The organism is Thermogymnomonas acidicola, assembly GCF_014646795.1.
Lineage (GTDB): Archaea > Thermoplasmatota > Thermoplasmata > Thermoplasmatales > Thermoplasmataceae > Thermogymnomonas > Thermogymnomonas acidicola.
In genome coordinates, this window is record NZ_BMNY01000001.1 from 295,097 (window position 1) to 352,647 (window position 57,551).

The following is a 57,551-nucleotide window of genomic DNA, read 5'->3' on the forward strand; positions in this document are numbered from 1 at the left end:
TGAAACTCTCGCGTATACCGGCATGAGGATATGGGAGCTCGCAAGGCTGAATGTGGAGGATCTCAGGGGGGATATCTGTATGTGAGGTCAGAGAAAATGGAAAGGGATAGGCTTGTTCCTGTTCCCACCGACCTGGAAAAGGACCTCGTGGAATATATTTCGAGGTTTAGGATGCCTTCGGATCCCAGGGCACTGTTCACCACCGAAAAGGGGAGGATGGGATACTCATATTTGAGATCATTCATTTCACGCTTGGGAGCAAGGGTGGGCATAAAGGGACTGCATACACACCTCTTCAGGCATTACTATGCTTCTGAATTATACAGGATTACGGGCGATATCCGCTTGGTACAAATCCTGGTGAGGCATGCCCGCATAGAGACCACAACAATATATGAACATTTGACGACCAAGGAAGCTGTGGAGAAGGGAAAATCCGCAGTCGAGAAACTTTTTCGCGGGGGCGGGGATTTGATGCATGACTATCAAAAAACATGGGAGCAGCACAAAACAGATGGGAGCACTGGGATTTGAACCCAGATCTACGGGTCTCTTCCCGGTTCATAGTTCCAGTCACTCATCATTCAATCAGGTGACCCATAGTTAATCACAACCTGACTGGAGCCCGTTAGGATGCCTGATTACCCCATGCTCCCTTACGTCCTGTTGGCCCTCCTGGCCCTCTTGAGTCTCCTGATCCTCTTCTTTCTCCACTTCCATCGCATTTTTCCGCGTTTCTTCCAGTCCCTCGAGCTTCTCTTCAAGCATTCACCTCTGACAGATGCCCTTTTGCATTCGCCAGGTGGCCTTCGTTACCCTAAATAGTGAGCACTTATAAAAGACTTAACTATGCCAGCCGGTAAAGGGTGGACAGTGCCAGTCACCACCATGCGCCCGTGGGGACCCATGGGCAACCGCGTTCAGCTAGCCAATGTGATCTTGGCTTGACCTGCGCCCCATATCCCTTCTCCTAACAATGGAGGGAGACGGGGCCTGAAGCGCACCACCCCTTTCACATCACCTGGCCCCAGTGGCAGCCAGTGCCCCAGGCATACTGGCGGTTCCCCTAAATGTGAACTTCAGGCTGCCTGGGCCGTGGGCCCACCGGTTGGTGATCGTGTCCCATAGGTACCGGTGGGAGGCGGCGCGAGAGGGTGTTCCGAATAATCTGCCCTGGCAGGGCACTCAACATTTAATTACGCCGTAGCACTCTTCAGGACATGGAAGATGACATACTCTCATACCTGAGGGACCTCACAAAGACGATGCCCGACGAATCCATGTTCACAGATGCTGTCCGGGACCTCATCAAGGACTTCGTGAAGGAGGTGTTCAGGCGCAAGCTGTCAGAGGACCCCAAGCTGAGGGACGAGATGACGGATGCCCTGAAGACCTACCTGGAGGGCAAGGCGAAGGAGTACGAGGGGATAGCAAAGATGGCAAAGGTGACAGCAAAGCTGGGCATCCTCTCGACACCGAAGCAGGTCAGGGACGAAATGCTCTCGGAGTTCATAAACAGCTTCCAGAAGGAGATAGAGGAGATCGTCAGGAGGACCTTCTAGTCCTTTGAGAACCTCTTGACCAAAGTGGAACTCGAATTTAGATCGAAGAGCGTCAGTATTGATGGGTTCGGGGAGAAGTTCATCATCTTCTGGTACTCCGTCTGGGACTGCCAGGTGGAGGAGTTCACGTAACGGACGCCCCTGTAGTTACCCAGGTAGTGTGAGTGTATGTGGCCCGTTATGAATATGTCCGGGACCTCCTCGATGACGTGGTAGTCGTTTTCAGACGGTATAAGCGGGGTCTTTCCGCCGTAGCTGGGCACAAGATGCCTCCTCTTCAGTATCTCCTCTATGGCCTTGCCTATAGTCTGGAAGTTCACGCCAGGGATGAGCTCCACCATATCGTTCAGCGACATGCCGTGGTATATGAGCACGTTTTTGCCCTCCAGTCTAAGGTTGTATGGGTTTGGAAGCATGACCACGTTCCTGGGGAAGAGCTCCCTGATCCTGTGTGAGAACACAGGCTGGGGCTCCGCAAGCCTCACACTGTCGTGGTTGCCTGGCATGAGGAATATAGTGATATCCTCTGGAATTTCCGATACCAGTTCAGCCAGCGCCTCGTACTGCTCCAGGGGGTTCAGTAATTCCAGGTCGTTCTCCTGCCCCGGATAGACGCCTATGCCGTCAACCACATCGCCGCTCATTATCAGGTACCTCAGTGATTCGGCCTCTTCCCTGGAAGAGGATATCCATTTCACCATACTCCTGAAGTCATCGCGCCTGAAGGTCTTGCTCCCCACGTGGATATCCGATACCGACGCAACGTAGACTGGCGGCTTCCCTGTGTCGTCCATGACCCTCATCGGTATGTCTGGCCTCACCACCTCGTTTGCGAATATCACAGGAGTGCTGCTGTTCCTGCCCACGCTGCCTATCACCCCAATGACCTCGTCGTTCAGAATGAGCTCCCCGGCCAGGCCCCTGTCCTTCATGAGTATGACCTGTATTGTGTCCTCAAGATCCTCTATTGTCACCTTCTTGTGCCCGTTCCTGGTCACCTCGACGGACTGCACCATGCCTACGACCTTCACCTCGCCCTGGCTCCTCTTTGCAGTCTTTATGTCCACCGAGCCCCGCATCGTGGATGACGTGACTATGATCTTCTTGAGCTTCTCGTACCTGCTCACAAACATCTTCCTGAAGTCCTCCACGGAACTGTTGACCCTGATATCCGGAAGGCTCACCTCGTACTCCACATGGGGTACCTTTTCCTCACCCCTGATTAGCCTCAGCACCGTCTTCTCATCTATGTAGCCGGATGACTGGACCTCGTCTGTCAGAAGGTGAGGGATCATCTGCCCCATGCTTCTCTGCAGTATCAGGTTGAGCGCCCCTGGTGAGACTAAGATGCCATGGCTGTTGAAGAACTTCAGGATCCCGGCCCTGTCCTCGAAGAGGCTCTCCATACCGTACTGTCATTCCCTCTTGGTATTATATCCCTCGCACCAGCTGTTGCCGACGTATGGAAAAGATATAACCCACCCATGCATCGCCACTCTATGTCAAGGACAGAGGATGTCATAGGGTTCCTCGTGATGTCCTCGTTCTGGGCCCTGAACTACCCGCTCGTCAAGATAGCACTCCTCTATGAGGACCCATACTACCTCCTGGTCTTCAGGGTCCTCTTCGCTGCGGTGTTCTCGCTCGCCATCATGCACAGCAAGATCAGGATACCGGATGGCTGGAGGGGGCAGGCAAAGGTCGCTGTGCTGGGAATGCTGAACATAGTCCTGTTCATGGAGTTCTGGTTCGCTGGGGAGGCCACTGAGACCTCCTCGCTCTCATCGATAATAATATACACCTATCCCATACTGGCAACCCTGCTTGCGATACCGGTACTGGGCGAGAGGGTCTCCGGCACAAGGGGGCTGGGAGCAGCGCTTGGACTGGCTGGAGTGGTCCTGATATTTGTTGACCACCTTGTAGTGCACGCCTCTGCTGGCCTCTACTTCCTGATCATAGGCGCCCTGAGCTGGGCGTTTGGTACTGTTTACTACAGGAAGTACCTCTCGAAGTATGATCCAATCGCGGTCAACACGATGCAGTTCGTTTACGCACTACCCGTCACAGCGGTTGTGGCAGCATTCACTGGTCCGTTCAGCCTGGGCGGGTTCGGGTGGCAGTTCATAGGCATAACTGTCTACATGGGCTCCCTTGGGACATTCGTGGCGTACCTGATCTACCTGAGGCTCTACAGGAAGTATTCCGTATCGGCCATTTCCTCGTACTTCTTCCTTGTTCCAGCCCTTTCCATAGTCTTCGGTTACGCTATACTCCATGAGACAATATCAGCCATTTCAGCTGCTGGCTTCGTCCTCATTGGGATCGGCATATTCCTGACCTCCAGGGGGTCGGGGGCCAGGGTTAGGGGTACCGCTGCGGGCGCCACGAAGTGATGCCTGCATGTGCCCCGCCCGGCAACCGGGCCCCATTGCATGATCTGGACCCAGCCATGACTCCTCTCTTTGGATCCCGCTCTCTCCAGTGACCAGCTGCAGGGTGGCAGGTCGAAACCACATCCAGGCACTTTTGACGCCTGAGGATTAGTGGGAGATACATCATTCGCTTTCGGAGTGGACTGTGCGATTACAGTTCATGGTCTCGTAGGCTGCCCATGGCCTGCATTCCGTTACTTCAAGGGACAGTTAAGTTAAAGATAAATAAGGGTGATGCCATGTTTAACTTGCTTGCTGGAAGATCTCGATAATATCTGCCGGGCAGTGCAGAGCTGCACAAGCTGTGATCTCTACAGGAATCGGAAGAACCCTGTATGCGGCATAGGCACCCAGAGGGCCAGGGTCATGCTCCTCTCCGACGCACCCGGTTCTCACGAGGACGAGGAGGGCAAGCCACTGCTGGGCAGGAACGCTATCCTGCTGCTTAAGACCATGGAGGGCTCCGGCATAGACGTGCTGAACATATATTTCACCACAGCAATAAAGTGCAAGCCCAAGGTAGGAAGGTCACCGAGGATAAGTGAAATAGAGGCATGTGTGAAGCACCTGAGATCAGAGCTCCACTTGATCAGGCCGTCTGTGGTTGTGCCCATGGGCAGCGGCTCAACAAAGGCCATCAGCATCATAACGTCCACCACGGTTGAATACGAACAGAGGAACATCGGTAGGGTTTACTGGATCTCTGAATTCTTCGTTGTGCCACAGTACCACCCTGCATCGGTGCTGAGGAACCCGCAGCTTTTCCCGAAGTTCCGTTCCACATTCGATGTGGTGTCCTCCCTCCTCAGGGACCTGAACCGGGAAGGAATCGAGTTTGCCATTTCCAGGTACTGCCAGTCCCTGGGTTAGAAACAAACAAATATGTATGGTATTTAATCCATCTATGCAAGACGGCATCAGGGAGGCCATAGAATACCTGGGGAAGGTATACAGGGCCAGGGAGCCAGGGAGGCTGCAGGTGAAGGGCAACAGCAGTTCATATGAGATATCGCCCAGGAACATAATGCCCATAGAGGGGGAGTGGAGTGGCCTCATAGGGGTTGTCGATGGCGGTAACCAGGGCATTGTTGAAGGGCCAGGGTGCACCGTGCAGTTCAACAGGGTCTACGGCGGCATATGGGATTCCAGATCCGCTTCTTTCGTAGAAGAGTACACTGAGGAGTTCGTATCTGTGACTACTGTGGGGAGCGGAGAGGTGAAAACCGCCCTCATGCCACTCAGCGGGGCCCATGCCTTGCCAAGGGAAGAAGACCTGGTCTTCAGGGCAGGTGACCCGTCCCTGCTGGGCCCCTCCGGGAGGATGGACATGTCCCTTCTCTCCTCTGTGGCGAGGAGGTTTTCCGAGAGGTCGATGGCCTCCTTCATCTCTTCCAGGCTCAGTGATGGGTCCGTGCTGCTTCTAGACGGCACCCTGCAGAGCACATTCACCAACGAGAGCGCCTACCTGTCCAACCTTGTTTCCAGGTGCCGTTCCAGGGGCGTCTTCCTGAGCGCACTGGCGAAGACCTCGAACATGGTGACCGACACGGGAGTGCCCCTCTACCATGCTGTGAGCACTGCGGAGCGGCAGTCCCTGGTCAGGCCCCCGTGGTTCATGCCTCTGGCCGACATCTACTTCAAGGACCACAAGGTGAGGATGCACGCTGTTAGGATGCACCCCATGGGCCGCATATTCAGGTTCGAGATGAACCTTGAGCAGGCGCTGGAACTGGAGAGGGAAAAGAGGACAGGAGAGGTCATGAGCGCACTCCTATCCACCTCACTTGACCCGGTCTCGCCAGGATACCCGTACTGCCTTGTCCATGCCGACACGATGGCCAGGGTGACCGGCGATGAAGCGAGCATGCTGAGGGCCCTGGCAGTATCTTCTGCCTTCGATGCTGGCCTCGGCGACATGCTCCAGGACATAGTGGAGAGCGTCGATTACCATGATGTCCTGAACACCTTTGTGGGGGGTGGCGACAGTGGCCTCTGAGGTGGCCGGGCAGATCATCGGCGGTACCATGGGCGAGGTGCTCATCAGGGAGAAGAGCGATTCGAACATAGAGCTCGGCGACCTCCTGGTCACAGGGACCAAGGAATCGTTCACCATACTGCAGGTCTTCGACATAAGGTACGGGAGCCAGATACCTGAGCTCACCAGGGAACTGGCCGCTGGCCTTATCCTCGAGGGCAGGGGGGAGAGGGTAAACTTCCTTGACGAGGCCCTCAGGAACTACAGGGTCGTCATGGCCAGGCCCATAGCGAACGTGACAGGCAACACCGTGAGGACTCCCAAGAGACTCCCGCCCTTCTTCTCCACAGTGAGGCACGTAACAAACGAAGATCTACGCTTCCTGGAGACAGATCCCAGGGGCAAGGTCTTCATAGGCAACGTGAGGAGCGGCTCGAAGGTCCTGGACATAAAGGTGCACATACCCGGCGAGGAGATGTTCACACACCACGTGCTGGTGGCAGCAACAACAGGGCGCGGTAAGAGCAACCTCGTGAAGGTCATGCTGTGGAGCATAATAGGCACGGGGAAGTTCGGGGTGCTAGTCCTCGACCCGCATGATGAGTACTACGGCCGTTCTGGACCCGGCCTGAAGGACCACCCGGAGGCGAAGAGGTTCGTTAGGTACTACTCACCCAAGCCGCCACCAGGGCAGAACAGCCTCGTAATAAACATATCGAGCATAGAGCCGGAGCACCTGGAGGGCATCATAGACCTCACAGACCCGCAGAGGGAGGCCATAGCGATATACAGGAGGAAGCTCGGCAACCACTGGGTGGAGAACATAATAAAGGGTGTGGTGGAGGAGAAGGTCCCTGAAAGGTCCATATCAGTGCTGCAGAGGAAGTTCAGGGTTGCACTGGGCGTCTACTATGAGGACAACCAGTTCAAGACCAACAACGACACCTTCTCCGTGTCATCAGGGGCGTCCACGCTCGACCAGATCGTCTCTGACCTTGTCTCCGGAAAGGTCGTGATAGTGGATACCTCCAGGCTCACGGACGAAGGTGAGCTTCTTGTGGGTAGCATGATAGCGAACAAGGTGTTTTCAAGGTACAGGGATGCCAAGGGCTCTGACGACTTCAGGCACCTGCCGCCTGTGAGCATCGTGATCGAGGAGGCGCCCAGGGTGCTGGCCGAGGACAAGATAGTGGAGGGCGATAACATATACTCGACCATAGCGAGGGAGGGCAGGAAGTTCAAGGTTGGCCTCCTGGCCATCACGCAGCTGACCAGTGTGATACCCAGGACGGTGCTGACCAACATGAACACCAAGATAATCCTGGGCAACGAGATGGCATTGGAGAGGAGCGCCATAATCCAGAGTGCAGCCCAGGACCTCTCCACTGAGGAGAGGAACATAGCCAGCCTGGACAAGGGGGAGGCCATAGTGAGCAGCATATTCACCAGGTTCGCCGTGCCAGTTTACACGCCAGAGTTCGAGAAGTTCATATCCTCCGCCAGGAATGTTAAGAAAGACGCGGAGCTGGTGGTGGAATGAGCGGGTTATTCGCGCATGCAGCTGACCTGCACCTGGGCGCCATGAAGGACCGCGTGCTCAGGGAGCAGGAGAGGGAATCGCTGAGGCGGCTGATCGACACTGCGATCGAGAGGGACTACGACTTCATACTGCTGAGCGGGGACATTTTCCATGTGCCCGTCCCAGATATGGAGACAGCGACGTTTGCGACGCAGCAGTTCATGAGGTTCAGGGAGACGGGCAAGATGATATACGCGATCTACGGCTCCCATGACTATTCCCCGACGGACGCTGCACTCATAGAGGTGCTGGAGGCTGCTGGCGTCCTCAGGAGGGTGGGGAGGCCGGAGAAGTACCAGGGGATGTTCAGGCCCTCCATCGTCAGGGACAGGGACGGCCTCCTGATAACTGGGGTGTCTGCAAGGAAGAATGCACTTGAGAGGAACTACTTCGAGATCCTGGACAGGGAATACCTGGAGTCACAGGACGGGCCGGTTGTGTTCGCTTTCCACTCCGGCGTCACGGAGATGCTCCCCCAGTACCTGAGCGGCATGGAGAGCGTGCCGCTCTCCCTGTTCCCGAAGAACCTGTGGTATTACGCTGGAGGGCACATACACGTGAGGTACGAGAATGACTTCCCCGGGTACGGGAGGTTCGTGTTCCCCGGGCCCCTTTCGCTGGGCTACGGTGAAGACCTGGAGAGGGCTGCCAGGGGCGACAGGAGGGGCTTCTTCGAGGTGAGCATAGGGAGCAGGCCGGAGACACGCTTCGTGGAGACCGGGCTCCTCCCCATGAAGTTCGCTGACATCGACGTGGATTCCATGAGCTCGGAGGCGGCCAACAGGAAGATCGACAGTGAACTGTCCGGCCTGGACATGAAGGGATACTACGTGATAGTGAAGATCCACGGCACTCTCTCCTCCGGAAAGACCTCAGACATAGATACCGCAAGGATAAGGGGCCAGGTGGAGGGGGCCGGTGCCATAGGCGTGCAGATAAACAGGCACGGCCTGGAGAGCAGGGAGTTCGCTGACATAAGGGTGCAGGGCACAAGCAACGAGGAGATAGAGGTGAACACCTTCAGGGAAAACATAGACACACTGAAAATTTCATCCCCGGAGCTCACGGGGGAGAGGGGGCTCGGCCTTGCCCTTGAACTCCTGAGGGTGCTGAGGGTGGACATAAAACCGGGCGAGCAGAAGTCCACATACGAGAAGGGCATGTTGAGCCAGGCGAAGCGAATACTGGGGGTGGAGCAGTGAAGATCCTCTCCCTTGAGATGAAGAACATAAGGAGCTATGTGGAAGAGAGAATAGACTTCCCCGAAGGGAACATACTCTTTGAGGGTGACATAGGTTCTGGAAAGTCCACAATCCTGATGGCAGTGGAGTTTGCACTGTTCGGACTGGGCGACACCAGGGGGGATTCCCTTCTGCGTGTGGGGGAGGACAGGGGGAGCGTTACGCTGAGGTTCAGCGTGGACGGGAAGGAGTACGAGGTGCACAGGGAACTTGAAAGGTCCAAAAGAGGTGGTGTCCAGCAGACAGGCAACAGTTACATAGTCGCTGACGGCCGCAAGCAGGTCCTGTCAGCGACGGAGCTGCGCTCCAAGGTCATAGAGATACTTGGCTTCAACGAGCCACAGAGCAGCAGGAGCAGGAGCCTGATATTCAGGTACGCAGTCTTCACCCCACAGGAGGAGATGAAGAACATACTGAGCCTGCGGCAGGACGAGAGGCTGCAGACCCTGAGGAGGGCCTTCCACATAGAGGACTACAAGATAGCCAGGGACAACGCAGAATACGTTAAGAGGGCCCTGGACTTAGAGAGGCAGGCTGAAGAAACGCTCTCCAAAGGCCTGGAGGAGAGACAGAGGGAGATAGGGGACCTTAAGGAAAGAAAGGGTGAGCTCGAGAGGTCTCTCCAGAAGGTGAGGTCCGAGATGGAGGCGCTCAATGAAAGACTCAGGGCTATCATGGAGGATGAAACCATGGCAGATAGTGCCCTCAGGGAGGTCAGCGACAGGATCTCGAAACTCGAGCAGCTGGGCGATTCAAAGAAGAGGATTGAGGCCGAACTGAGGAAACTCGAGGACGATAGGAGGAAGGCTGCCGAAGAGATTAGGAGGCTTGAAAGGAAGAAGGGGGAGGTTGTTGCTGAGGATCCCGGGATCGGCCTGGAAGAGGCCAGGGCCCGGGAGGATGAGATAAACAGGAGACTCAAGGCGGTTACAGAAGAGATTGCATCCCTGGATGGCGAGAGGAGGGCCGTTGAGGCCAGGATAAAAGGAAAGCAGGATGCACTTAGGAAGGACGAGGAGAGGCTCAGCAGGATCAGGAGCACAAGGAGCGAAATTCAGGGGCGGCTGGAAGGCCTGGGTGCCGTGGAGATAGAGGGTGATGAAAGTGAACTGAATTCACGGCTCCGTGAGATAGAGAGGGATATTGACAGGGCCACTCTTGAGATCGGCACCCTGAGTAACCAGATCGAGAACTTCAGGAGGCTTGAGGAGACCGGAGTGTGCCCCACCTGCAGGCGGCCCGTGAGCAGAGGTGAGTACGAGAGTGAGAGGGTGAGGCACCAGGATGAGCTGAAAAAGGCAGAGGAGAAGAGGGACGCACTGAGAGCAGAGAAGGATGAGATAAGCAGGAGGCTAGATAGCATCAGGGAAATGCGCATGAAACTGGGGGAGCGCAGGCACCTTGAGGAGCAACTGGAGGTATACCGGGAACAGGAGAAGGAGGTGAGCAGGGAGATAGGGGAGATCAGGGATGAACTGGAGAAGTACAGCGGGGAGCTCGAAAGGCTCCGCAGTGAAATAGAGAAGAGGGGAGAGGAGAAGAGGTCGCTGGAGGATAATCTCAGAGACGCTGAGGGTAAGGTCAGGGCAGCCATGAATTACCAGAGGGCCATGAGTGAGGTCAGGGAGATCTCTGCAAGGCTGGAGAGCCTGGAGGTTGAGGTCAGGCGGATGGATGAGCAGATAAAGGCTAAGAGAGAGGAGATCGAGAGGTATGCGGCCGATCTCCAGCCACTTGAGAACCTGAGGTTGGAGAGAGTGCGGAGGGAGAAGGAATTACAGGACCTCAGGGACAGGGAACGCTCGACCGTTGGTGCCATAAGAGAGTTGACTGGGACCATTAGTTCAAAAGAGACTGAGATGGCCAGCCTGGATAGGGAGATACAGAGGGCGCAAAGTGAACTAGATGAGAGGGTGGCGCACAGGGACAGGGCCAGGAAGATAGGCTCCATAGTCACATGGATCGAGGGGTTCTTCATACCTGCAGTGGAGAGCATAGAGAAGCAGGTAATGTACGCCCTGAACCAGGAGTTCAACCACCACCTGAGGAGGTGGTTCAGCACGCTCGTAGATGACCACTCCAAGGACATCAGGGTGGACGAGAGCTTCACGCCCATAGTGGAGCAGGACGGCTTCGAGATGGACGTGAACTACCTGAGCGGTGGGGAGAAGACGAGCGTTGCGCTCTCCTACAGGCTAGCCCTGAACACGCTTGTGAGGAGCACCTCCACCACAAGGAAGCCTGACACACTCATCTTGGATGAGCCAACTGACGGCTTCAGCATCCAGCAGCTCTACAGGATGAGGGACATACTGATGCAGATGAACATACCGCAGATCATAATCGTATCCCACGAGAACGAGCTCGAGAGCTTTGCGGACCACATAGTGAGGGTCATGAAGGAGGGGGACGTTTCAAGGGTCATAGTTTAGGGCCTGTGTGCTGAAGGGCGTGAAAGTATGCCAACGACTTTATCATTTCTGCAGAAAACACTCGATTATTCGCAATGGAGGGCCGTAGGGTGCTCACAGGCAACATGAACTTTTTTCATGACACTCCCTGGTGCAAGTGAACTGCAGCCGTAAGCAGGTATGAATTGATCGCCACGGGAAATCCCCATCGCCTTAAGGCGCCTGGCCTTGCAAGTGACCGGATAAACGGATCCCCCTTCATTTGTGTAAAATATTTTTCATAGATCCATCCTGCTGAAACACATTCATTGAAACGTTTTTCACCTCACTATTAATGTTGTCAAGAAAATTATATAACTTCATGTCAATGAGATTGGGATGTCTGAACAGACCGTGGAGACAGTGAGGCTAAGAAAGAGTCTGTCCTCGCTCGATATATTCCTGATCAGTTTCACCGGCATGGTCGGTTCAGGGTGGCTCCTCGGTGTCCTGGCCGGCAATGAATACGCAGGCCCCGGGATCATAGTGACCTGGGTAATAGGCGGCGTATTCTTCATGGTGCTGGCCATCATATTCAGCGAACTGGGCACCATGTTCCCGTTCAGCGGCTCTCTCGTCAGGTTCAACCACTACTCCCACGGCCCCATAAGCAACTTCTTCCTGGGCTGGGCTTACCTGATAGGTGCCATAGCCACACCGCCCGTTGAGGCGGCAGCGCTGACGGGCTTCATATCCTCATTCGTGCCTGGCCTCTATAATTCCAAGGTTTCGCTGCTTACGCCCCTCGGGGTGCTTGTGGCCGTTGCAATCCTCGGGACATTCACCTTCATACAGTATGTGGGCGTCAATGTGTTCGGGAAGGCGAACGCAGGCATGACCTGGTTCAAGATAGCTGCAATAATCCTAACGATCATCTTTGCACTCTCCCTGATCTTCCACGCATCCAATTTCTTCCAGTACAGGGGAGGTTTCCTGCCGTACGGCGGCTCCTCGCTCTTCGCTGCACTCGTACCCTCGGGCGTCGTCTTCTCCTACGAGGGCTTCAGGCAGGGCCTCGATTACGCAGGTGAGACCAGGAATCCGAAGAGGTCTGTGCCCATAGGAATGCTGGGGGCAATAACCGCCGCGATGGCCGTTTACATACTACTCCAGCTGGCCTTCACAGGGGGGATATCGTGGAGCGCCGCGGGCGTGAAGCCCGGTGACTGGTCTGCACTGGGCACCTCTCCATGGGATGCCAACCCATTCTACTATGAGTTCAGGAGCACAGGCATCCCACTCCTCGTTGGCTTTTCCATAGTGCTTCTCATCGCATCCGTGGTGTCTTCGGCGTCCACGCTGGGGGCATACTCAGGGACCTCCGGAAGGAGCTTCTTCGGCATGTCCAGGCTATCCTACTTCCCGGAGATCTTCGGGAGGCTCCACCCAAGGTTCCAGACGCCTTGGATTTCCATACTCCTCACCTTCGTCATAGGCATATTCTTCCTCCTGCCCTTCCCCAGCTGGTACGCCCTGGTGAGCATCGACGCCTCTTTCACAGTTTACGCATACCTGGCAGCCGGCATCAGCAACACGGTGCTCCGCAGGACGATGGGGGACTATGAGAGGCCATTCTCAACTCCCCTCTCCGCAGTCCTCTCACCCATTGGCTTCATAGTGGCCTCGCTCCTCGTCTACTGGTCAGGCTGGAGCACCATATCTGTCCTCCTGGTGGTTGTGAGTGCCGGCCTGCCGCTGCTTCTGTTCAGCGCGTACGGGAGGAGGGCGCTCGGCATAGGGCTCTATCCCGCAGTGACCTTCGGTACCACCTACTGGGCAGCCCTGGCCGCAGTGGGAGCGCTGTACTTCACAGGCACAATCGGGTTCACATACTTCTGGGCACTTTATACAGCCCTGGAGGTGGCTGCGTACATCTATCTCCGCCTGTCAGCCTCATCCGGCATAGATGCAGTGAGGGCATCACTGTGGGTCGTAATCTATAACTCAGGCCTGGCACTGGTATCCTACTACGGCTCCCTGGGCACAGGCGTGGTTGGATACCCCTGGGACTACATCATCGTGGCGCTGTTCTCCCTGGCAGTATACTTCATAGCCGTGAGGACAGGCTACGAGCCGCAGGAACTCAGGGCCTACAGGGAGAGCGGTTACCTGGTGGAGGAGTGATCATCCGCTCCATCCCCCTCTTTCCCACCGACAAGCCTGGGCCTGCCTCTGCCCACCACGTACCTGCTTGTGGCTATCTGCTCCAGTGACAGGCCCCTGGTCTCTGGCGTGAAGAACACAGTGAAGACAAGTGCGACCACCATGAGGACGAGGAGTATCTCGAAGAAGACCAGCTTGCCCAGGGAGTGGGTTATGTAAGGGAACTCGAATGCGCTCAGAAACGATACGAACCTCGTTATGGAGGTTGCCGCACCCATGGATGTGCTCCTGAGCTTGGTCGGCAGCATCTCTATGGCATAGAGGCCCATGGTGTTCCCCGGGCCCAGGTTGCCTATGCCATACCATATTATGAGGCCCACTATGCCCACGGGCAGCAGGTACACGAACCTGGCACTTATGGAGACGAAGAGCATTGCCAGTGCCATTCCGCCGAATCCGATCATCTGCAGGGGCCGCCTGCCGAAGGAATCGTTGAGGTATGCTGCACCCAGTGCACCCAGGAAGCCCGGCACGTAGAGAAGGGCGCTGAACCATATGGATGCCGCATGCTTTATCCCGAGGTCGGAGAGGATGAGGGGAGAATAGAGGCCGAAGCCGTAGCCCGCTATGTCATAGAGGATCCACTGTACCCATATGACCAGTGTCCTCTTGAGGTAGTCACCCCTGAAGAGCGCCGATATGGAACCAGGCGATGTGGATCTCTCCTGCTCCCTCTCCCTGAGGAGCGCCCTGATGTCCTCCTCGCTGAGGCCTGACTGGGATGACAGGGCCATCGCCTCCGAAACTGCACCCTCTCCCTTCTCCACTATCTTCCACCTTGATGACTCTGGCATGCGCGTCCTGAGCGCTATCACTATAACAGCGGGTACTGCACCTATCCCGAGGGCATAGCGCCAGGAGGTGAGCGGGTTGTGGAGGTAGAACAGGTAGCCGATGAGGAAGGCGACCCCTGCCCCAATGCTCCAGAATGCCCATATCCAGCCGTACCCCCTGCCCCTCCCCCCGTTGGGGTACATTTCAGATGCGAAGACTGGGCTGAGCGCGTAGTCCGCACCCACTCCCCACCCGACGAAGAACCTGAACACGATCATCTGTACGATGTTCGTGGCAAGTGCGCTCAGGATGGCGAAGACGGCGAAGAATATCAGGTCAAATATGTACAGGTACCTCCTGCCGATCCGGTCAGAGTAGTGGCCGAATAGCAGTGCACCGACCATCGCGCCTAGCAGGGCGGAACCTGATACGAAAGCCTCCTCGAACTCCGTGTACTTAAATATGTTGAAAGTCACGAGCACATAGGTGAACACGGATATGACGCTAAGGTCATAGCCGTCCAAAAAATAGCCCATGGCTGAAACGACTGTGTATGTGCTCCTCCTTGGGATGTGAACGCCTTCTGCTTCCCTCACAGGACATACAGGCAGTGTCTTGGCTTAATTTTTTCTTATTGAAAATAAATATACCGCCTGAGGGTAAAGACCACAATGGTGGCTGTCCCTCCAGGGCACCGCAGCCCATGCATCCAAACCCACCCCATATCTGTGCCAGGGGTGTGGGCCAGAGGGTCACTCCCTCTGGTCGATGGGCACGTACTTCTTATCCACCTCGCCCACGTAGTTGTCCAGGGGCCTGAACAGCCTGTTGTTCTGCCAGTACTCGAAGAGGTGGGCGCACCAGCCGACCATCCTGCTTGCCGCGAATATGGGCGTGAAGAGCTCTGCAGGCACGTCTATTGCCCTGTAGAGCGGCCCTGCAAAGAAGTCTATGTTGGGCCATATGCCCTTGGTCTTGGAGAGCTTCTCCAGCATGAGCTTCTCCGCACGCAGTGCAATCTGCAGCAGCCTTGAGACCTCCTCAGATGGGTTCCTCTCCTGGTAGAGTTCAAGGTACTTCCTGACTATCTTTGCCCTCGGGTCGTAGGCCTTGTAAACCCTGTGCCCGAAGCCCATGATCCTCCTCTTCCCCTCCAGGGCCTCCTCAATGTAAGTCTCGGTGTTGTCAGGGTCGCCTATGGAGTACATCATCCTGAGGGCGGCCTCATCTGCTCCCCCATGGAGGGGGCCCTTGAGGGTGGCGGCCCCAGCCGTGACGGCAGCGTAGACGTCGGCCAGAGTGGAGCCGGTGACGAGGGTGGAGAAGGTCGATGCGTTGCTCCCGTGCTCGGCGTGTAGTATGAACATGAGGTCGATTAACTTCGCAGCCATCTCGTCCGGCTTCTTACCCGTGAGCATGTAGAGGAAGTTGGCAGAGTGGTCGAGGGAGCTGTCCGGGGGCACGTAGTCCTTGCCCTGCCTGTACCTGCCCATGTAGGCCACTATGGACGCTGTCTTTGCGATGAGCTTGATGGCCCTCCTTATGTTTGCCTGCTGTGACTTGTCCTCCGGGTCCTCGTCATATATCGAGAGCGAAGAGATGCATGTCCTGAGGACGTCCATGGGGTGTGCCCTCCCGGACATCTCCTCCACTATATCGAAGACCACAGGCGGCACGTCCCTCTCCGCCTTAAGCCTCTCCCTGAAAGCGGAGAGCTCCTTCCTGTTTGGCAGTTTGCCGAAGAGTAAGAGGTAGGAGACCTCCTCATAGTTCGAGTTCTCAGCCAGCACCTCAATGGGGTATCCCCTATACCAGAGGCGCCCGTTGGCGCCGTCTATCTTGCAGAGAGTTGTCTCCGCTATGTATATGCCTTCAAGTCCCCTGCTGATTGTGATCTCCTTGCTCTCCATACGACAGATAACGTTAAGATGGTACTTATTTCTATCCATACGGTAAAATTTCCTGCACCATTTATTAACGGTGAAAGTATGTATCACCCATGGCCAGAAGGACACTGATGCATGTGGGCCCATCAGTGGGCAACCTGGATGTACAGATATCCTCAGTGGTCCCGGACGTGGGGTTCGCGTCCCCAGAGTTCGTGGGCTGGATGGCGAATGCCCTGGAGGGTGCCAGGTATGTTATGGGTGTCTCCAGGAACTACTCCTCCTTTGTCCTACCGTACAGCGGCACTGGGGCCATGGAGAGCGTCACATCGCTCCTCAGGAAGGGCGAGAGGGTGCTTGTCGCGAGCAACGGTGTGTTCGGGGACAGGTGGGAAGGCATACTCTCAAGGTATCCCGTCAGGTATAAGTTCCTGAGGAGCGAGCCCGGGAAGGCAGTTTCGGTGCAGGAGATAGACAGGGAGCTGCAGAACGGTTACGACGTATTCATAACCACGCACGTGGAGACAAGCACAGGAGTGAGGATGCCCATCGAGGAGGTCTCGAAGGTGGTCAGGGACAGGGTATCGCTCATCGTTGTGGACGGCGTCGCCAGCGTTGGGGGCGAGGCTGTGAGTGCGGAGGACTGGAAGGTGGACGTATTCTTCACCGCTTCACAGAAGGCGGTGGGTGCGCAGCCGGGAACGTCTCTGATGGTGTGCTCTGGCAGGGCCATGGAGAGGCTCGGCGGGGAGAGCATGGCACCCTTCTACCTGGACCTCCGCAACTGGAAGCCCATAATGGATGGCATGGAGACTGGCATAGGTGGCTACTTCGCCACCCCGCCTGTGGGGGCTGTTGCCTCGCTCTCCAGGGCAATGGACCTGATCAGGAACGAGGGCATGAAGGAGAGGGTGAGGAGGCACGAAAGGGTTGCATCCATAATCAGGGAGGGGGTGGAGGAGATGGGCCTCCGCGTCCTGGCCGAGGAGGGGCTGAGGAGCAACACCGTCACCGCGGTGCTGCTTGACAGGGAGGGCGCAGGCGAGATAGTGAAGAGGTCCATGGAGCTTGGGATAGAGTTTGCCACCGGGCCACACCCGGCACTCAGGGACAGGTACTTCAGGATCGGCCACATGGGCTGGGTGCAGGAAAAGGACGCCTTTGCAGCCCTATCGGTCCTAAGGAGAGTCGTCTCCTGACCGTGGCCTGAAAATGAACCTGCACACCTTACCATTTTCCGCTATTGTGTGGCTCACCTGCACATCCATGCCGGTGACGCAGCTGAGCATCTTCCTCTCCATGCCGCAGGCCTCCCTGACCCTGCGGGACACGAAGAGTATGGGGCAGTTGAACTGGAGCAGCTCGTAACAGCCCACCCCCTTTATCAGCTGCGGCATGTAACCGTCTTCCTCCCTGAGCCCCTCGATGCGCTTCATGAGCTCCTCGCCCTCCAGGCCAGAACATTTCAGGGAGTAGGCCTGCGCCTGCACCTCGTACCTTGCGCTGATGAAGTCCGTGATCACGGAACGCCTCCCATCCCTCTCCAGGTAGTCAATGAATTCCGTGAGGAGCTTCCCGTATGAGGCCTGCAGGATCGTTTCGGCCCTGTCCGTAAGGAAGAATATGTGCATGGGCCTGCCAACGCCCTGCCTCACCTCCCTCCTTCCGACTATACCCTTCTCCTCCAGGGAGGCCAGGCGCTTCAGGGCCCCCATCCTTGTCATCGAGACTTGTGAGGCCACCTCGCTCAGTGACATCTCCCCGAACCTCTTCAGGGCCCCTATTATCCTGAGATCCCTTTCAGCCGGATCCTCACGCATCGGTTACACAGGGCGACCACATATTTGAAATTTGACGGTTTTCCCCGGGAAGTGCCCTCCATGAATCGGCATGCAGGATGGAATGGGGTTAAGGTCGCCCCGGAGGGCCGCCACCCCCATGCTCTCCTTTGCCACCCTCTTCCCTGGCCTTCCCTTCGACGATCTCTATGGTCCTGGCCCAGTTCAGGAAGCAGGTAGCCAGCAGGTCCTTGCCGAAGTCGTCGTCCACTTATGCCACCCCCAGGTACCTGCTGAAGAACTTCACCGTCCTGTCCCAGGCGTCCTCAGCTGCCTCCTTGTTGTAAGTAGGCCTGGTCTCATTGAAGAAAGCGTGGACACACCCCTTGTATATCTTCATCTCAAACTGCTTCTTCGACTTCACCATGGCGTCCACGAGCTCCGGAAGGCCAGCGTTTATTCCCATGTCCTCGCCTGCGTACAGCCCCATAACAGGGCACTCTATGTTCCTCACGTTCTCTATCGGTTTCGGGTTCGAGCCGTAGAAGATCACGGCTGCCTGTAGCTTCTCCTCCGTCACTAGCTGGAATGTCAGACCGCCTCCCATGCAGAAGCCTGTGGCACCCACGTGCGATGGGTCAACAAACGGCTGGGCCCGCACATGGGATACCAGGGCCCTCAGGTCATCGACCATCTGCCTCTCCAGCTGCTGCCGGCCGTTGAAGACTATCTCCACAACCTTCCTGCCGGTTTCATCCAGCTGCTTCATGACCTCCTCTACCTTGGCCCTGTTCTGCCTTTCCTCGGGTGTCAGGCTGAAGAACTTGTACATTGCGTTCTCTATGTTCTTGGGCGTGAGCACCGACTTGTGCCTCGTGTAAAGGTTAGGGGCAAAGGCAGCGAAGCCTTTCTCTGCAAACCTCTTTGCCACACCCCTGATCTGGTCCTCCAGCCCCCAGATCTCATGCGTCACTATCACTGCAGGGGCCCTGCCGCTGTCAGGAGTTGCGACATAGAGCTCCACCTGCGTCCCGTCAGATCCCTTAAAGGTTGTCTCCGTTGTCTTTACCATGCTCTATAGATGCAGGTGTGCACATAAATACCTTAGGCATGCGGTAAAATCGAAGCGGGCAATGTTTCCCCTGTCCCCGATGGTACAAGGTGCAGTGCAACCGGGATATGGTGCCGCTTTGTGTTCCAGCCATAGAGCAGAGGAGCCCGGGTATCCAGTAAAGCATGCCAGCGTGGAAAATATTATGACTGGATCCAGATAAAGGATACAGATTTATTCAAAGGATACATTCACCACCTGAGCCGGAGGGATGGGAATACCGGAAATATCTGACAGGGAATGGATATACATCAGGACCATGGCCATGTTCAGGAAGCTCGGTGTCCAGGAGACCCTCGAGAACATAAGGAAGGCCATGAAGTTCTACTGGGGAAAGGACTACAGGGTCAGGAGTGAGGCCAGCCTTGTCAGGAAGGTACCCAACTTCAACGATCTCCTTGAGAGGGAGATGCAGACCCTCTCTGAGGAGGAACTGCAGAGGATGAGGGAGGCCCTGTCTGATTCGTACCTTACCATATCCAGGGCCGCCGACGTCTGCGATATCGACCGGTCCATGCTAAGGAGGCTTGTCGACGAAGGGACGATACCGCACATAGAGGTGGAGAACCCCTACTACTCTAGGGCTGCACCAATGAGGCTCGTCAGGCTCTCCTCCGTTAGGAAGTGGATGGAGGAGAACCCGAAGGCGGTGGAGATATCCAGGAAGATAGCCCACGCCGCGAAGAAGGCCAGGGACACCAGGAAGAGGAGGGAGGAGGAGAAGAGGCAGGAGACCATACAGAGGCTCCAGGAGCTGCTCGTGAGGGTGAAGGAGATAGCGAAGAGTGACCCCGTGCCCCTGCTCGCGTTCTGGCTTAAGATACTCGAGCTCTTCAGGGTTGACAAGAAGTCGGTGGCCAGCCTCTTCCAAGAGGCCATATACCAGGCTACTGCGTACGAGAGCGTGGACAGGGTAACGCTGTCCCACATCATGGAGGTGTACGACGACACTCATCCCGTGCTGTGCAAGGACTGCTTCAACAATGCCAAGAGCCTGGGGATGAGTTCCTCTGAATATGCAAGGAAGATAGGCACCTGCGAGAACTGCAAGGAGGTCACGGAGGTCATTAGCCTCGGGCATTATGATGAGGTCACATTCCACTCACCGGTCTACGATTTCTCCTTCGTCATTGACCATGGCCTCGTGAGGAGAATAATATCAGCCAGGCCTGACATAGAGGTTGCGGAGAGGATCAGGGTCTTCAGCGACAGTGGCAGCTTCCTTGACGAGCTGCCCGTTGAGATCGTGCCGTATTCAATATCAGAGATAATAGCGAACATAAAGGGGTGCCTCAGCGCTATCAGGTCTGGCAGTACCGGGGTGTGAAGGAACGCAACACCTGCGGTTCTACCAATGCCAGAATCACGGGGTTTCAATTTGGGTCATTCTAGATTATGATACATTCAGTAGGGTGTGTTTACCCTGAGAGGCTGCCGCTAACTTCTCCCTGGAGGAGCTGCAGTATCATGGTTCCTCCTGGCAATATTCAGTATTTATCCAACCATTCCTGAAGAGTGAGATACCCAATTAATTTGCTCAAACCTTTCTGACCTTATCTTTTCGATAGCCCCCATGGCAGGGATGTGCTTCACTTGCTAACGGCTTAGCTGTGTTATGTAAGTCTACTTACAAATAATTAAGTTAACTTCACAGATACCCTGATATGCCCCTTAAGAGCAAGGTGCTCAGGTTCCATGACCTCCTTCCCCTCTCAGTTTCCAGCGTCGCGCCCGCGTTCAGCATTTCAGCATCTCTAGGCGCCCTCTATTCCTACGCTGGAACTCACCTGCTCTTTGTGGTCGTCACGCTCTTCCCATCGTTCTTCATTTCCTCCCTGGCCCTCAGGATGCTCAACTCAATATCCCCAAACGCAGGTGCCTCATACCACTGGGGTAACAGGTTCATAGGGCCAAGGTACGGTTCACTGCAGGCCTGGATAGTCACTCTGGCATACTTCCTCTCGATCCCGCCAATCGTTCTTCCAGCCGCACAGTACACACTCCAGCTACTGCACATACTCGGTCTCAGCACGGGAAGCAGTGGGCTCTTGCTTGCCGTCACCGGGCTGGCATGGATATGCATTTCGTCAGCGATCCTGATCACTGGGGCCAGGCCCACGGCCCTCCTCACACTCCTCTTCCTGCTTGTGGAGGGCTTCATAATAGCCTATTCCTGCCTGGTGGGGCTGGAGGCACTTGGATCGCATGCCTCTGTGAAGGTCAGACCGGAATGGTTCATAGAGCCTACAGCGGGCATCATGCCAGCCTTCCTGGTGGGGGCCACTATAATGGATGGCTGGGAGATAGACAGCTACGCAGCCGAGGAGGCCATTGAGCCAAAGTACCACCCTGGGAAGACGGGGATCCTGGGCCTCGTCATGGTTACGTGCATATACCTGCTGCTCATGCCTCTCATACTTTCAGAGACTCCAGGTACACTCCTAGCCTCTTCGCTGGACCCGCTCTACACATGGATCAGCACAGTGTCGCCTGGAAGCGAGTTTTCAGTTGTCCTGGCCGTCGTCCTCAGCACCGCCACCTCGCTCTGGCTCACCGCGTTCATTCTCAGCAGGGCCTGGTTCTCACTTGGCAGGGACCGCATATTCCCGAAGGCTTTCGAGAAGACTAACAGGAGGGGCGCACCCATCATACCGGTACTGGTCATGATGGTACCTGTGGCCGCCATAGACTTTGCGGTGAGCCTATCCCCGCACGTCTTCTCTTACTTCTCCGTCCTCCTTGGGTTCAGCGGGCTATTCCTCACGCTGGAGTTCATGTTCGACAACGCGACCTGTGCTTGGGTCTCTGCCAGGAACGGCAGGAGGGTTATGGCTGTGGCAACAGGAGTGAACGCAGCCTTCCTCTGCTCACTGTGCGTATACTACACAGTCTACTCCGGCCTCACGTCTCTTCTGATCCTCGCCCTGTTCATCCCCACTGCCTTCCTCATACGCAGGGGTGAGAGGGTTCCGGCTGCAGCACAGTGAGAGCCACTACTTCACTGTTTCCCTGAGCCTCTCTATCCTCTCCCTGAGGCTCGGGTGAGTCCTTGTTGACCTGTCCCCCTCAGGCAGTGAGTTCAGTTCACCCATCCATACCAGGGCGCGTATGAACTCCCTGGCCATTTCCGGATCAGTAGAGAGGAACATGTCGGCCCTGAACTCGCTGGCCCTCCTCACCCTTGGTACAACCACAAGGTAGAAGAAGAGGATTACCAGGAGGGAGACCGCCACCATGACCAGCGATAGGGCAAAGTCAAATGAGGACAGAACGCAGACGGGCGTAAGGAGCGATGCGAGAATGGAGAGTGAGAGGACGTAGAGCTTCAGGCCGTCCCTGTTCACTATGTGGCCCAGCTCGTGCCCAACGACGGCCGTGATCTCGCTCGTGCTCATGGACTCCACCAGTGGCCTTGTCAGGACCACCACCGGGTCTATAAGGCCTATGGTGTATGCGTTTGCACTCCTCGCATTCCTCTGCACAAGTATCTCCGGAAACTTCCTGATCTTGCTGCCCCACCTGTGCATGATATCAAGGAGCAGGGAGGCGTCGAGGGACAGGTAGCTCTGCTTCATCTTCCTTAGGCCCCTCTCCACAAGCACCGGGTATATCGAGTACGCCAGGAGTGCCAGGGCGGAAACGGAGGGCACAGCGACCTTGAGGGCTGTGACCACGCTGGCCCTGCCGGGGTTCAGCTCAAGGAACGCTGATCCCAGTGCCATGAATATGAGGAGCTTCCACCTCCTGTACACTGATGCCAGGAATGATATCCTGGCATCCCCTCCAGAGGCCCTGGATATCATTATGGAGCCCGCGAGGAACACTGCTGTGCCTGAGGCAAGGAAGATGCCAGCAGAGACGGAGGGGGCAAAGGGCCTCAGGGCCAGGGCTACTGTCAGGAACGATGCCACCGTAACTATATATGCGGAATCCCAGAACAGTGCCACCCTTCCGGTGCTGTTCTGCGATCCGGCATCCAGGGAGCCAGACCCCCCTTGGACGCAGGCCATGTACTGATAGCAGGCGTACATCTCAGGCACTTCCGATCCGGCTGGCAGCACCGGGCTCCAGCCATGTCTAATGACATATCGAGAATAAAAATATAACCCTGATGTCGGCTTTCCGGAAAAAGAAACACAGGATCCCGGCATTCCGCTGGCAATGGGTTCCAGTTCTGCAGAGGAAACCGCACGTGGAACAGAGGCCTGGCTACGTAAGCGCCTGTGTGAGAGCCACAGGCGCCGGCCGCACATGGCCCCGGGAGGCCATGCGGTCTTCCTATATATAATATATCTTGACTATATATTCTCCGAATTTATTGGGAGCATGTTTATAGTTTAAGTGTCAATCCCACACTGTATGCCTGAGATCGAACGGACAGATAGTATACTGAAACTGGCAGATACCGCCCCCACTGGGAGGTTCCACCTGAGGGCAGTACTGGTGGCCAGCATGGGCTTCTTCACAGACGCCTATGACCTCTTTGCGGTTTCAACTGCACTGCCCCTGATAGTCAGTGTGTTCGGCGTGACGAACCACTTCACACAGGGCCTGATCGGGGCAGCCGCACTTATAGGGGCTGTCATAGGTGCACTGGTGTTCGGGAGGATAGGGGATGTTATGGGGAGGAAGTACGTCTACGGCTTCGAGATGGCGATCCTTGTGGCCTTCGCGGTCCTCTCCGCCCTCTCGAACAGCGTGTTGATGCTGATAGCAACGCGCCTTATTCTCGGCATAGGTGTGGGTGGTGACTACCCGATCAGCTCCACGATCATGAGCGAGTACTCGAACATCAGGAGCAGGGGTAAGATGGTGCAGGCGGTGTTCGCCATGCAGGGTTTCGGCCTTCTCCTCGGGGCCGCAATCGGTATCCTGTCCATACACGTGCTCCCTGCCGCTGAGTCCTGGAGGCTCATGCTCGGGTTCGGTGCCATACCGGCTGCATCGGTCATATACCTGAGGAGGAAGATAAGGGAGACGCCAAGGTATTCATTGCACACAAGGGGAGACGTGGCGGAGGCAAAGAAGGCCATTGAAGACATAGTGGGTTCCACTGTCGGGACCGGCGGCAGTGGGACGGCACCGGGAAAGGTCCGCATGTCAGCGCTCTCAAAGTATGCAGCCCTCCTGGTCGGCACAGCGGGCAGCTGGTTCCTCTTCGACATGGCCTTCTACGGCACGTCCATAAACAACTCGATAATATTCAGTGCCATGGGCTACGGCTCCGCTGCGAACCCTGTTATCTCTGCCCTCCACACAGCAGTGGGGAACATGATCATCGCGGCGGCCTTCGAGATACCTGGGTACTGGATCGCCTTCGGCCTCATTGACAGGGCCGGAAGGAAGCTCCTCCAGTGGACAGGCTTCGGCATAATGGGAGCCATATACCTCACGTTCGCCATCGCCTATGCACCACTGAAGGCTGACCTCCCGCTGTTCCTGGGCATGTACGGCATGTCCTTCCTGTTCGGCAACATAGGGCCCAACTCCACCACCTTCATACTCCCAACCGAGCTTTTCCCCACACAGCTCAGGACCACAGCACACGGCATATCCGCAGGTTCAGGAAAGGCAGGAGCAGCAATATTCACGTTCGCGCTACCGTCACTGGAGGCGGCCCTGGGCCTCAACGGTGTCTTCGCAATGCTCTCAGCCTTCTCGCTTGTGGCGGCAGCCATGACCATACTGCTGATCAGGGAGACAAAGGGGAAGAGCCTGGAACAGGCAAGCCAGCAGAGCACCATCGCATCCTGAAAGGATGCCGTGGTGCCTTTTGAGACTTCGAACCGACTTTTCAAATTTTCTGCTCTTACTGATGGTGCATTTATCTTAGCATGGGGGAGAATGCCCTGTTTTGTCCCATACGTGCAGGCGGTCCTGATCTGCTCGGCACATTCCCCTAGGAAAGCACGTTCCGGACCGCGTAATGTTAAGCGTCCACGGGGGCTAAAGAGTACAGGTTGCTGGAGGCCCCAGGGACGCTCGGCCAGCGCAGAGACTTACCGGCATGGACTGAGAGTGTGCACCCTGTTCGAAGGCAAGTAAGGGGTTACGGCTGCAGGCCATTGAAAAATGCCCCTGGGAAATGCCGGGCCCTTTGTGGCATCTGCGCCTGTAATGACCGTGGGACAGGTCGTGCCTGGAGCAAACTGTTTAAGTGGGTGGCTGGGCTAACGGCGGTAGCAATGGGCATTGGGACTGGATAGAAAGCCCTGAGAGATACCCCTAAGGGGCTGAGTGCATACGGTTCACGGGTGAAGGTGTGCAGATGGCGCAGGAGGAGGAGTTCAGGGTCCTGTCTGTGAGGTATGAGAAGCGTTCATTCGCTGATCAGGAGATCATAGGATCAATTAACAGAACCTTCAGGGGCAAACTCATGCTTGAGCCCTCAGGCGATGATCTCAGGATCTACCTGAGGGAAATAGACCTGGAAGAGTTTGAGAGGTACGTGGAGAGCGCCGTCAGGGAGTTCAACTACGGTAGAGACAACATCTTTTACAGCGTGCTCGAAAAGATACGATCTGTAAGGAGTTACGGCATTCGGGCAGGGACAAGGATATATGCGGGCTACGACAGGGAAAGGAAGGTGGTGAACAGAAAGGAAAAGGCCAGGAGGAGGCACATTCATTACTACGCAGAGGGCTCCAGCTTCTCAAGGAAGAGCAACGAACTGCCGCCTGAGTACATGGACAGGATAGTATGTGGGGATTCCGAGGAGGTGCTCAGGAACTTCCCGGATAACTCAGTGGACCTGGTCTTCACCTCACCCCCTTACAACTTCGGCCTGGAATACTCCGATACCCAGGACGATGTGGACTGGAACGAATACTTCGATAAGCTCTTCAGGGTTCTATCCGAGTGCATAAGGGTCCTGAAGTACGGCGGGAGGATAGTCATAGATATACAGCCCCTGTTCTCAGACTACATACCGGCCCACCATATAGTATCCAACTTCTTCATGAAAAAGAAGATGATATGGCGCAATGAGATCCTGTGGGAAAAGAACAACTACAACTGCAAGTACACGGCATGGGGGAGCTGGAACAGCCCCTCGAGCCCGTACATGAAGTACACATGGGAGTTCCTTGAGGTCTTCTCCAAAGGGGACATCAGGAAGCCAAGCGAGAACAGGGCATCGGACCTCACAGGAGAGGAGTTCAAGAGATGGGTCTACGCAAGGTGGAGCATAGCGCCAGAGCGCAACATGGATCAGTTCGGGCACCCAGCCATGTTTCCCGAGGAACTGGCCATGAGGGTCATCAGGCTCTTCAGCTTCAGGGGTGACGTGGTGCTTGACCCCTTTAACGGTGCCGGTACCACCACAAAGGTGGCAAAGATGTACGGGAGGCACTACGTTGGCATAGACATTTCCGCAAAATACTGCGAGATCGCGGAGAGGAGGATAAGGGAGATACCGGAGTTGGGTCAGGAAGAGGGTAATTAAACTTCCATAATCCCCCAGGTCACCTATTTCTTGGGCTGTCACAGGCCTGAGGCCACGCATGAGGGGCACTGACGCCACAAAAGGTTGGTGCGCCTGCAGACCAGATCCTGCGGGGCACGTTTCCAGGTGCGTGCTCGTTCAGTACCTCATGAAGAAGGCATTTCCCAAGAATCTGCTGGCCTAAGGCCAGTGGGGCCCCACGGTGGATTGTCGGCTGGCCCATACTCAGGCTGCCCACTTAGATGGCACCCCAAGGGTGACGAGATCACAGGCCTTATGCAGTGAGACCATCTTAAGCGCAAGCCACCGGAGGGATTTGAACCCCCGACCTGCTGATTACAAGTCAGCTGCTCTACCGCCTAAGCTACGGTGGCACGCCGTGCCTAATCCTTAGGACAAAATAAACCTTTCAATGCTTACTGCGCTGGCTGTGTGCCACTTCCAGGCCTCAGGGCAACAGGTGTGGGGCTGCCCTATCCACCTGTCCTCAGGGGCTCGATGGCCGTGATGAGCTTCTCGAGAATCTTGCTCCTCACCGCCGATGGGCTCGGGTTCCTGAACTTGCCCTTCACCAGGATCACATAGGTGTTGAGGGTCGTCTCGTCAACCTCTATTGTGATTGGCTCTAGGGCCTCCTCAAAGTTCTCAAGGGCCTTCCTCACCCTCTCCTTGACCAGCGAGACGTCAAGGTACTTCGGCACCTCGTACCTGACCTGGACCACAGGCTCCTTGGTGATGTTCCTGAAGGCACCCTGGGTCAGCACGTTGTTCGCTATCTTCACCACCTCGCCACCATCCGTTACGAGTGTGGTGTAGTTGATGCTGATGTCCTCAACGGTGCCAACGAAGCCGTTGTTGTAGAGGAAGTCGCTCGAATAGTACTTCGGGGCGATGACACCATAGGCGATGCTGAACTGCCAGGCGTGTATCCACACCCTGTCCCCTATCTTGAAGGGCTTCGTGATTATGATGAGGAGGCCCGCAAACTGGTTCGCGAGCACGCTCTGGGAAGCCAGGCCAATGACGGCGGCCAGGAACGTGCTCCCGAGGATTATGGATGATACGTTTATTCCCAGGGCGGCCAGTATGGCAAGGGCCATGACAAAGTAGCCGATCATCCTCACCACGAAGATCACTGGGTGTACCCTTGTCCTACCCAGGATTCCTGTGAGAGTGGAGTTTAGGTAACTGACCAGTATCCTCACAGAGAGGTACGCCACCAGGGCCACCGCAGCTGCATCTATGAACCTCGAGTACCTGGGCGGGACCCTGTGAAGTATGAACGATAATACGTACACGAGGACGAATATTATGACCAGCAGCACGACGAGCTGCCAGAATGCCCTAAGGTAAGCCCTTCTCCTTGTGCTGTCCATACCACCACCGATCATCCACTGTTGAGGCCCATGGGCCTGGCCCTAAAACCCTCCATCACGGCCATCGCCCTGTTCATGGCCTGCTCCCTCATGTCTCCCCAGAGCCTTATCAAAATCACGTACGTATTCAGTGTTGTCTCATCTATGAGTATTTCAGCCCTGTTCTCCCCATCCTGGATGCCAGCACAGAGTGCGCCTTCCAGAGAGGATCTCAGTTTAACAGGGTCAACGCTCTTCGGTACCTCGTACCTTATTGCCGAGGCCCTGGCCTTCCCCAGGAGGGCTACAGCGCCGTACACCATGTTGCCGTTCGGTATCACGGTCAGAGTCCCGTCAGCGGACTGCAGGTACGTGTAGTTCAGGGATATGTTTACAACCCTTCCCCTGACGCCCTGCGAGTACATGCCGTCTGATGAAAAGTACTTGGGTGCGATCACGGGATACTGGAAGGTCATGTAGTTGCTGCCCGATGTTGCGGTCGAGATGAACACATCGTCTCCCACCCGGAATGGCCTGGCCACCTCAATCATTAGGCCTGTGAGCAAGTTTGACAGCACACTCTGGGTTGCAAGGCCCAGGACAGCGGCCAGGAACGCGCTGCCGAGTATGACCTGGTAGACGTTTATGCCGAAGAGAGACAGGACCGCCGCTGCCATCAGGAAGTAGACCACGCTGTCCAGTATGAATGTGGCGAGGGATGCGCCGCTCCCGCCTATGGCCCTGCCCGCCATGCCACGCACCACGGGCCTGAGGGCCCTGAGAACGACGATAGAAGAGGCCACCACAAGGGCTGCGTCCAGGTAAACTATATACCTTCCCGGGATAACTGTAACGATCCTCGCATAGTAGTAGAGGAATGAGGCGATTACCGCAAGGGCCAGAACGAGGTATGCGATCCTTGTGCCCGGGCTCATCTCACTCCTGCCCCTCCAGCGCTATGAGGAGGCATTGCCCTGATGGTATGCAAGTCACGACCCTCTGTTCCTCGTTCCTGATCATGAAGATGCCCTGGTCAAACCCCACCAGTGTGCCCCTGAAGTACATCTCGGGTGTAAGGCTCTCCTGGTACTGCCCGAGGATCAGTGCACGTACCCTGCGGCCGATGAGGTCGCTGACGTTCATCACCTCTTGAATCCCGCATTGTATAAAAGGCTAGTGAGCTGCCAGGCCGCTCCCTGGCCGAGAGGTGGAGAAGAGAGGGGCTTTCGGTGGTTACCTTAGAAACAGTTCCAGAGAATGCAGGAACTGTATGCAACGCCATATGAGAAATGTAAAATCCCCGGAAAACATGTTAAATGCAGGATGCCCGGCATATCTTCACTTAAGGCAGAACTCGGAGACGCCATCATCACTGATGAGAAGGAGATGATACCTTACATGAGCGATGCCTCTTACTTTCCGGGGCAGATGCCAGAGGCCGTGTGCATACCAAATACCGTGGATCAGGTCTCCAGGATCCTGAGGTTCTGCAACGACAATGACGTGCCGGTTGTCGTGAGGGGAGGCGGAACATCACTGACCGGCGCCTCGATACCGGTTGAGGGGAGCGTCGTCCTCAGCATGGCCAGGTTCGACAGGATACTGGAGATCAGGACCGATGACAAGTACGCGGTTGTCGAGCCTGGCGTGAGGCTAGACAGGCTTAACAGCGAACTCTCCAGGTACGGGCACTTCTACCCGCCGGACCCCGCCAGTTCCATGGCTGCCACCGTTGGCGGTAGCATCTCGACCAACGCGGGTGGCCTCAGGGCAGCGATGTACGGGACTACGAAGAACTGGGTGCTGGGGCTTGAGGTGGTCATACCGAACGGTAAGGTGCTCTGGCTCGGGGGAAAGACACTGAAGAGGACGTCCGGCTATGACCTGACAGCCCTTTTCGTTGGATCAGAGGGGACGCTTGGTGTGATCACGAAGGCTGTCCTCAAGATCTGGCCCCTTCCCGAGGCCAGGGGCAGGATATCCGCTTACTTCGACAGGATAGAGAGCGTTGGTCTCGCAACTGCGGAGCTGAAGAAGAGGGGGAAGGTGCCTATGATAGCGGAGTTCCTTGACCGCATAGCGATGGACTCGCTGGAGCACACCAGGGGTATAAGGTTCCCACAGGACGCAGAATACCTCCTGCTGGTGGACATAGCTTCCACGAGGGAGAGCCTCAAGAGGGAACTTGAGGAGGCAGTGGGGATCATAGGGGAGTTCTCACCGAGCCAGATAAGCTACACCACAGACCGGGAGGAGATGGAGAGGATGTATGCGGCCAGGAAGGGCGCATACTCATCGCTCCTCGAAGAGAGGAAGGACAGTTCAGAGAGGGTCATAATCGGAGACGTTGTGGTCCCGGCCAGCAGGCTGCCGGAGGCGCTCAGGAGGATAAGGGACCTGATAAGGGAGAGGGGCTTCAGGGCCTCCCTCTTCGGGCACATCGGGGACGGGAACATACACATTAACCTCTACGCCGACCCCGGGAAGAGGGAGGTAATGGAGGAAGTGGACAGGTTACAGTTGGAGATCGGGAGGATAGCGGTCAGCCTTGAGGGCTCAGTCTCTGCGGAGCACGGGATAGGGATGGAGAAGATCGGGCTGCTGAGGGAGGAGCTCAGGATGAGGGATTCCGAATACGTCATCGACATCATGAGGGCAATCAAGGCCACCTTCGATCCAAAGGGCATCCTCAACAGGGGGAAGGTGTTTCCTTGAACGTACTTGAGGAACTGGTCAAGGAGAGTGAGAGGTGCATCAGCTGCGGATTCTGTGAGAGCGTGTGCCCGACATACAGGGCATCGGGCTACAGGGCAGCCATGGGTGCCAGGGGCAGGGTGATAATTGCAAGGGAGATGGTGAGGGAGAAGAGGGAGAAGGGTTCTGTATCGCCAGGATACGCTAATTCCTTCTATTCCTGCCTGGACTGCTTCGCCTGCCTTCAGGTCTGCCCAGCAGGTGTGAATGCCGGCAGGGTTAGCGAGCTGGCCAGGGCAGTGCTGGTCGAGGGCGGTGGCAGGGAGAACAGGAAGAGGGTCGGAGACATGGTCGTGAGGCTGACGATGAGGTACAGGAACCCCATAGGCGCAGATTTCAGCGATGAGGGCGAAGGCGATGGCGACACGCTGCTCTACACTGGAAGGATGTACCAGACAATGGGCTACAGTAAGGTGCTCGTGGAGCTCAGGAAAAGGCTCGGCGAGAAGGCCACGGAGAGGAATGCTGGCATAGTGGCACGCATGCCTTTCCTCATCAGGCTCCTGAGGCAGAGGCCTGATGAGGAAGTCGATAGGGAGATGCAGGCCTCCGTGGAGAGCATAAAGTTCCTGCTGAGGGAGGCCGGTGTGAAGTTCAGGTTCCTGGGGTCTAGCGAACCTTACCCCGGCACGTTCCTCTATGACCTGGGCTACTACGGGGAGTTCAGGACGTACGCGAACTCCGTGTGCGATGAGTTCAGGAAGATGGGCATAAGGAGGATAATAGTGACCGACCCGCACACCTACGACCTGCTGTTGAATGCGTACCCGAAGTTCGTGGATCGTTTTGACTTCGAGGTCACATACTACCTAGACCTCCTCAGCGCCCTTGAGTTCGAGCAGGACGAGGAGGTTGTTTTCCACGAGCCCTGCCACTTCGTCCTGCACATGGACTACCGTGGGGCGCACATTGCGCTTTCAAAGGCCGCCAGGGTGAAGCTGCCGCCGAGGAGCGGCAGGAACGTCTTCTGCTGCGGAGGGCCGGACGAGCTCCTCTTTCCGGAGATGGCGGAAAAGGTGTCGGAAGAGAGGTACAGGGAGCTCTCTGAGGCGGGGAACGGCAGGATAATCACAGCATGCCCAATATGCTTCAGCAACCTAAAAAAAAGCGAGAGGGTTGTGGATATATCCGTCTTCCTTAAGGAAAAGTTGAAGGTGAGGGCCACCGTCAGCGGCCCTTGAACTCAGGCTTCCTCTTCTGGAGGAACGCGGAGATGCCCTCCTTCAGGTCCTCGGTACCGTACAGCATGCCCATGGCCATGGCCTCCATTTCAAGGCCGCTGTCATAGGCCACATCGGCGCCCCTGTTGACCAGGCGCTTGGCCGCTGCTGCAGCCACAGGCGAGACCCTGGAGGCTAGCTCGGATGCGAGCTTCACCGTCTCCTCGTCCACACTCTCTGGCGGGAAGACCCTGTAGATCAGGCCGTCCGCCACAAGCTCGCTTGCACCCCTCCTGTCCCCGGTCAGGATGTACTGCATGGCCCTCGATATGCCCACAAGCCTGGCAAGCCTCTGCGAGCCGCTCCAGCCCGGCACGAGGCCAAGCGTGACCTCCGGGAAACCTGCCACTAGGTCCTCTGAGGCGACCCGCAGGTCGCAGGAGAGCGAGAGCTCGAAGCCTCCACCGAGGGTGTAACCCTTCATCTCCGCTATCGTTATCTTTGGGATCTCCTGCAGCAGCTTGTAGACCCTCTCACCCTTCCTCGAGGCCTCCATGAAGTCCACTGGCCCCGAGAAGTACTGGGTCAGCTGCGCTCCTGCGGACGTGTTCTTTCCCTCGCCGGTGATGATGATCGAGACGACCTCCCTGTCGTTCCAGAGCCTGTTCAGTTCCTCCTCCAGTTCCGTCAGTACCTCGTGGTTGATCAGGTTGTTCCTGGTGTTCGATATCATTATCCTGGCCACCCTGCTGGAGGGCCTGTCCACCTTAAGGTACTTCGCAGCTGTCCCAACCCCACCACCTGCTTCAGCTCTCTCCTCTTTCTTCTCCTGAGCTGCCGGCTTTGACTGTATGATCTCCCTCAGCCTGCCCTCCGCTATTGACTTTGCCGGGGCGAACACGTCCACACCGAACGTCTCGTGCAGCTTCTGGAGCTTGGCCCTTATCTCTGCGTTCGTTAGGCTTGAGGCAACCGAAATTGGGCCGAATGGCCTGTTCATGCCCAGCTTCACTCCAGCCTCTATGTCTTCCGGAGAGGATATGGCGTCCTCTATGAGCTTGACCGCCTCGTTCACCTCGAGGGCAAGCACGTCGAGGAGGTCAATGTTCTCTGCTGGCTTTGCCTTTGGTACCTGGGCCCTGTGGTCCTTCCACTCGTAGAACCCCCTGCCTGTCTTGGCACCCAGCATGCCCTTCTCCACCATACTGTGGAAGAGCCTGCACTTGCCATAGTCAGGGCTCAGTGTCCTGGCGTAGTAGTCAAGGGAGTGGACGACAGTGTCTATGCCGACGTAGTCCATGAGCTCGTACGGCCCCATGGGGAGCCCCTGCCCCCTGGCAAACGCATCAACCTCCTCCGGCTTGGCCATGCCCTTCTCCAGGAGGAGGCAGAAGAACAGTGACTCCGGCGCATTCACCCTGTTGACCACGAAGCCAGGCGTGTCCTTCATGACCCTTATGGGCGTTTTCCCTATCTTCTCCACTATCCTGTACGCATTCTCAAAGGCCTCGTCCGATGTCTTCTCCCCCTTTATGACCTCAACCAGCTTGAGCACCACGGGCGGGTTGAAGAAGTGCATGCCCACCACCCTCTCCGGGTGCCTGAGGCCCTCGGCTATGGACGTTATCCTGATGTTGGAGGTGTTCGATGCAAGTATGACGCTGCTTCCCGTGAGCTCGTCCAGCTGGGAGAAGACCTTCTTCTTCAGTTCCTCTATTTCCGGTACGGCCTCTATGACGATGGACGCCCCCTCCACCGCTTCCCTCACCGTGCCCACGAAGGATATCCTTGAGAAAACCTGCTCCGCAGCCTCCTGTGTGATCTTTGAGGACTTCACAAGGCGCGAGAGGCTGTCCCTTATGGAGACCTTGGCCTTCTCCAGGGCCTCAGGGTAGGCATCAGTCAAGCCGACATGGTAGCCTGCCAGGGCGAATACCTCCGCTATGCCGTGCCCCATGGTGCCGGCGCCTATCACCGCAGCCTTCTCAGGCATGTACATTCACTTCCTGTACTTCCCGACTATGCTCGTCAGCTTCTGGGCAGAGAATATATCGCCTGACACCCTGAGCTTGCCCTGCATGAACGCCGCAACCGCATCCACCTTGCCGTTGAAAAGGTCTGTCAGGAGTGCATCCGTAGCTGAAATTGTAGCGCTTGGGGACTGTGCCTCTCCGTCGTTGAGGGAGACCTTACCGTTCTCGATCTTGACATAGAAGGGCGAGGCATCGGACACCTTGAACTGGAACGTCTTGTTGAAGCCCGAGAGCTCCTTCTCACCGATACCGCTGCTGTTCACCTTCTCCACTATGCTGGCAAGAACGTCTCTGGAACCCATGCATGGAGATACAAATAAGGTTATATCAAATTTTATCTAAATTGTAATTTAGATAATCATGAGACCGCAACGGGCGCAACCGGTGAGGCTGTGCCACCCCTTATGGGCAGGGGTGAGCAGAGGAACAGGAACTCATAGACCCTGTCCCTTGAGACCTCGTCTAGCTTCATGTTGTCTATCATCCTTATGCCGCTCTTCGCGATGAGGTACTGGTGCACAGGGAGCCTGGCCCCCTCGATCTCCGCAGGCTCCACCTCCGTCGACGGCACGTCCGCACCAACGACAGAGACATGGAGGGACGCAAGGTACTTGGCCAGCTCGTACCCGACGCCCGGCGATGATTCGTAGTATGTGTTGTATTCAGAGGGGTTCTCCCAGAGCCTGGAGATCCCAGTGTGGAAGAAGACCGCGTCTCCCGCCTCTATGCTCAGGGAGTGGTCCCTCAGGAACCTCTTCGCCTCGTCCACAGTGATTGCGTGGCCTTTCTCCAGAATGTCCACGCCAAGGGCCGATGCGACATCCACCATGATGCCCCTGGTGACGATGGGCGGCGTTTTGTCTATTCCAAGGCGTGTGGTGCCCTGTGTGCCGGTGACGTCGAAGGCATCTATGCCGTTGTAATATCTGTTGCCAACCGCTATGTGGTTCAGTGCGTCTATGTGAGTCCCCGCGTGGTCGCTCATCTCGAGCCTCCCGAGAGCGCCACCGAACCTGTTCACCGCCGGTTTCCTGAAAGGCGGTCTGTGGTCGTAGACCCTCTGGGAAATGAGGTAAAAGAAAGGTCCATGGAACTGTGTCCTTCCGGGCATGCCGTTGTATATCTCATGTGCTAGCCTGTAGACCCTGCCCCTCTTCGGGATCGAGAGGGCCCGCAGGACCTTCCTCTGGTCCACGAGGTTCAGGGTGCCCATCTCGTCGCTCGCGCCGAACTCTGAGGGGAACCAGCCGTCCCCTTCGTACCACTCAGGCATGTGGTATTAAAGTGGAATGGGGAATAAAAAAGTGTTTTTTTCTGTTTCCGCCCTTATGCGTTCTCGTAGGCTTCCTTCACGTACTGGGCAAACTGGTCGTCCGGCAGGGCACCGACGAACTGGACCTCGTCATTTATCACGACGTGCGGCACGCTCGATACCCCTACCTCCTCGGCCTCACTCTCGAACTCCAGCGATTCGATCATCTCGCCGGTTATGTTCTTATTGAGTATGGCGAACTTGTGCGCTGTTCCCACTGCCCTCGGGCAGTACGGGCATGTGGGTGTCACGTACACCTTTATCTTTATGGGCTTGTCAATCTTCGATATCACTTCCAGTGCCTTTGACGAGACTGGCGCCTCGCCCCTGGACACGTTCTTTATGTCCTCCACCAGAGACCCGAACTCATAGCCAGAGGGCAGGCCGTAGTACTTTATCCTCCCGTCCTTCTCTCCGCTCTTTGCCACCACCACAGCAGGGTACTTCGTGACCCCGTACTCCTCCCTCGCCTTCTCATCGCTGAAGTCATAGACTATAAGGTTGATCTTGCTGTTTATGGATGCGAGCTCCTTTCCGATCTCAACGGTCTGCTCGCAGTACTTGCAGTCCTCGGAGTCGCTCTTGAAAATGACCAGGTCAACCTTGTCCTTCAGGTACTTCTCAAACTCCTCTGACAGGTACTTCCTGTCCTCATCCCTAATCAGAGCCATGTGTGAAGCATTTCATTTCAGTATAAAAAACTTGTTAATCATAATTGTTGATTTATGTTTAGGAATATCCCTCAGTATGAAAGTATTTCTTGGATGTACGTGTACCCTGTGGTATGACGCGCAGGCTCTTCTGGGAAGACCCGTACATGAAGGAGTTCAATGCACATGTCCTCTCTGTTTCAGAAGATGGAGTGGTGCTTGACGCCACCGCCTTTTACCCCACTGGTGGGGGGCAGCCCAACGACACCGGCAACCTCTCCTTCAACGGCACCACTGTGAGGGTTGTGGACGTTGTGAAACAGGGCGATGACATCTTGCACCTGCTGGATGGGCCTGCACAGTTCAGTGCTGGTGCGGCTGTGCACGGAACGATAGACTGGGAGAGGAGGTACGCCCACATGCGCTACCACACTGCCATACACATAATAGATGGCATAGTGGCAACAAGGCATTCATCGCAGGGCATGCTCACAGGTAGCCAGATATACCAGGACAGGGCCAGATTTGACATCGATGTTGAGGACTTCACCAGGGAGTTCGTGGAGAGTGTTGTGCAGGAGGCTAACCAGGTAACGCACGAGGACCACAGGGTTTACCAGAGGCTGATCAGCAGGGAGGAGGCCCTGAGGATGCCTGGCCTGGCGAGAACTGAGCCCGGGAAGGAGCTGCTCAACAGCCTGGAGACCGTGAGGACAATAGTGATTGAGGGCCTGGATGAGCAGGCAGACGGTGGCACGCACGTCTCGAACACCAGGGAGGTCGGGACTATCAGGGTGACGAAGATACAGAGCAAGGGCAAGAGGAACAAGAGGGTGGAGTTCGTGCTTGAGTGAACTGTACATTTCTGGACAACTGTTTTTACCCACCTACTCCTTCCATTGCCGTGGCTCACCGTTTTGAGGGTAAGAAGGCCATTGTGACCGGTGGCTCTCGTGGAATAGGTAGGGCCATTGCAATAGGCCTGGCCCGTGAAGGTGCCGATGTATGCATCGGTTATTCTTCCTCAGAGAAGGAGGCGGCTGAAGTTGTGAGAGAGGTGCAGGGGCTCGGAAGGAAGGGTTACATGGTTCGTGTGGACCAGGCCAACCTGGATGAGGCTGTCCCCTTTGCTGAGAGGTGTATCTCACTCCTGGGCGGTGTGGACGTGCTTGTAAACAACGCCGGCATCTGTCCATTCAAGCCATTCTTCGAGATAGACAAGGACCTCCTGGTGAAGGTCATGAACGTCAACTTCCTGAGCCACTTCCTCATTACACAGGTTGTCGCGAGGCACATGGTATCGCACGGGGTGAGGGGCAGGATACTCATGATAAGCTCCATAAGTGCCCACGTTGGGGGGCTGCTTCAGACACACTACACCCCAACTAAGTCTGCACTGAACGGGCTGGTGCACTCCCTGGCCATAGCACTGGGTCCCCACGGCATACTGGTGAACTCCCTGGAACCAGGTACCATAGTGACTGACATAAACAGGGAAGACCTGAGCGACCAGGAGAAGAGGAGGTACATGGAGAAGAGGACTGTGCTTGGGAGGCTCGGGGACCCGGAGGACATGGTGGGCCCAGCACTCTTCCTACTTTCTGACGAGAATACCTACACCACGGGCACCTCCCTGCTCTCCGACGGTGGCATGCTCGTGAACCTCCAGTAGGTCAGTCCATATGGAAGACCTCATCGTAGTTGCCCGGAAAGTCATCTCGCCTCACTATGATGTCCCCCATGTGCTCCTGCCACCTCCTGTTCACACTGCTGCGGGAGAGGTATTCAAGAGTACTCTGAAGGTCATCGCACTCCCAGTACCCGAATACCTCGTTGCCACGCATGAAGATGGAGTAGTTCCTCACACCTGCCCTGGAAAGTTCCCCTATGAGCTCGGGCCAGACAGCCCTGTGCCTCTCCCTGTACTCTCCCTCGGAACCCTCACGCACCCATATCCTGAAGAAGAAACGCATGGAACCTGGATCGCGAGGTGCTATAGAACCAAGCACCCAGAAGGATACGTACGGTATTCGTGCCACTGTACGGCAGGGTATTATCCCCATCTTGTCATGTCATGGTGGTGCTGGAATGGTTGACCTGCAGTCCGTCATGAGGCAGAGGGAGGCCGTGAGGAACGTGATGTTCTCCTACCTGATGGAACAGATGGTGCCCTTTCCCTTCAACAGGGAGCAGATGAGCTCCTGGGCCTCAGACATTCCGAGGGGAGGGGAGTGCATCATCTACACCTCTTACATGTACCAGATGGCCGGCCTCTTCAGGAAATACGAGGAGATGCTGCCCAGGTTCGTGCAGCTTGGGGCACGCAGGTACATGGTCTCGCTCAGCAGGTTTTTCTTCAGGCCAGAGAAGGAGGACGTGGACAGGGCCTTCCGGATACTGAGGAACATCTCAGGGGCGCTGAGGGCATCAGGTGTGCAGTTCGGGTACCTCTATGAGGAGGAGCCATACAGTGGTGGCCTCCTCCTTGAGCTTGGGATGCTGGACGAGTTCAGGGAGTACGGTATGAAGCTGGCCTCCTTCTTCCACTCCAGGGGTGTGAAGAGGATAATAACCGTTGATCCGCACACGGCCAATGCCCTGAACAGGCTGAGGTCGCTCGTCGGCCTCGAGGCAGAGGTAATTCCCTATCTGAAACTCATTAAGCCCCGCATCTCCGGAAGGTTTGCCATCCATGATTCATGCCTGTATTCCAGGCACCTGGGTATGAGGGAAGATATAAGGGCAATGATGAGGACCGCAGGAGCGGAGGTCGTTGAGGACCAGATCGTGACCTCCCGCTCGGGAGCGGTCTGCTGTGGTGCACCCCTGGGGCCACTGAGCACAGACCTCTCGGACAGCATAGCCAGGCACAGGGCAGAGTCCCTGGGCCGCCTGGGCACGCAGGTTATCTCCTTCTGCCCGTTCTGCGAGGGCAGCCTGCAGAGGAACGGCCTCCAGACAAGGGACTTCGCTGAGGTGATATGATGGGGCAGTGGGATGTGGCCATTGAGAGGGCGCTCCAGAACAATATACCAAGGGTGGAGCAGATACTGAGCGAGAACCCGTACATACTGGACCTGGCAAGGGAGATCAGGGAAACGAAGCTCGCGGTACTGGAGCACCTGGATGATTACGTGCAGAAGACTATCAGGGCTGTGGAGAGGACTGGCGGGAGGGCCTACCTGGCCAGGGACGCTGAAGAGGCCAGGAAGATCGTTGACGATATAATAGGAGAAAGGAAGAGGGTCGTGTTTTCGAAGAGCAACGTCGCCTACGAGGTCGGACTCCGGGAGCACCTTGTCTCTAGGGGGCTGGATGCCTGGGAGACCGACCTGGGAGAGTACCTTATACAGCTCACTGGCGAGCCGCCGGCACACATAGTCTTCCCCGCGCTCCACATGCCCAAGGAGGCGGTGGGAGATCTGCTGAACAGGTTCCTCAACGGAGCTGTGAACTCTGGTTCCACGCACGAGGAGATGGTGGCGGCCGTCCGCAGCTTCCTTATGGAGAAGTACATGAAGGCGCAGGTCGGCATCACAGGCGCCAACGCGGTTGCGGCCGATACCGGGTCGGTGGCGCTACTCGAGAACGAGGGCAACATAAGGATGGATACTGTTGTGCCCGAGGTGCACATAGCCATCACGGGAATAGACAAGATCGTGCCCACGCTGCACGATGCAATGAAGGAGCTGATAGTGCAGGCGGCGTACGGTGGCCTGTACCCGCCCAGTTACATAAACATAAGCTCCGGGCCAAGTTCAACTGCGGACATAGAGCTCAAGAGGGTCTCGCCTGCCACAGGGCCCAGGGAGTTCCATGTGATACTGCTGGACAACGGGAGGAGCATGGCAAACAGGGACCCGGGACTGAGGGAGGCCCTCCTGTGCATAAAGTGCGGGAGGTGCTACTTCTCCTGCCCAGTCTACAGGGTGATGGGTGCATCCTGGGGAGACCCGCCTTACGGCGGCCCCATGGGCGCGATGTGGTCCGCCATTATTAAAGGTGACTACAGGCAGGCAAACCTCTGCACACACTCCGGGGGCTGCAGGGATGTCTGCCCTGTTGGGATAGACATACCGAGGGTGCTGGAATACATAAAGTGGAGGAGTGTTTCGCATGAATAGGTCTCTCGTATGGACAGACATAGGGAAGATGGAGGTGCGGGGACTTGAGACCCCGCCCCTCCGTGATGGCTGGGTCCGGGTGCGCTCGGAGTTCTGCGGTATCTGCGGTTCTGAACTATCGGCGTTCCTAGGACAGAACGAGCTGAGGAGGCCGCCGTCCGTGATGGGCCATGAGTTCGCGGGCGAGGTGGTTGAGGTCTCTGGCAGTGTGGACAGGTCACTCGTAGGACAGAAGGTGGCTGTGAACCCCCTCGTATCCTGCGGGAAGTGCAGGTACTGCCGCTCTGGCCTGAGGAACCTGTGCATTGAGAGGGAGATAATAGGGGTGAACTACCCGGGTGGCTTCGCGGAGACCGTCGATGTGCCTGCCTATTCCGTCTACAGGGTCAGGGACACTCTGAACGGCTCCTTCAGCGAACCCCTGGCAACAGCCCTCAGGGCCGTGAGGAAGAGCGGGATCGAGCCTGGGGACCGAGTTCTCATAATAGGGGCCGGTACAATAGGCCTCTTCGCTCTCGAGCTGGCCAGGAAGGCCGGCGCTGACATTGTTGCTGTGGTGGAGAAGAACGCAAAGAGGGCCATGATAGCCAGGGAATGGGGCGCAGACCTCTCACTGCCGCCAGAGGCCCTCCAGGACAGGGACTTCGACGTGGCCATAGACGCCGTTGGCTTCTCCTCAACGAGGAGGATGGCCGTAGAGAGGGTCAGGAGGGGTGGCACCGTCGTGTTCCTGGGCCTCCATGAGCCAAAGGCGGAGGTGAACGGCAACTCCATCGTCAGGGACGAGGTCAGCATCTCCGGCTCCTTCTGCTACTCTGACGAAGACTTTAGTAGGGCAGTTGATATGATCAACCGTGGCACGGTCCTCAGGGAAAGTTCCTGGTACAGGGTAGAGGCCCTTGAGAACGGCCAGGATGCATTCAGGAGAATGCTTGCCGAAGACGCAGATGTCTCCAAGACCGTGCTGAGAGTGGAGGGATAGGCTTGAAACTTGGTACAGTGAGAGTGAAGGGGAAGAGTGAAGCCGTCATTGTGAAGGGGGGAGAGCTATACAGCATCAGCGATGCCGCCAGGGACCTGGGCATCAAAGGACACATACGCTCAGTGAAGGACGTTGTGCAGCTAGACGGCAGGCTTAGGGAAGTCATCATCGAGCACAGCGAAGGCTTCAGGATCGATGGTAGCCCGGCCATGCAGGCCCCGGTCCAGGGCCCTGACAAGGTGATACTGGCAGCGATAAACTACAAGACGCACGCAAACGAGCAGTCCTTCAAAGGCATGGAAGACCCGTTCTTCTTCACAAAGTTCCCCAGCTGCATATCCGGCCCGGAAGACCCCATAGTGATACCGAGATCGTCCAGCATGGTGGACTACGAGATAGAATTGGCCCTTGTGATAGGGAAGAGGAGCAAGTACGTGAGCGAGAGGGAGGCCATGGACAGCGTGTTCGGCTACATGGTGCTCAACGATGTGAGTTTCAGGGACTACCAGCTAGGGAAGGACCTTAAGAGCCCGCCCCCACTGGGCCACAACTGGGTGATGGGCAAGGCCATGGACATGGCTGCACCCACCGGCCCTGTCCTGGTGACCTCGGACGAAATAGGCGACCCCTATTCGCTGCAGATGGAGCTCAGGGTCAACGGGAAGACCAGGCAGAAGGCTTCCACCGGGGAGATGGTCTTCAAGATAGACAGGATGGTCTCTTACCTGTCTCAGGGGATAACGCTCCTGCCCGGCGACATAATCTCTACAGGGACGCCGGCCGGGGTCGCCGCCTTCACTGACAGGAACTTCCTCAGGGCAGGCGATGTGGTGGAGGCAGAGATATCGAAGATAGGAAGACTGCGCAACCCGGTCAGGAACGAGTGAGGGAATCTGCCGCCTTAACCAGGCGGTACCCCTCAGACCTGGCCCTTTCCACCGTAGCGCGGTCAGGAACCACTGTGGGCTCCCTGAAACCCGCCCTTTCTATTATGCCGGCACCTGCCATGGCCTCCCTCACCAGGTATGGAAAGGAATCGAAGTGCTGGAGCAGCAGGCTGTGATAGACTGAAAGGACGGAGAGCACTTCCCTGGCATCCCTGTCCCTGCCAGAGAGGTGGAGGTCAAGGGCCCTCATGAGGAACGGTGCAGACAGTGGGTCGGGCATGCAGCCATGGAAACCCATAGCCAGCTCTTCGATGAATGAGGAGCCGAACCTGCCTGAGAGGAGAGGCACCCGGCTGGATAGGAGGTCTGCGATCCTCCTCTCCTCCCCCAGGGATGCCTCCACCTTCAGTGCACAGATTCGGCCAGTCCGCAGCATGCCTTCAAGAGTGCTCCCCTGTGGCACTGAACCGTAGACCTGGAGGATGAAGGGCGCGCCTGAGCGCTCAATGATTTTCATGGATATATCATAGACTCTCTCTTCCTCGCTGCGAAGCGGGGACTGCACGGGCGAGTTCACTACGTAACCTGATACCTTATACCCTGCCAGAGCCCCCATGATCCTGAGGGAGGAGTTGTACGAGGATGCGGATACGTTAACGTAAATTGAAAAGCTGGTGCCGAAGGTGCGTGCAATATGCCTTGCCGTGAGGACGCGTTCGTGGTCCGCCAGCTTGTAGTACTCACCTCCGATCATGTGGATGGCAGCATTCCCCACACCGTTCTCGCGGAGCCAGGAGAAAATCCCACCGTAACAGTCGCAGGCCACCTCACCGTCCTCGGAGAAGAGTGTTGGTATGGCGGGTATTACCCTGTCCATGGCTGCACATCGGTTGTAGATAAAAGTTCTGCGTACAGAAAGGTATGGATAGGGTAGTATATGCCGGTGAAAAGATATTTAACAAAAACATGTGTACATGTGAGGATATGAGATTCAATATTCCACAGGACGAGGGGTTCGCAATCATCAACTTCACCATCACGCACGAGGACTGCTGGACAAACCTCATAGCGTCATACAAGGCACAGATCACAACTCTCTACACGAGATCAGATCCTGAGAAGGACAACATATACGGCATCATACAGCTGCGGCTGAGAAACTCGTCCGACCTGAGGCCCCTGCTAAGGTCGATAAGGAAGAGCGACACACTTTACGATGTCATCTCAGTCTCGAGGGTGACCGACGAGATCTTCAAGCTGAACATAAGCGAGAGGTTCCACGGCATGGTATCCGGCATACTGAACTCTTATCCAGTTATTATGAGGACGGACCTGGTTGAGGGGGGCCTTGAGAACATATCCATAGTGGTAGAGAAAAATTTCGTCAGTGACATAAGGAGCAGGCTGGAAAGGCTGGGAGAGGTGAAGAGGTTCGTCTCCAGGGAGATCGACCCCAGGTCCATGGTTGGAGTTGCCATGGTGCTCACGCCCCAGGAGAGGGAGGTCGTCATGAAGGCGCTGGACAGCGGGTACTACGACATACCCAAGAGGGCACACCTCGAGGACCTGACCAGGGTAACTGGCCTGTCCAAGGCGACGGTTGAGGAATACCTGAGAAAGGCGGAGCGCAAGATCATGATGAAGGTCCGGGACACACTGAAGTGTTCCTAACATTTATGGATGCCACTTTATTTTTTGCATTCCCCTGAAGTCAGTATGGAGAGCCTCAAGAGCACAGGCCTGAAGATCAGCGGCCTATCAGTGGAGAGGGTTGAGAGGGCCACCCAGCCCGTGTATCCTTATGTGAAGCCCACAGACCCTTACAAGGATTTCCTGGGCGAGGTCTCGCCGGTGGACGCTGCGCTGATGCACGAAGTTGCGTTCCTGAGACTGGGGCTGGAGGACGGGTCTTACAGCCTCATGGCTGTATCCAGGCAGGTGGCTGACTTTGCCATGGGAATATCGCACCTCCTGAAGGGGAGGGAGGCCAGCGACATCAAGGCGACCTGGGACATGCTCTACAGGTACACACTGCCCGTTGGAAGGGCGGGCCTTGCCATGCATGCCCTGAGCGCCATCAATGTCCTCATGTACGATGCGCTCGCCAGGAGCCTGTCCGTCCCGGTGTACACACTCCTGGGAGGGCCAACCAGGGAAAGGATACGGGCCTATGCGAGCCACCTCCACCCCCTGCCAAAGGATGAACTGGAGAAAGAGGCGCTGGGCTACGTGGAGGAGGGCTACAGGGCGATGAAGATGAGGTTCATAGCCGGTCCAGCCGACCCCTTCGGTGTGGAGAAGAACCTGGAGCTCCTGAAGACGGTGAGGGAAGCCATAGGGTATGACATAGAACTCGCCGCGGACGCCTGGATGTCGTGGAACGTGAACTTTGCCGAGAGGATGCTGAGCAGGGCGGAGAGGTACGAATTGTCATGGATGGAGGAGCCCCTCCTCCCTGATGATTTTGAGGGTTACAGGTACCTGACGAGGAGGGTAGGGACAAGGATTTCTGCAGGGGAGCACCACTACCACGTGTACGATTTCCTGAGGCTCCTGCAGTCAGGTGTCAGGATACTCCAGCCCGACGCCCTGTGGGTCGGTGGAATCACGCCAATGATGAAGGTCGCCGCACTCGCAGAGGCCTTTGGTGCGGTCGTGATACCGCACACCAGCAACATATACAACCTCCACTGCATAATCTCAGAACCGGTGCACGTCACACCCATGGCTGAGTACCTGACAAAGTACAGGGAGTGGCTGGAGCAGCATGCTGTGAACCTGCCGAAACCGCATGGAGGCTTCATAACCCTCTCCAGGGAACCGGGCTTCGGAGTGAAGTATGACTTCGAGTGACACATTCCACGTGAAGATATTCAAGGTGGGAAGGTGCCAGGTGCCGGGCCCTGAGGTGACTTGGATGAGGGGGTGGGACACCTGGGAGGAGCTTCACTTCCACATGGTGCTGGCCTACAACGATTCCACGAACTTTCTGATCAACACCGGCCTTCCTGAGGACCTGAGCGTGAGGAACAGGGAGATGGTACTCTTTGCAGGCGAAAGGGCGGTCTTCGAAGCACGGGATTCTGTTTCCATGCTCAGTGCTGCAGGCTTCAGGCCGGAGGAGATAAGGAACCTGAGCGTCACACCCATACAGGACTACACCGTTGGCAGGATGGCGGAGTTCAGGAATGCCAGGATATTCCTACCAAAACGTGGGTGGGTAGAGGATGTGGTGGCGCAGGAGGATGCTGAGATCAAGAACAGGGATCTGTTCATGCCGCCGGGAGTCCTGAGTTACATAATGTTCGAGGCCCGTGAACGCCTCGTTATCTATGAGGATGTGGATAGCGAGCTGGTACCCGGCATCAGGGCCATACAGGTCGGGTGCCACCACAGGTCGAGCGTCATCTTCGTGGTAAGGACGCCGGCCGGCGAGGTCGCCTTCACTGATGCGGCGTTCAAGAGAAAGAACGTGGAGACGATGAGGCCCATAGGGATTGCGGAGGACCTCAGGGAGTGCCTGAGGGCTTACAGGATGCTGAAGGGCATGAGGTTCTTCGCCCTGTACGATCCGGACACACCGGAAGGCGACATTGCTTAGCCAGTCCAATTTAAGGTGGAAAACAGAGCCGCCAACCCCCTGTGGAGTTCAGTACCGGCAGCTCTGAACCGTGATCGCGTCCATCCAGTTGGCGTTCCTGCGCACACCGCTGCGGGGAACCGGTGCCATGCACTTCCAGCGAATGCCTGGAAATGCCCAGATAATATGGGTACCGCAGTAAAAGAAAGCTGAGCGAGCCTGAAAAAATTGAAGGGCGAATTTTAAAGGGGCCTATATCAGCCTACCACCTCACTGTCCCTGGAGGTCTCCTCGAGGGATCTGCCCTCTGTCTTCACATAGAAGGGCGCGACCCTTGACATGACCCCGACCACTATGAGTGCAAGCAGGAAGAACGTCCCCGCTATCCATCCAATGTACTCCACATGCTGGCCGTTCGCACCCACTATGAGCGGCGTGAACAGGCCGAATATGCCTGCCTCGAAACGCATAGTGAACCAGACGAAACCCTGGCCAGAGTCCCTTATGCTCGTGGGGAAGTGCTCTATCGAGAGTAGCCTGGTTATTGGCCACACACCGAGCCCCTGACCTATTCCGAACAGGAGGAAGGACACCAGTAGTACGGCCACGTTCCTCAGGAACGGAGGATAGACGAGCAGGTAGAATGAAACCATGGACATTGCCGCACTTATCAGGTAAAGTGGTACACGGCCCACGTTCAGCCTGTCAGAGAGGAAGTAGAATATCAGGAGACCTGGGACTATCGCACTGCCGAAGTATATTGCCTCGAAGGCGAACGTTGCCCTTGCGGAGACAAGGTGCAGTGAGTTGAATATGTAAGGGAAGAATTCGCCGTAAGTCGATGCCGGGATGCCCCACATCAGGTACAGGAACCATGCGAAGGCCACAAAGCTGCCGTATTTTGTGAAGAGCTCCACATACTGGTGCCTGCTGTATGATTCCTTCCTCTCTGCACCCGTTGCGTTGATCCCAAGCTGCTTCAGGGTATTCCGCACTTCCTCATTCTCACCCTTCATTATCTGGAACCTCGGGGACTCTGCGAGCCTGCGCCTCATGAACCAGGAGAAGATCGCAACGAGGCCCAGGAGTATCCATATGACCCTGAAGAGCACCATACCTGTGTTCACAAGGGCTATGGATATGCCAAGCTCGATGAGGACGCCCACGTACCACATCACATTCGTTATGGAGAATAACCTGCCCCTGCTCCTCTTCGGGGCGAACTCAGATATCAGGCTCCAGGAGGTCGGGACATCGGCGCCCACTGCAATGCCTATGAGTGCATAGAATATCATGGCCCACACGGTGTTGATCATGCGTGTCGGGAAGACTCCGGTGATGGCAAGGAGTATCGATGCCACTGCGTATATTATCATATCGACCTGATAGATGTACTTCCTGCCATATAGGTCACCGAGCCTCCCGAACGCCAGCGCGCCGAATGCTGTGCCCAGGAGCGTGATCAGTGCCGGCAGCCCGTCCTCGAAGGTGGTGAAGTGGAGGAGGGCCGAGATCGCCCCAAGTGTTATACCTGTGCCCGCGAACATCCCAGCGTCCAGGAAGTCCCCAAGGGAGGCTATAAAAGTCCAGCTGAAGTGCCTTGAGGAAAGTTCTGCGTTGTCGAGGTTTTCAATCTCAGTCATCGGAACCGACCATTTTTTTAACACCATGAAATATATTAATAACAGTCCAAACTAATATGTACTTAGGTGTGCGCGTCGCCAGATCCCATTTTAAAAAGAGAGGTATTAAGAACAGTATTGCCTGGCGTAGAGCTGCAACTATGAAAGTGTTTTCAGTTAAGAGCGGGCAGAATCTTGAATGAGGGACTGCCTGCCTTAAAGAAACTATGGGTGCATTTCATAAGAGAAATGATCTAGTTCAACATGTCTCTGGAGGAACTTTAGATTCCATGCAGAGAACAGGCACTGTTGGTTATTTCTTGCCTGTCTTCGTGGCAGTGCTCTTTCCATATGCAAGGATGCCGTAACCTGAAAGGCTCGACGTCTCCTCCAGCCTCTCGTTCTTTGTCTCCTTTATCGCGAACAGCGTCAGTACCATGCCTGCCACAGATATGGAGCCAAGAATGAGCATGAGGTTCGGAACTCCCATGGAGGCCATTATGGAAGGAAGCATGAGCGTGAACAGGCCAGCGCCGAACTTGGCAGATCCTGAGGCTATCCCGTGCCCCGTGGTCCTTATCTCTGTTGGGAAAAGCTCGGTTGGGAGTATGAACGTGGTGGTGTTTGGCCCGATGTTACCGAACAAGAATGAAACACCGTAGAGCGCTATGAACATGTATATTGCGTCCAAGAGTCCCCTGTAGTGCGTAGCAATGATGAAATAGACAGCTGCCATCACAGAGAACCCGAGCCACTGCAACGTCTTCCTGCCGACCCTGTCTATGGTGCCCACAGCGATCCAGTACCCCGGCACAGAGAACACAGAGGCGATGAGGGCGTTGCCTATTGCTATGTTCAGTATAGTGGCCCTTATGTTGCCCACGACTGTGCCGTATCCCAGGTAGGAGAGGACGAGGCCGTTGTTTATAGATGTCCCGTAAAATGCCATGTCGAAGAGAAACCAGCTGCCCGCTGTGCCGAGTATTGGAAGCCAGTACCTGCTGAGCCTTACCTTCTCCCTGGCCTCGGGGCGCTCAGACGAAACTACCCTGAACCTGGGCGTCTCGTCAACCTTTGACCTGAAGTATATTACGGCCGCAGACGGTACCGCCCCTGCCCCCAGCATGACCCTCCAAGCCACACCGAGGGGCAGGAAGGCCACACTAAGCACACCGACCATGGCACCCAGGAGGAGGCCGAAGCCCTGCATGGCAAATACCATGGATACCAGCTTGCCCCTGTGCCTTATGCCGGAGTACTCGCTCATGAGCGTGGAACTGACAGGGTAGTCACCACCTATGCCCATGCCCAGGAAGAACCTTGAGGCCATCAGCATGGGGACACTGCTTGAGAAAGCGGAAATGAGGGCAAATGCGGTCATTATGGACAGGTCGACAACATACATGACCTTTCTCCCGAACCTGTCCGCCATCCTGCCGAATACGAAGGCACCGATGAAAGCGCCGAAGAGTGCGATGGAGCCAAGAAGGCCCTCCTCCAGTGTGACAGATGAGATGTGGAGCCCCAGGAAGGAGACCTGGGCTGAGCTGAAGATGTTGTGCGAAGCCGTTATTCCGAAAAACGATACCAGGATTGGCAGGGCCGTGCTGAGGACGAAAAGGTCATAGGCGTCTGTCAGGAAGCCCATGCCGGATATGAAGACCATCCTTAGGTGGAGGCGGGTTATGCCAGACCTGTCATACTTATCAAGCAACTCCCTTGACCCTAACTCCATTACAGTATGTGATCACTGTTAAGGGTAATAAGTGATCCACTATATTCTATATCCACCTATATAGCCACTTTGAGTATTTAGAGTTGGTGTACACTATATAGTATACGGGAAAATGGTCCTGCAGGTACGCATAGGCAAAGGTTATCACAGGGGCCACCCTAACCCCAACGTGTTCACGAGGAGAGGAGACCAGGGAGAGACAGACACTGGGTCGAGGAAGAGGGTCGCAAAGTCCTCTTCCCTGATAAACCTTGAGGGAACGATAGACGAGACAATATCGTTCATAGGCTTCGCAACGGTCAAGACCAGGTGGGAAGATATCAGGCAGGACCTCAGGACGGTTCAGGAAGACCTGTTCACAATAGGAGAAGAAATAACGAGCGAGGGGGCCGGAAGGCACATCGACAGGTCTAGGGTTGACTGGCTGGAGGAGAGGACGCTGGAATACAGGAAGGAGATAGGCAGGATCGACCTATTCGTGGTGCCGGACGGGTCAGAGGAGGCAACTTCCCTGCACATATGCAGGACGGTCGTGAGGAGGCTTGAGAGGCTCGCTGTCTCACTAAGGACGGAGCTGGGCTTCGAAGGCACCATACTAGCGTACCTGAACAGGCTCTCCTCGCTCCTCTTCATGATGGCACTGGCAAGCAACAGGAGGCTCGGGATAACCGAGAGGATATGGAGGTTCAGGAAGGAAGGGGACTGAGGCCCAGGCCCTGGAGGAACTCCTCCCTGTCCACAAGCCTGAAGGGGCCATACATGGGGCCCAGGGACCTGATGACTGACTGTATGTAGAGCTTTCTGTCCACGCTAACCCAGCCCATCACGGATGGCGAGAGGCCGCAGGGGTTGATCCTGTAGAATCCATTCATTGCAGCCTCCGATGTGTTCAGTGCAGAGCCATGGAAGCTCACTTCCCCATCTATCGCAAGGCCTATGGAGCAAACCTTCCTGCCTGACACCCAGATGCCCGGTTCCGATCCCCTGTAGGCATGTATGCCCTGGTCCTCCAGGGCGTCTATGACCGACTGCTCCACGGATCTGATAAGGAGGCCAACGTCCCTCCTCCCCTCACGCATAACGCTGAAGACGTAGTAGGCCACTATCTGGTCTTTGCAGTGGTACGTCACGTCGCCTCCCCGCTCCACCTCTATCACATCTACGCCGGAGTAGTTCGACCTTTCCGCCTTCCTGCCTATCGTGTACACTGGAGGATCATGATCGCAGAAGAGGATCGTGTTGCCGACCCTCCCCTCCTTCCTGAGTGAGACGAGGTTTCTCTGGATGGAGTGGCAGTAACTGTATTCGACTGTGCCAAGGTCAACCGCGAGGTTTGAAGTGGAGTGGCTTTCCATACTGCTCCTCCGCACTCTCCTTTATACCCTCCGAGACCGTTGGGTGCGGGTGTATCGTCAGGCCTATGTCCATGGCGTTGAGCCCAGACTCAACAGCCAGCGATATTTCGGATATCATCTCCGAGGCATGTGGGGCCACTATGGCTCCACCGTTGATGTTCCCCTGCTCGTCGAAGTAGAGCCTGTAAGCACCTGTGGTCTCGTTCAGGCCCAGCGACCTGCCATTGGCGGCCAGCGGGATGGATGTTGCCCTGCCCTCAAGAGCGCCAGTGTAGGCGACCTCGGGGTCGCTGAATATCACGAAGGGCATGGCTCTGTAGTCCACCACGGTGTCAACTCCGCATATATTATCGGCAACAACATCGGCCTCATAATATGCTTTGTGGGCCAGCATGGGGCCCGTTGTGACGTCGCCTATTGCCCATACACCGTCCACGGAAGTCCTCTTCCTGCTGTCCGTCCATATGAACTTGCCGTCCATCCTGAGGCCCAGGTTCTCGAGGCCGAAGCCCTGTGTGTTCGGGGTCCTGCCCACAGTGACCAGGAGTTCCTCTGCCTCCAGCACCGTTCCGTCGTCGAGCGTGGCCTTCACCCTGCCCTCCTTAACCGCAGATGCGACCTTCCTGCCTGTGTATACGTTCACCCTGAGCTCAGATAGGCGCCTCTCCACCAGCTTCACGATCTCCCTGTCCACTCCAGGTAGCACAGAGGGCATCATCTCCACTATTGTCACAGACGACCCAAGCTTGGAAAGTGCCGTTCCGATCTCTATGCCTATGTAGCCACCGCCAACTATGATTATGCTCTCAGGGATGCGCTTCATGTCCAGGACTTCCCTGTTGTGCATCGCCCACTCCATTCCCCTCAACTTCACAGGAGAGGAGCCTGTTGCTATTATGAGGTTGCTGCACGACAGTGTCCTTCCCCCCACTGTGACAGTGTTCCTGTCCACTATCCTGGCCTCGCCCTGCACGATCTCCACGCCGTATGACCTGCATAGTACCTCGACGCCGCCGGTGAGGCGCCTGATCATGTTCCACTTCCACTCCTGCCACCTCTCCATGTCGATCCTGAGGTCGAGGCTAACGCCAGGCAGCGATCTAAGGTAGTGGATCGAGTTGGCCATCTCTATGAGTGCCTTTGACGGTATGCACCCGTAGTTAAGACACTCCCCGCCTATCCTGTCCTTCTCAACCAGGGCTACCTTCTTGCCCTTCTGGCCGAGCCTTATGGCTGCAGCATAACCCCCAGGCCCGGCGCCTATTATCACCGCATCGTATTCCGGCATCAGACCACCATGAAGAGGTACGGGTTCTCTATGAGCTCTTTGAGCCTTATCAGGAACCTTGTGGCCATGGCACCGTCTATGAGCCTGTGGTCGCAGGAGAGAGAGCAGTACATGAAGAAGCGCTCTCCTTCCTGGAATGCCCTGTGCATGGCAAGTATTGCGACCTCAGGGTAGTTTATTATGGGTGTGGAGAAGAGGCCACCTATGCTGCCAACATTCGATACTGTGAAAGTTGATCCCTGCACCTCCTCCAGTGTCAGCTGGCCCTTCCTTGCCCTCTCCGCTAGGTCCCTGACCTCGCTTGCTATCTGCATGATGCTCTTCCTGTCAGCGTCCTTCACCACGGCCACTGTGAGGCCCTGCTCCGTGTCAACCGCCATGCCTATATTGTACCTCTTCTTCAGCAGGTACCTCCTGTTCGCCTCGTCGTATATCGCGTTCAGGTACGGGTAGTCCCTGAGGGCCACGCTCACTGCCTTTATGAACATTGACGTGTATGTCACCCTGCTGCCCCTCTTCCCGAGGTCGTCTATTATCGCTTTGAGGTGGGTCACGTCGAACCTCTCGCTGACCATGAAGTGGGGCATCTCACTCTTGGCCTTGGACATCTTCTCGAATATGAGGCGCCTGAGACCCCTTATTTCGAGGATCTGATCCTCCTCAGCAGTAACCATTTGAGTGCTCACTTTTGCAGTCTCGCTTCTTGTGGCCCTAGCACTCTCCGCTGCCCTGAGGTCGTCAAGTGTCACTCTGCCGTTCGGCCCCGATCCCTTGATCACAGTGAGGTCTATGCCCCTCTCCCGGGCGATGCGCCTCACCGCTGGCGAGGCGAGGACACGGGTGGCCCCTGCTGGCCTCTGTACCTGCACCGGCACCTCACGGGCCTCCTTTGCCTCCGCCGGCTTAGGAGACGCCACTTCGCCTTCCGTGCTTATCTCTATGAGGACTGTGCCGACCTTCACCACAGAGCCTTCAGGGTACTTTATCGATTTCACCACTCCTTCGATAGGAGAGGGTATCTTGACTGTGACCTTGTCAGTCATGACCTCTACCATGTCCTGGTCTTTCCTTATGCGGTCTCCTTCCCTGACGTGCCACTTCACTATTTCACCTTCAGATACGCCTTCCCCTATGTCCGGTAGCCTGAACTCGTACATGCTGTCACCTGAACTCCATTACCCTCTTTATTGCTGCCAGTATCCTCCTCTCGTTTGGAAGGTAGATGTCCTCCAGCCTGTATGGAAACGGCGTGTCCGGCCCAGTCACCCTGACTATCGGTGCATAGAGGTACTCTATTGCCCTCTCCGCAATCAGGGCAGAGACCTCTGCACCGAGGCCCAACGTCCTGGGGGCCTCGTGAACTATCACGACCCTCCCAGTCTTCTTCACACTCGATATGATCGTCTCTATATCCAGGGGCCACAGCGTCCTGAGATCGATGACGTCCGCGTTTATGTTGCCCCCCTTCACCGTGGCCATGACCGTGGGAACCATCGAGCCGTAGGTTATTATGGACACATCATCGCCAGTGTTGAGGACACCCGCCTTACCCAGTGGCACCCTGAACTCCTCCTCCGGCACCTCCACCTTCTGCGACCTGTAGAGGCGCTTGGGCTCCAGGAAGATCACGGGGTCGTCGAGGTCGAGCGAGGAGTTAAGGAGGCCCTTCGCATCGTAGGGGTTCGATGGGCTCACCACCGTGAGGCCGGCTGTGTGGACGAAATATGACTCGCCGCTCTGTGAGTGGTAGAGCCCGCCCTTTATGCCTCCACCAACTGGCGTCCTGAGTACCAGGGGCACACTGTTCGCCCCGCCAGTCCTGTACCTGATCTTGGCCATCTGGTTCACTATCTGGTCGAACGCAGTGTATATGAAGTCCTGAAACTGTATCTCCGGCACCGGCCTGAGGCCCTCCAGAGCCATGCCTATTGCCATTCCCACGATGCCAAGCTCTGCCAGTGGAGTGTCTATGACCCTCTCAGGGCCGTACTTGGCCTGGAGCCCGTCGGTGACCCTGAAGACGCCGCCGTCCCTGCCAACATCCTCGCCCAGTATCACTATCCTGTCATCGCCTGCCATCCTCTGGTCCAGAGTGGAGTTTATGGCCTGAACCATGTTCATCATCATAGTATCTCCTCCATCTCCTCCTTCAGGTTCCAGGTCATCTCCTTGTAGACGTCATCGAAGAGCGTCCTCGGCTCTGGGGCCGGTACCTTTTCAAGCTCCTCGAACCTAGAGTCGACCAGTTTCTTGGCCTCCTCCCATAGCTTTTCGGACTTCTCTTTTGTTATGTACCCTAAGGCTATGAGGCTCTTCTCCGCAATGACAAGGGGGTCCTGGTCGCTCCCCTCTTCAATGGCGTTATCCCTGTACTTGCTCGGGTCGTCAGATGTGGAGTGCGGGCCCATCCTGTAACTGACAGCCTCCACCAGGTACGGCCCCCTCCCGGACCTCACGTACTCGACCGCCTCCCTGCAGACCCTGTATGTCCTTATGAAGTCGTTGCCATCTACCTTCGCACCAGGCATGCCGTAGGCCTCGGCCTTCTTCCATACCTCTACCTTCGACTGCTTCTCGTATGGAAGAGATATGGCCCAGCGGTTGTTCTCGCAGACGAAGAGGACTGGAAGGTTGTAGACGGAGGCAAAGTTCATTGCAGCGTGGAAGTCGGGTGTGGACGATGCCCCATCGCCGAACGTTGCTGCGACTATGCCGGGAAGCTTCCTGTAGCGCCTGGCATAGGCAGAGCCAACAGCAAGGGGCAGGTTGGTTCCCACCGGGCTCGGGACAGAGAAGAAGTTGCCCTCGGTGGCCATCAGGTGGCTCGGCATCTGCCTCCCCTTTGCCAGGTCCCTAGCGTTCCCGAATATCTGGTTTAGGATAATATCTATGTCAACACCCCGGTATATCATCAGGGTGATGTCCCTGTAATACTGGAAGACCCTGTCCTCTGGACGTAATGCCATGCCGAGGCCAGCCTGCGTGGCCTCCTGCCCCATCGACGGCACATAGAAGCCCACACGGCCCTGCCTCTGCGCAGTCATTATCTTCTTGTCCAGCGTCCTCCCCAGGACCATCGCGCTGTACGCCCTCACGAAGAGTTCCTTTTCCTCCTGCTCACTCACAACCTCTGACATGTTCAATACCTCCTGGATACCCAGGCCTCTGCCGCCCTGTATGAAGAGCGGACCAGCGGCCCGGATGCAACGTAAGAGAAACCCTTGGAATACGCAACCCTCTCCATTTTCCTGAAGCGCTCCATGCTGCTGTACTCCACCACGGGCATCTGCCTCCTGCTCGGCCTTAGGTACTGGCCTATGGTCACTATGTCGACACCCGCCTGGCGGAGGTCGTCCAGGGCCCTTTCAACCTCCTCATCTGTCTCTCCCAGGCCAAGCATTATAGACGACTTCGTGGTTATGCCCGACCTCTCCTTGATGTAGCGGAGCACGTGGAGAGACTGCCTGTATGATGCCCTCCTGTCACGCACTGAAGGAGTGAGGCGTTCCACGGTCTCTATGTTATGCGCGATCACGGACGGCTGCGCATCGATCACGATGTCCAGGAGATCCTCCCTCCCCTGGAAGTCTGGTATCAGGACTTCAACCACTGCACCGGTCTTCTTCACCTCCCTTATGACACTCGCGAAGTGCGATGCGCCCTGGTCAGGCAGGTCGTCCCTGTCCACAGAAGTTATGACGACATAGTCAAGGCCCATGGCAATGACACTCTCGTACACCTTCCTGGGCTCATCGGGGTCAAGTGGCATGGGGTGTCCGTGCGTCACGGAACAGAAGCGGCATCCCCTGGTGCAGATGCCGCCCATGATCATGAAGGTGGCGGTGCCGCTGTCCCAGCACTCCGCGATGTTGGGGCACCTGGCCTCCTCGCACACAGTGAAGAGCGCCCTGCTCCTGAGCGTCTTCTTTATGTGGGCATAATTCTCACCGCCTGGGATGTATACCTTTGCGTATTCCGGTTTCACGTGTACGTATGCACTCTGTATATTCTAATCTATCGTTCAGCCTACTGAAAAATGCCCCTGCATGTATATTTTTCTCAATTCAGTGATCCCCGGGACCCTCACGATCACTTTTTCCGGTTTTATATGAGTATTTTACATTGTGCTTTTATTCTAGTTGAATATTTTGCATAGACACTCCATAGCGGTCATGGTGCACTGCCCGTCCTGGGGCCGCGCGGCCTCCCCTGCCTGACCATGGAGAACACAAGGAGGAAGGTTGTCACAACGGTGGCCACAAGCACCGTTACCAGCTGTAGCATGCCGTGTATCGATGAGGACACGTTGACCAAGTGCCTTATGGAGAGCGCGGGCAAGAGGATGTAGTTTCCACTGACAGCCGTAATTGCGCCGGCATATATGATGAGCGCAGCGACGGGCATTACCCATGACCTCCCGCCTGTGAGCGTGATGGCGATCAGGGTGTAGAATACAAAGAAGACAAGCGGTAGAGACTGGAATGGCTCTATGAACATAACGGGTGGCAGGGGCACGTTGAGGCCCAGTATTGTCAGCGGGATCTGGAGGACGACTATGACGAACACGGGCATGGAGAGGAGGAACACGAGGAGCTTCGTCCTGCTCAGCAGGCTTATGGAATAGCTCATAAGGTAATACGCAGTGAGGTCGATGAGGAAGAAGCCCACGGAGAGTATATCCGATACAGACGAGACCCTTGACTGCAGGCGGCCGCTTGAAAGCTGGAGGAAGAAGTGCAGGGCCACCGTCAGGACTATTGAGGTGACAAACAGGATTGATGCTATGCGGAGGTAAAGGTACCGCCTGTCCCTTCCTGAGGGCCTTGAGGTGTACAGGAGGTTTGCAGAGAAGGCCCTGGCCCACACGTCCTGGGTGGAGAAGAAGACAGCTGGCACCGGCAGCTTGGATTCCGAGTCGAACACATGCCGCACCAGCCTGGCCCCGGCCTGACCACCCGGTACCTGGAAAATAAGGGCATATTTGCCGTCGACGGAAAAGGCCTCGGAGAAGTCCCTAGTGTAGACTGGCGTTATGCCAGCGGAGAGGAGCTCCCTGCAGAAATGGAGCATGAGAGGGTTCATGTCCTCCTGGACCCTGGCGACAACCCAGAATGCCTTTCTCCTTGTCTTGCCGGCCAGGGATTCGCTGACCTGCGAGATCGTTTCACGTACTATGTCATAGCCACCACTCCCCATCACCTTTTGATCAGATCCCGCGTCCCCGAATATTGAGACAGCCTGCGATTCCTTCCTTATTATGTTCAAACGCCTATTTACCCCTGGCCAGATTGTATAGGTTTTGGCCATAATAAATGTGATGCGGGCCATTCAGAGGTCGTTTCAGCCCGGGACTGTGGCCAAAGGCCATATCTGCCCTGACATGCCCGAACTCTGAGCCTGCGTGTAAGACCAACCTATTTATAAGTGGAATGGCTCTTTAACCGTGGACGTGAAGGTGGGGATGAAGATCCCTCCCCAGCTCTGCATGGTGTGCAGGGGAGGGAAGCTGCTGTGCGGCCTGACGTTCTGCCCCATCGAGGTGGCCAACACACTGAAGCCCAGGGTTACGAGCGTGACAGGGAACGAGGTATACGGGTCGTCGCCACCGTCTGTGTTCGTGGGCCGGCACAGCTACCCCAAGGTGAGGGTTTACCCATCGGCCCCTCCGGTCGTGGGGGACACAATGCTCTACGAAGATTCCGGCAGGTGGCTCTCCATGGACATGGAGGAGTTCCTCTCCATGAGGCTATCCCTGCTCCGGGGCGGCATGCAGGTGAGGGACGTTTCAGTGGCAAACCCGGACTACACGATGCAGGAGATACAGGTCATGGCCATCTCCTCCAGGCCTGTGGAGATCGACATGAGGGTCTCGAAGCCGTTCAGCGAGAGGAGTGTGAGGCTGAGTGAGGACACGCCTCCCATGGGCCCCTCTGCACCCCTGCAAAAGATCGCCATATCAGAATCTAAGGCGGACCAGAGGGTAGAGAAGGCCTTCTACGACACCGATCTACTGGCCAGTGAGGCCATGTCATCGCTCTACAGGAGCGGTGTCACGGTCAGCCAGCTGACCAGGGCTCTCAGCGTGGGTGCCCTCGGCACGGGCAGGAGGAGAAGACTAGTGCCGACAAGGTGGGCCATCACCGCTGTTGACAGCACACTCTCAGATGCCCTTGTAAGGAGGATAAAGGGTTACAGCGAGCTCGGGGAGTTCCTGGTCTTCAGGAGGGAGACGCCTGGCAACCTCTTTGTGGGCATACTCGCACCTTCAACATGGAGGTACGAGTGGGGCGAGGCCTGGTTCCCAGGGAGCACATGG

The 57,551-nt window shown here is 56.3% G+C and carries 52 protein-coding genes and 2 tRNA genes (1 of these 54 cut by a window edge); 27 read left to right on the forward strand and 27 right to left on the reverse strand.

What is annotated here, in order from left to right:
* Positions 1-30 precede the first annotated feature (30 nt).
* A complete protein-coding gene (locus tag IEW66_RS08750; protein ID WP_188681144.1) occupies positions 31-534 on the forward strand; it encodes a tyrosine-type recombinase/integrase in 504 nt (167 codons plus the stop codon).
* On the opposite strand, the gene IEW66_RS01535 is transcribed toward IEW66_RS08750, so the two are convergent.
* Positions 516-656: transfer RNA gene (locus IEW66_RS01535), tRNA-Trp, on the reverse strand. The genes IEW66_RS08750 and IEW66_RS01535 overlap by 19 nt on opposite strands.
* Before the next feature lie 564 nt (positions 657-1,220).
* Between IEW66_RS01535 and IEW66_RS01540 the strand changes: the two genes are divergently transcribed.
* Entirely contained in the window at positions 1,221-1,562 is a 342-nt protein-coding gene (locus IEW66_RS01540; protein ID WP_188679717.1) for a nitrite reductase, read from the forward strand.
* On the opposite strand, the gene IEW66_RS01545 is transcribed toward IEW66_RS01540, so the two are convergent.
* A complete protein-coding gene (locus tag IEW66_RS01545; protein WP_188679719.1) occupies positions 1,559-2,968 on the reverse strand; it encodes a DNA-directed DNA polymerase II small subunit in 1,410 nt (469 codons plus the stop codon). The two genes, IEW66_RS01540 and IEW66_RS01545, sit on opposite strands and share 4 nt — an antisense overlap.
* A gap of 93 nt (positions 2,969-3,061) precedes the next feature.
* On the opposite strand from IEW66_RS01545, the gene IEW66_RS01550 reads away from it, so the two are divergent.
* The 7 genes from IEW66_RS01550 (at position 3,062) to IEW66_RS01580 (ending at position 13,366) form a co-directional block, all read left to right on the forward strand.
* Positions 3,062-3,958, forward strand: a complete 897-nt coding sequence (locus IEW66_RS01550) for a DMT family transporter (protein ID WP_188679721.1) — start codon at positions 3,062-3,064, stop codon at positions 3,956-3,958.
* Between the two features lie 324 nt (positions 3,959-4,282).
* The gene (locus IEW66_RS01555; RefSeq protein WP_229657423.1) at positions 4,283-4,867 is read left to right on the forward strand and encodes a uracil-DNA glycosylase; all 585 of its coding nucleotides are present in this window, start codon (positions 4,283-4,285) and stop codon (positions 4,865-4,867) included.
* Between the two features lie 34 nt (positions 4,868-4,901).
* The gene (locus tag IEW66_RS01560) at positions 4,902-5,993 is read left to right on the forward strand and encodes a DNA double-strand break repair nuclease NurA (protein WP_188679725.1); all 1,092 of its coding nucleotides are present in this window, start codon (positions 4,902-4,904) and stop codon (positions 5,991-5,993) included.
* On the forward strand, positions 5,983-7,512 hold the full coding sequence (locus IEW66_RS01565) for an ATP-binding protein (protein WP_229657424.1): 1,530 nt from the start codon (positions 5,983-5,985) through the stop codon (positions 7,510-7,512). Before IEW66_RS01560 ends, IEW66_RS01565 begins: the two co-directional genes overlap by 11 nt.
* Entirely contained in the window at positions 7,509-8,753 is a 1,245-nt protein-coding gene (locus IEW66_RS01570; protein WP_188679727.1) for a metallophosphoesterase family protein, read from the forward strand. Before IEW66_RS01565 ends, IEW66_RS01570 begins: the two co-directional genes overlap by 4 nt.
* Positions 8,750-11,224, forward strand: a complete 2,475-nt coding sequence (locus IEW66_RS01575) for an AAA family ATPase (protein WP_188679729.1) — start codon at positions 8,750-8,752, stop codon at positions 11,222-11,224. The genes IEW66_RS01570 and IEW66_RS01575 overlap by 4 nt, the downstream gene beginning before the upstream one ends.
* A gap of 357 nt (positions 11,225-11,581) precedes the next feature.
* Positions 11,582-13,366 (forward strand): APC family permease, encoded by a 1,785-nt coding sequence (locus IEW66_RS01580; RefSeq protein WP_188679732.1) that lies wholly within the window; start codon positions 11,582-11,584, stop codon positions 13,364-13,366.
* On the opposite strand, the gene IEW66_RS01585 is transcribed toward IEW66_RS01580, so the two are convergent.
* Positions 13,348-14,775 (reverse strand): MFS transporter, encoded by a 1,428-nt coding sequence (locus IEW66_RS01585; protein ID WP_229657425.1) that lies wholly within the window; start codon positions 14,773-14,775, stop codon positions 13,348-13,350. The two genes, IEW66_RS01580 and IEW66_RS01585, sit on opposite strands and share 19 nt — an antisense overlap.
* A 156-nt stretch (positions 14,776-14,931) precedes the next feature.
* Positions 14,932-16,089, reverse strand: coding sequence for a citrate synthase/methylcitrate synthase (locus tag IEW66_RS01590; protein WP_188679734.1), 1,158 nt, complete (start codon positions 16,087-16,089; stop codon positions 14,932-14,934).
* A gap of 89 nt (positions 16,090-16,178) precedes the next feature.
* Between IEW66_RS01590 and IEW66_RS01595 the strand changes: the two genes are divergently transcribed.
* Positions 16,179-17,264 carry an aminotransferase class V-fold PLP-dependent enzyme gene (locus IEW66_RS01595; protein ID WP_188679736.1) on the forward strand — a complete coding sequence of 362 codons (1,086 nt, stop codon included), beginning with the start codon at positions 16,179-16,181 and terminating at the stop codon, positions 17,262-17,264.
* Here the strand turns inward: IEW66_RS01595 and IEW66_RS01600 are convergent.
* The 3 genes from IEW66_RS01600 to IEW66_RS01610 all read right to left on the reverse strand — a co-directional run bounded on the left by IEW66_RS01600 (position 17,244) and on the right by IEW66_RS01610 (position 18,915).
* Entirely contained in the window at positions 17,244-17,885 is a 642-nt protein-coding gene (locus tag IEW66_RS01600) for a helix-turn-helix transcriptional regulator (RefSeq protein ID WP_188679738.1), read from the reverse strand. The genes IEW66_RS01595 and IEW66_RS01600 overlap by 21 nt on opposite strands.
* Positions 17,886-17,973: 88 nt before the next feature.
* Positions 17,974-18,114 (reverse strand): hypothetical protein, encoded by a 141-nt coding sequence (locus IEW66_RS01605; protein WP_188679739.1) that lies wholly within the window; start codon positions 18,112-18,114, stop codon positions 17,974-17,976.
* Positions 18,115-18,915 (reverse strand): dienelactone hydrolase family protein, encoded by an 801-nt coding sequence (locus IEW66_RS01610; protein WP_188679741.1) that lies wholly within the window; start codon positions 18,913-18,915, stop codon positions 18,115-18,117. It abuts the gene before it with no gap.
* A gap of 250 nt (positions 18,916-19,165) precedes the next feature.
* Between IEW66_RS01610 and IEW66_RS01615 the strand changes: the two genes are divergently transcribed.
* Both IEW66_RS01615 and IEW66_RS01620 read left to right on the forward strand, forming a co-directional pair.
* A complete protein-coding gene (locus tag IEW66_RS01615) occupies positions 19,166-20,281 on the forward strand; it encodes a helix-turn-helix domain-containing protein (RefSeq protein WP_188679743.1) in 1,116 nt (371 codons plus the stop codon).
* 337 nt (positions 20,282-20,618) lie between these two features.
* Complete coding sequence (locus IEW66_RS01620) at positions 20,619-21,941, forward strand: APC family permease (protein WP_188679745.1); 1,323 nt, start codon at positions 20,619-20,621, stop codon at positions 21,939-21,941.
* A 6-nt stretch (positions 21,942-21,947) separates the two neighbouring features.
* On the opposite strand, the gene IEW66_RS01625 is transcribed toward IEW66_RS01620, so the two are convergent.
* Positions 21,948-22,985 (reverse strand): M48 family metallopeptidase, encoded by a 1,038-nt coding sequence (locus tag IEW66_RS01625; RefSeq protein WP_188679747.1) that lies wholly within the window; start codon positions 22,983-22,985, stop codon positions 21,948-21,950.
* Between the two features lie 328 nt (positions 22,986-23,313).
* Here IEW66_RS01625 and IEW66_RS01630 point away from each other — a divergent pair, with 328 nt between their 5' ends.
* On the forward strand, positions 23,314-24,708 hold the full coding sequence (locus IEW66_RS01630; protein ID WP_188679749.1) for an MFS transporter: 1,395 nt from the start codon (positions 23,314-23,316) through the stop codon (positions 24,706-24,708).
* A gap of 514 nt (positions 24,709-25,222) precedes the next feature.
* On the forward strand, positions 25,223-26,398 hold the full coding sequence (locus IEW66_RS01635) for a DNA-methyltransferase (protein ID WP_188679751.1): 1,176 nt from the start codon (positions 25,223-25,225) through the stop codon (positions 26,396-26,398).
* Between the two features lie 301 nt (positions 26,399-26,699).
* Here IEW66_RS01635 and IEW66_RS01640 read toward each other — a convergent pair.
* The 4 genes from IEW66_RS01640 to IEW66_RS01655 all read right to left on the reverse strand — a co-directional run bounded on the left by IEW66_RS01640 (position 26,700) and on the right by IEW66_RS01655 (position 28,896).
* A tRNA-Thr gene (locus IEW66_RS01640) sits at positions 26,700-26,772 on the reverse strand.
* Positions 26,773-26,871: 99 nt separating this feature from the next.
* Positions 26,872-27,774 carry a mechanosensitive ion channel family protein gene (locus IEW66_RS01645; protein ID WP_188679753.1) on the reverse strand — a complete coding sequence of 301 codons (903 nt, stop codon included), beginning with the start codon at positions 27,772-27,774 and terminating at the stop codon, positions 26,872-26,874.
* 11 nt (positions 27,775-27,785) lie between these two features.
* On the reverse strand, positions 27,786-28,688 hold the full coding sequence (locus tag IEW66_RS01650) for a mechanosensitive ion channel family protein (protein ID WP_188679755.1): 903 nt from the start codon (positions 28,686-28,688) through the stop codon (positions 27,786-27,788).
* 1 nt (position 28,689) lies between these two features.
* Positions 28,690-28,896: a hypothetical protein gene (locus IEW66_RS01655; RefSeq protein WP_188679757.1), complete on the reverse strand. Its 207-nt coding sequence runs from the start codon at positions 28,894-28,896 to the stop codon at positions 28,690-28,692.
* A gap of 180 nt (positions 28,897-29,076) precedes the next feature.
* On the opposite strand from IEW66_RS01655, the gene IEW66_RS01660 reads away from it, so the two are divergent.
* Positions 29,077-30,468: an FAD-binding oxidoreductase gene (locus IEW66_RS01660; RefSeq protein WP_188679758.1), complete on the forward strand. Its 1,392-nt coding sequence runs from the start codon at positions 29,077-29,079 to the stop codon at positions 30,466-30,468.
* Entirely contained in the window at positions 30,465-31,688 is a 1,224-nt protein-coding gene (locus IEW66_RS01665) for a (Fe-S)-binding protein (protein ID WP_188679759.1), read from the forward strand. Before IEW66_RS01660 ends, IEW66_RS01665 begins: the two co-directional genes overlap by 4 nt.
* Here the strand turns inward: IEW66_RS01665 and IEW66_RS01670 are convergent.
* From IEW66_RS01670 to pdo, 4 genes are read right to left on the reverse strand one after another with little or no spacing between them, the layout of a single operon-like run.
* Positions 31,675-33,660: a 3-hydroxyacyl-CoA dehydrogenase/enoyl-CoA hydratase family protein gene (locus tag IEW66_RS01670; protein WP_229657426.1), complete on the reverse strand. Its 1,986-nt coding sequence runs from the start codon at positions 33,658-33,660 to the stop codon at positions 31,675-31,677. The genes IEW66_RS01665 and IEW66_RS01670 overlap by 14 nt on opposite strands.
* A gap of 6 nt (positions 33,661-33,666) precedes the next feature.
* Positions 33,667-34,002, reverse strand: coding sequence for an SCP2 sterol-binding domain-containing protein (locus IEW66_RS01675; protein ID WP_188679761.1), 336 nt, complete (start codon positions 34,000-34,002; stop codon positions 33,667-33,669).
* A gap of 56 nt (positions 34,003-34,058) precedes the next feature.
* Positions 34,059-34,973, reverse strand: coding sequence for a cyclase family protein (locus IEW66_RS01680; protein ID WP_188679762.1), 915 nt, complete (start codon positions 34,971-34,973; stop codon positions 34,059-34,061).
* Positions 34,974-35,026: 53 nt separating this feature from the next.
* Entirely contained in the window at positions 35,027-35,683 is a 657-nt protein-coding gene (gene pdo / locus IEW66_RS01685; protein WP_188679764.1) for a protein disulfide oxidoreductase, read from the reverse strand.
* Between the two features lie 113 nt (positions 35,684-35,796).
* Here pdo and IEW66_RS01690 point away from each other — a divergent pair, with 113 nt between their 5' ends.
* Together IEW66_RS01690 and IEW66_RS01695 are read left to right on the forward strand one after the other, a co-directional pair.
* The gene (locus tag IEW66_RS01690; protein ID WP_188679766.1) at positions 35,797-36,516 is read left to right on the forward strand and encodes an alanyl-tRNA editing protein; all 720 of its coding nucleotides are present in this window, start codon (positions 35,797-35,799) and stop codon (positions 36,514-36,516) included.
* A 50-nt stretch (positions 36,517-36,566) separates the two neighbouring features.
* Entirely contained in the window at positions 36,567-37,334 is a 768-nt protein-coding gene (locus tag IEW66_RS01695; RefSeq protein WP_229657427.1) for an SDR family NAD(P)-dependent oxidoreductase, read from the forward strand.
* 1 nt (position 37,335) lies between these two features.
* Here IEW66_RS01695 and IEW66_RS01700 read toward each other — a convergent pair whose 3' ends face one another.
* Positions 37,336-37,635 carry an L-rhamnose mutarotase gene (locus IEW66_RS01700; RefSeq protein ID WP_188679768.1) on the reverse strand — a complete coding sequence of 100 codons (300 nt, stop codon included), beginning with the start codon at positions 37,633-37,635 and terminating at the stop codon, positions 37,336-37,338.
* Between the two features lie 115 nt (positions 37,636-37,750).
* On the opposite strand from IEW66_RS01700, the gene IEW66_RS01705 reads away from it, so the two are divergent.
* Genes IEW66_RS01705 through IEW66_RS01720 form a run of 4 tightly spaced genes read left to right on the forward strand, consistent with a single transcriptional unit; the run spans position 37,751 to position 41,655 of the window.
* The gene (locus IEW66_RS01705) at positions 37,751-38,647 is read left to right on the forward strand and encodes a (Fe-S)-binding protein (protein ID WP_188679770.1); all 897 of its coding nucleotides are present in this window, start codon (positions 37,751-37,753) and stop codon (positions 38,645-38,647) included.
* Complete coding sequence (locus IEW66_RS01710) at positions 38,647-39,786, forward strand: LUD domain-containing protein (protein WP_188681152.1); 1,140 nt, start codon at positions 38,647-38,649, stop codon at positions 39,784-39,786. The genes IEW66_RS01705 and IEW66_RS01710 overlap by 1 nt, the downstream gene beginning before the upstream one ends.
* The gene (locus IEW66_RS01715; RefSeq protein ID WP_229657429.1) at positions 39,779-40,768 is read left to right on the forward strand and encodes an alcohol dehydrogenase catalytic domain-containing protein; all 990 of its coding nucleotides are present in this window, start codon (positions 39,779-39,781) and stop codon (positions 40,766-40,768) included. Before IEW66_RS01710 ends, IEW66_RS01715 begins: the two co-directional genes overlap by 8 nt.
* 2 nt (positions 40,769-40,770) lie before the next feature.
* Positions 40,771-41,655 carry a fumarylacetoacetate hydrolase family protein gene (locus IEW66_RS01720; protein ID WP_188679772.1) on the forward strand — a complete coding sequence of 295 codons (885 nt, stop codon included), beginning with the start codon at positions 40,771-40,773 and terminating at the stop codon, positions 41,653-41,655.
* Here IEW66_RS01720 and IEW66_RS01725 read toward each other — a convergent pair.
* Complete coding sequence (locus IEW66_RS01725; RefSeq protein ID WP_188679773.1) at positions 41,642-42,532, reverse strand: dihydrodipicolinate synthase family protein; 891 nt, start codon at positions 42,530-42,532, stop codon at positions 41,642-41,644. The two genes, IEW66_RS01720 and IEW66_RS01725, sit on opposite strands and share 14 nt — an antisense overlap.
* Before the next feature lie 107 nt (positions 42,533-42,639).
* Between IEW66_RS01725 and IEW66_RS01730 the strand changes: the two genes are divergently transcribed.
* The 3 genes from IEW66_RS01730 to IEW66_RS01740 are packed head-to-tail and all read left to right on the forward strand — an operon-like array spanning position 42,640 to position 45,256.
* A complete protein-coding gene (locus IEW66_RS01730) occupies positions 42,640-43,326 on the forward strand; it encodes a helix-turn-helix domain-containing protein (RefSeq protein ID WP_188679774.1) in 687 nt (228 codons plus the stop codon).
* A 45-nt stretch (positions 43,327-43,371) separates the two neighbouring features.
* On the forward strand, positions 43,372-44,508 hold the full coding sequence (locus IEW66_RS01735; protein ID WP_188679775.1) for an enolase C-terminal domain-like protein: 1,137 nt from the start codon (positions 43,372-43,374) through the stop codon (positions 44,506-44,508).
* Complete coding sequence (locus tag IEW66_RS01740; protein WP_229657430.1) at positions 44,495-45,256, forward strand: MBL fold metallo-hydrolase; 762 nt, start codon at positions 44,495-44,497, stop codon at positions 45,254-45,256. The genes IEW66_RS01735 and IEW66_RS01740 overlap by 14 nt, the downstream gene beginning before the upstream one ends.
* A 236-nt stretch (positions 45,257-45,492) precedes the next feature.
* Here IEW66_RS01740 and IEW66_RS01745 read toward each other — a convergent pair whose 3' ends face one another.
* Together IEW66_RS01745 and IEW66_RS01750 are read right to left on the reverse strand one after the other, a co-directional pair.
* Entirely contained in the window at positions 45,493-46,878 is a 1,386-nt protein-coding gene (locus IEW66_RS01745; RefSeq protein WP_188679776.1) for an MFS transporter, read from the reverse strand.
* Between the two features lie 292 nt (positions 46,879-47,170).
* Positions 47,171-48,592 carry an MFS transporter gene (locus IEW66_RS01750; RefSeq protein ID WP_188679777.1) on the reverse strand — a complete coding sequence of 474 codons (1,422 nt, stop codon included), beginning with the start codon at positions 48,590-48,592 and terminating at the stop codon, positions 47,171-47,173.
* A 169-nt stretch (positions 48,593-48,761) separates the two neighbouring features.
* Here IEW66_RS01750 and IEW66_RS01755 point away from each other — a divergent pair, with 169 nt between their 5' ends.
* Complete coding sequence (locus IEW66_RS01755; RefSeq protein ID WP_188679778.1) at positions 48,762-49,298, forward strand: cob(I)yrinic acid a,c-diamide adenosyltransferase; 537 nt, start codon at positions 48,762-48,764, stop codon at positions 49,296-49,298.
* Here the strand turns inward: IEW66_RS01755 and lipB are convergent.
* From lipB to IEW66_RS01790, 7 genes are all read right to left on the reverse strand, one after another.
* Positions 49,279-49,947: a lipoyl(octanoyl) transferase LipB gene (gene lipB / locus IEW66_RS01760; RefSeq protein WP_188679780.1), complete on the reverse strand. Its 669-nt coding sequence runs from the start codon at positions 49,945-49,947 to the stop codon at positions 49,279-49,281. The two genes, IEW66_RS01755 and lipB, sit on opposite strands and share 20 nt — an antisense overlap.
* Complete coding sequence (lpdA, locus tag IEW66_RS01765; protein WP_188679782.1) at positions 49,913-51,235, reverse strand: dihydrolipoyl dehydrogenase; 1,323 nt, start codon at positions 51,233-51,235, stop codon at positions 49,913-49,915. Before lpdA ends, lipB begins: the two co-directional genes overlap by 35 nt.
* Positions 51,235-52,392: a dihydrolipoamide acetyltransferase family protein gene (locus IEW66_RS01770; protein ID WP_188679784.1), complete on the reverse strand. Its 1,158-nt coding sequence runs from the start codon at positions 52,390-52,392 to the stop codon at positions 51,235-51,237. The genes lpdA and IEW66_RS01770 overlap by 1 nt, the downstream gene beginning before the upstream one ends.
* A 4-nt stretch (positions 52,393-52,396) precedes the next feature.
* On the reverse strand, positions 52,397-53,356 hold the full coding sequence (locus IEW66_RS01775; protein WP_188681155.1) for an alpha-ketoacid dehydrogenase subunit beta: 960 nt from the start codon (positions 53,354-53,356) through the stop codon (positions 52,397-52,399).
* Between the two features lie 2 nt (positions 53,357-53,358).
* Complete coding sequence (locus tag IEW66_RS01780; protein WP_188679786.1) at positions 53,359-54,372, reverse strand: thiamine pyrophosphate-dependent dehydrogenase E1 component subunit alpha; 1,014 nt, start codon at positions 54,370-54,372, stop codon at positions 53,359-53,361.
* 2 nt (positions 54,373-54,374) lie between these two features.
* Positions 54,375-55,220 carry a lipoyl synthase gene (lipA, locus tag IEW66_RS01785; RefSeq protein WP_188679788.1) on the reverse strand — a complete coding sequence of 282 codons (846 nt, stop codon included), beginning with the start codon at positions 55,218-55,220 and terminating at the stop codon, positions 54,375-54,377.
* Between the two features lie 185 nt (positions 55,221-55,405).
* On the reverse strand, positions 55,406-56,500 hold the full coding sequence (locus IEW66_RS01790) for a hypothetical protein (protein ID WP_188679790.1): 1,095 nt from the start codon (positions 56,498-56,500) through the stop codon (positions 55,406-55,408).
* Between the two features lie 178 nt (positions 56,501-56,678).
* On the opposite strand from IEW66_RS01790, the gene IEW66_RS01795 reads away from it, so the two are divergent.
* Positions 56,679-57,551: the 5' portion of an Nre family DNA repair protein gene (locus tag IEW66_RS01795; protein ID WP_229657432.1), read on the forward strand. 399 nt of this gene lie beyond the right edge of the window; only the first 873 of its 1,272 coding nucleotides appear in the window; it begins with the start codon at positions 56,679-56,681; its stop codon lies off the right edge, out of view.

Excerpts from the sequence above, each read along its gene's own strand:
- IEW66_RS01735 (WP_188679775.1), top strand. The coding sequence starts at position 43,372 with ATGGAGAGCCTCAAGAGCACAGGCCTGAAGATCAGCGGCCTATCAGTG.
- IEW66_RS01630 (WP_188679749.1), top strand. The coding sequence starts at position 23,314 with ATGCCTGAGATCGAACGGACAGATAGTATACTGAAACTGGCAGATACC.
- IEW66_RS01600 (WP_188679738.1), bottom strand. The coding sequence starts at position 17,885 with ATGCGTGAGGATCCGGCTGAAAGGGATCTCAGGATAATAGGGGCCCTG.
- IEW66_RS01740 (WP_229657430.1), top strand. The coding sequence starts at position 44,495 with ATGACTTCGAGTGACACATTCCACGTGAAGATATTCAAGGTGGGAAGG.
- IEW66_RS01580 (WP_188679732.1), top strand. The coding sequence starts at position 11,582 with ATGTCTGAACAGACCGTGGAGACAGTGAGGCTAAGAAAGAGTCTGTCC.
- IEW66_RS01680 (WP_188679762.1), bottom strand. The coding sequence starts at position 34,973 with ATGCCTGAGTGGTACGAAGGGGACGGCTGGTTCCCCTCAGAGTTCGGC.
- IEW66_RS01615 (WP_188679743.1), top strand. The coding sequence starts at position 19,166 with ATGGGAATACCGGAAATATCTGACAGGGAATGGATATACATCAGGACC.
- IEW66_RS01660 (WP_188679758.1), top strand. The coding sequence starts at position 29,077 with ATGCCCGGCATATCTTCACTTAAGGCAGAACTCGGAGACGCCATCATC.
- IEW66_RS01670 (WP_229657426.1), bottom strand. The coding sequence starts at position 33,660 with ATGCCTGAGAAGGCTGCGGTGATAGGCGCCGGCACCATGGGGCACGGC.
- lpdA (WP_188679782.1), bottom strand. The coding sequence starts at position 51,235 with ATGCCGGAATACGATGCGGTGATAATAGGCGCCGGGCCTGGGGGTTAT.
- IEW66_RS01610 (WP_188679741.1), bottom strand. The coding sequence starts at position 18,915 with ATGGTAAAGACAACGGAGACAACCTTTAAGGGATCTGACGGGACGCAG.
- IEW66_RS01710 (WP_188681152.1), top strand. The coding sequence starts at position 38,647 with ATGGGGCAGTGGGATGTGGCCATTGAGAGGGCGCTCCAGAACAATATA.
- IEW66_RS01745 (WP_188679776.1), bottom strand. The coding sequence starts at position 46,878 with ATGACTGAGATTGAAAACCTCGACAACGCAGAACTTTCCTCAAGGCAC.
- IEW66_RS01775 (WP_188681155.1), bottom strand. The coding sequence starts at position 53,356 with ATGAACATGGTTCAGGCCATAAACTCCACTCTGGACCAGAGGATGGCA.
- IEW66_RS01700 (WP_188679768.1), bottom strand. The coding sequence starts at position 37,635 with ATGCGTTTCTTCTTCAGGATATGGGTGCGTGAGGGTTCCGAGGGAGAG.
- IEW66_RS01705 (WP_188679770.1), top strand. The coding sequence starts at position 37,751 with ATGGTTGACCTGCAGTCCGTCATGAGGCAGAGGGAGGCCGTGAGGAAC.
- IEW66_RS01690 (WP_188679766.1), top strand. The coding sequence starts at position 35,797 with ATGACGCGCAGGCTCTTCTGGGAAGACCCGTACATGAAGGAGTTCAAT.
- IEW66_RS01570 (WP_188679727.1), top strand. The coding sequence starts at position 7,509 with ATGAGCGGGTTATTCGCGCATGCAGCTGACCTGCACCTGGGCGCCATG.
- IEW66_RS01675 (WP_188679761.1), bottom strand. The coding sequence starts at position 34,002 with ATGGGTTCCAGAGACGTTCTTGCCAGCATAGTGGAGAAGGTGAACAGC.
- IEW66_RS01540 (WP_188679717.1), top strand. The coding sequence starts at position 1,221 with ATGGAAGATGACATACTCTCATACCTGAGGGACCTCACAAAGACGATG.
- IEW66_RS01620 (WP_188679745.1), top strand. The coding sequence starts at position 20,619 with ATGCCCCTTAAGAGCAAGGTGCTCAGGTTCCATGACCTCCTTCCCCTC.
- IEW66_RS01725 (WP_188679773.1), bottom strand. The coding sequence starts at position 42,532 with ATGGACAGGGTAATACCCGCCATACCAACACTCTTCTCCGAGGACGGT.
- IEW66_RS01770 (WP_188679784.1), bottom strand. The coding sequence starts at position 52,392 with ATGTACGAGTTCAGGCTACCGGACATAGGGGAAGGCGTATCTGAAGGT.
- IEW66_RS01590 (WP_188679734.1), bottom strand. The coding sequence starts at position 16,089 with ATGGAGAGCAAGGAGATCACAATCAGCAGGGGACTTGAAGGCATATAC.
- IEW66_RS01650 (WP_188679755.1), bottom strand. The coding sequence starts at position 28,688 with ATGAGCCCGGGCACAAGGATCGCATACCTCGTTCTGGCCCTTGCGGTA.
- pdo (WP_188679764.1), bottom strand. The coding sequence starts at position 35,683 with ATGGCTCTGATTAGGGATGAGGACAGGAAGTACCTGTCAGAGGAGTTT.
- lipB (WP_188679780.1), bottom strand. The coding sequence starts at position 49,947 with ATGGAAAGCCACTCCACTTCAAACCTCGCGGTTGACCTTGGCACAGTC.
- IEW66_RS08750 (WP_188681144.1), top strand. The coding sequence starts at position 31 with ATGGGAGCTCGCAAGGCTGAATGTGGAGGATCTCAGGGGGGATATCTG.
- IEW66_RS01715 (WP_229657429.1), top strand. The coding sequence starts at position 39,779 with ATGAATAGGTCTCTCGTATGGACAGACATAGGGAAGATGGAGGTGCGG.
- IEW66_RS01645 (WP_188679753.1), bottom strand. The coding sequence starts at position 27,774 with ATGGACAGCACAAGGAGAAGGGCTTACCTTAGGGCATTCTGGCAGCTC.
- IEW66_RS01655 (WP_188679757.1), bottom strand. The coding sequence starts at position 28,896 with ATGAACGTCAGCGACCTCATCGGCCGCAGGGTACGTGCACTGATCCTC.
- IEW66_RS01780 (WP_188679786.1), bottom strand. The coding sequence starts at position 54,372 with ATGTCAGAGGTTGTGAGTGAGCAGGAGGAAAAGGAACTCTTCGTGAGG.
- IEW66_RS01595 (WP_188679736.1), top strand. The coding sequence starts at position 16,179 with ATGGCCAGAAGGACACTGATGCATGTGGGCCCATCAGTGGGCAACCTG.
- IEW66_RS01545 (WP_188679719.1), bottom strand. The coding sequence starts at position 2,968 with ATGGAGAGCCTCTTCGAGGACAGGGCCGGGATCCTGAAGTTCTTCAAC.
- IEW66_RS01625 (WP_188679747.1), bottom strand. The coding sequence starts at position 22,985 with ATGTACGCCTGCTATCAGTACATGGCCTGCGTCCAAGGGGGGTCTGGC.
- IEW66_RS01750 (WP_188679777.1), bottom strand. The coding sequence starts at position 48,592 with ATGGAGTTAGGGTCAAGGGAGTTGCTTGATAAGTATGACAGGTCTGGC.
- IEW66_RS01550 (WP_188679721.1), top strand. The coding sequence starts at position 3,062 with ATGTCAAGGACAGAGGATGTCATAGGGTTCCTCGTGATGTCCTCGTTC.
- IEW66_RS01730 (WP_188679774.1), top strand. The coding sequence starts at position 42,640 with ATGAGATTCAATATTCCACAGGACGAGGGGTTCGCAATCATCAACTTC.
- IEW66_RS01635 (WP_188679751.1), top strand. The coding sequence starts at position 25,223 with ATGGCGCAGGAGGAGGAGTTCAGGGTCCTGTCTGTGAGGTATGAGAAG.
- IEW66_RS01560 (WP_188679725.1), top strand. The coding sequence starts at position 4,902 with ATGCAAGACGGCATCAGGGAGGCCATAGAATACCTGGGGAAGGTATAC.